Raw genomic sequence first — 55,300 nt, forward strand, 5'->3', positions numbered from 1 at the left:
CGCGTTAGGGAAGGCCAGGAGGCGGCCTTCGAAGAGGTCTGGCAAAGCCGCGACTCGCATCTGAAATCGGTCGACGGGTTCGAGAGCTTCCACCTCCTCAAGGGAGAGGCCGCGGACGGCATCCGCCTCTATGCCAGCCACACCGCCTGGCGCGACCGCGCCGCCTTCGAGGCCTGGACCCGTTCGGAAGCCTTCCGCGCGGCCCATCGCGGCGCGGGCAGCCATGCCGACATGTATGACGGCCCGCCGGTGCTGGAGGTCTTCGAGAGCGTGCAGTCCATCGCCTAAGGCCGCCGCGCCCGGGCGCCCGGCCTTGCACCGCGGGATGCGGGGCCTCATGTCGGACCCATGTTCGTGTTCTCCCGCATCGCGCTCTTCATCACGCTGGTGGCCGGCTGGTTCATGATAGCGTTCGGCGGCTGGATCGCGTGGCGCGGCTTGACGTTCTACGGGCTGGATCATGTGCTCGTGGGCACGGGCGGCGGCATACTTCTAGGTGGCCTGCTGGTGGTCGCGCTCTCGGTCGGGGCAAACGCGCAGCTCTCGACCGCCCGCGACACGGCCGCCCTGCGCCGTCTGGCCGAGCGGCGCCCGCCCCCGGCCGAGGAGGGCCGGAAGGGCCGACGAGGCGATGTCCCGTCCTTGCGCGCCGAGCCGGTTCTCCCGCCGCGCAAATCGTGAGCGGAACCACGCAATCCGCTTGCCCCCGCTCGCGCCCGGCGCAACTCTAGAGCAGCAAACCGGGGGTGCCTTTGGATCAAGAGACACGACGCGGCATGGTGCTGATCGCCCCGCCGCTCATCTATGCGCTCGCGCTGCTGGCGCTGCCGCTGGGCGCGGTCCTGCTGTTCAGCTTCTGGACGCAGGACTATCTGACCATCGACCGGACGCCGACCCTGGCCAATTATGTCGAGGTCGCCACCGATCCGCTCTATCGGACGATTCTGGGCCGGTCCCTCGTGATCTCCGGCTCGGTCACCCTGCTGACCGTCCTCCTGGCGTTTCCGGTCGCCTATTACGTCAGCTTCCATGTTCGGCCCGACCGCAAGTCGCTCTGGCTCTTTCTGATCACCATCCCGTTCTGGACCAGCTACCTGCTGCGCATCTTCCTGTGGAAGGTGATGCTGGGCTACAACGGCGTCATCAACTCGGCCCTGACCGGCATCGGAATCATCGACGAGCCGCTGACCTTCCTTCTCTACAATGCCAATGCTGTGGTTCTGACGCTCAGCCATGCCTTCGCGCCCTTCGCCATCCTTCCGATCTTCGTCGCGTTGGAAAAGATCGACCGCAGCCTGCTGGAGGCCTCTCGCGATCTGGGCGAGACCGCCTTCACCACCTTCTTCCGCGTGACCCTGCCCCTCGCCCTGCCCGGCGTGATCGCCGCCGTGCTGATCGTCTTCATCCCGACGGTCGGAGACTACGTCACGCCCGCGCAGGTCGGCGGCTCCCAGGGCACCATGATCGCCAATCTGATCCAGGCGCATTTCGGCGGGCTCAATGACGCGCCGATGGGAGCGACGCTCAGCATCGTAGCCATGGCGACGGTGACGGTGATCGCGCTGGCGCTGGTCTGGATCACGCGGCGGCTCGGGGGGGCGCGCTGATGCTCAGAGCCTATACCATAGCCTTCCTGATCTTCCTCTACGCGCCGATCCTGCTCTTGCCGGTCTTCGCCTTCAACGACGGCACGGTCATCGCCTTTCCGCTGGATGGCTTCACCACCAAGTGGTTCGCAGAGCTCTGGACCAATTCGGAGCTGCACGCGGCTCTGGTCAATTCGCTGCTGGTGGCTGGGGCCTCGTCGGTCCTGGCGGTCCTCCTCGGCATAGCGGCGGCTCGGGCGAATATCCGCTACAAATTCCCGGGCAAGGCGGCGGCGATGGGCCTGATCATGCTGCCGCTCGTGCTGCCTGAGATCATCGTCGCGGTCTCGCTTCTGGTGGTGGCGGTCCGCATCCTGGGGTTCGATCTGTCGCTCTGGACGGTGGTGGCGGCCCATGTCCTGATCTGCACGCCCTTCGCGGTGGCGATCCTCAACGCGTCCTTCCAATCCCTCGATCCCTCGCTGGAGGAGGCCGCCATCGACCTCGGCTTCTCCCGCCCCGAGACTTTCCGCCTGATCACGCTGCCGCTGATCATGCCCGGCATCGTGGCGGCCTTGCTGATCTGCTTCACCATCTCGCTGGACGAGTTCATCATTGCCTTCTTCCTCACCGGCTCCGACCCGACCCTGCCCGTCTATATCTGGTCGCTCCTGCGCTTTCCGCGGCTCATCCCCGTGGTGATGGCGCTGGGCACGATCCTGATGGTGGTGTCGGTCTCACTGCTGGTGCTGGCCGAATGGAACCGCCGCCGGGGCCTGGCCCGCGCGGGCGTCGCCGACAAGGGAGGTTTCCTGTGAAGGAACCGCTGATCCGCCTGAAAGGCATCGAGAAATACTACGGCGACTACCACGCGTTGCGCGGCATCGACCTAGATATCGGCCAGGGGGAGTTCTTCTCGCTGCTGGGCCCGTCGGGCTGCGGCAAGACCACGCTGCTACGCACCATCGCGGGGTTCGAGGGCGTGTCCAAGGGCACCGTGACCATCGCCGGGCAGGACATGACCGACGTGCCGCCGAACAAGCGGCCCACCAATATGGTGTTCCAATCCTACGCGATCTTCCCGCATCTGACGGTGGCGCAGAATGTGGGCTTCGGCCTGCGCAAGCTGCCCGGCAGCCAGTCTGAGAAGACCGCGCGCGTCGGCGAGGCGCTGGAGATGGTGGGCCTTGGCGGCTACGGCGCCCGCGCGGCCTATGCGCTCTCGGGCGGGCAGAGGCAGCGCGTGGCGCTGGCCCGCGCCTTGGTGCTCAAGCCGCGCGTTCTGCTGCTGGACGAGCCGCTCTCGGCGCTCGACAAGAAGATGCGCGAGCAGATGCAGGTCGAGTTGATGCGCCTTCAACGGCAGGTCGGCATCACCTTCATCCTCGTGACCCACGACCAGGAGGAGGCGCTGGTCATGTCCGACCGGATCGCCGTCATGTTCGAGGGCGACGTCGCGCAGGTTTCCGAGGCGGAGGCCCTCTATCGCCGCCCCGTCTCCCGCCGGGTGGCGGAGTTCATCGGGACGATGAACTTCCTTCCCGCCCAGGTGGCGGGGGACGAGGTGGCCGTGGCCGGGCTGGGCCGGATGCCATTGAATGCGCTGCAATCCAACGGAGACACCGATGGAGACTGCGTCGCCGGGTTCCGCCCCGAGACCGTGACGCTGCTCTTCCCCGGAGAAAAGGCCTCCGATCGCGAGGCTGAGGGCGTCGTGACCGAGGTCGTCTATTACGGCGACATGACCTATTACGACATCCGCCTCGTGGGCGCGGCCGATCCGGTGCGCGTCTCGATGCGCAACGTCTTCGGCCGCCCGGTGCTGGAGGTCGGCACCGAAGCGCGCCTCGCCTGGTCGCCCGGTGCGGTGTCGCTGTTCGGCTGAGGCACAGGGCCCGCTGCGACCGCTCACCCCGCGCCCGCTGCCGAGGCGCGGCCCCGTGCGCGCCCCGCCCGGTTGGGCGCCCACGAGACGGCTTGGGCTCCGACCGTTTGCGCCCTGCCCCACTGGGGCGATCACGAGACGGCGCTCACTCCTCGCGCAATCCCAATCGGGTCGCGTGTCGCGCCGCATCGGCCCGACTGGAGATCCCAGCTTCCGGTAGATCGCCTTGATATGCCCGGCCGCCGTGGTCTCGGCGAACCCAAGGTCGCGCGCCGCCTCCGCGGTCCGCAGGCCCCGTCCGATTAACGCGAGCACGTGCTTCTCCCGCTCGGTCAGTTGCACTTCCGCCTCCATCGGCCCGGTCCGGCGGAAATGCTCCATGATGCGCCGCGCGATGGGCGGCGACAGGGCGAGGAGGCCGTGCATCATCTGCCGCAGCTGGTGCACCAGCAGCGCCCCATCCGTCTCCTTCAGAAGGTCGCCATCCGCCCCCGCGGAGAGCGCCGCCACCAGCTTCACATCGTCCGACATCACCGTCGCCAAGACGCAGGTCGTGCACGGGGCCGCCTTTTTTACTTCGCGCAGCAGGGTCGCGCCGTTCCCGTCCGGCAGGTTCAGGTCGACGACCAACAGATCGCAAGGCGTGGCCAGCGCCTGACGCCCCGCGCCATCGTCGCGGCGCAATCCACCTCGCACCCGGGGAACGTCTCCCGGATGACATCCCGCAGCCAGGCCCGGGTCTCGGCCACGTCTTCCACCAAGACGACGCGGCGCATGGCGCAGGCCTCCGCCGCGCGGCGCAGGGGCCCCTCGAGCGGCAGCCGCGCATCCACGCGGGTCCCCGCCTCGCCCGTGGCCAGGGTCAGCGTCCCGCCCGCATCCTGCGCCCGCGCCCGGAGGTTCCCCAGGCCCTTTCCGCGCGGCGCGGTCGGATCGATCCCGTTGCCGTCATCTTAGACCAGCAGGCGGAGCATCCCGGCCTCGACCGACAGCGCGACCGAGACCCACGTCGTGCCGCTATGGCGCAGCGCGTTCCCCGTCACCTGACAAGGCTTCAAGCCGCCCTGGTCCCCGTGACCTGCGCGCGCCCAGTCGAGGCCGCGATGAACGGTCTGTGCCCGGCCGGCCGCCCACGGTCTTGGTCCAGCCGAAGGGTTCCTCGATCTTCTTCCGGCGCCGCAGGAACAAGGAGGAGCCGGGAGGCTGGGTGGCCCGCCCATCGATGGCGGAGTGTCGAGCCTTCTGCGCGACATGCGGCGTTACGACCATCCGTCTGAGCGCGGCGACGAAGTCAGCGCTGTCGTATCCCTTATCTGCTCCAAGCATCAGGCGCCGGGCCGACCCCGGGGCGTGCCGATTGCTCGTCTCGGCGCCGCCTTGCGCTCACCATGGCCGTCGGCGCGGGTCCGTTTCGCCTGCACGACAAGGCCGTTGCGATTTTCCATCAGCCTATGCCCCATGCATCACAGCATCGCCGCGGCGCCCGGCGCCTTCTCGTAAAGGCGAGCATCAGGATCCGTCACGGAGGCGCGGGGCGCGTTCATCCATGCCTCGAGCCTCGCGCTACTGCTTGCCTAGGCGCCCGTGGGGTAGGCCCGGGCGGACGAGGCGCGCGGTGTTTCGGCCGGGGAGTTCGTGTGTGCAGGTCAGTTTGCACAGGCCCTTCCGCTGCGGGAGATCCTCGTCTCCCACCAACTCGGCAACGCCCCTACCGGCTGGGAGTCGCCACGGTGCTGCTGCAACTCGGTGAGGGCGCGCGCGCTCCGTTTCACCTGGCACAGGCCCGGGGCTGCGAACTGCCCGTCGAGGTGCGTGAGACGGTGAACGGCCTGCTGGCGGGGCTGCCTCTGCGCACCCGGTGGGAGCGGTCGCTCTCCTTCGCGGTCCAGCCCGAAACGAACCCAGCCCGCAGCTCCACCGGCTTCATCCTCGGGAACGGGTTTCCCGTGGAGGTCGGGCCTGCGGCCGCGGGCAAGTCGAGCCGGTCGTTCACGGTCCTGGGCAGCTTTGGCCACCAATGGGCGCTGAGCGCGCACCGTGGCAGTTTCCTTGGCACCTGGATCGAGTACGCGGCCCGCTTCGGCAAGCTGGCGGACACGACCGTCCTGCGCACGACCGCAGGCCGCCACGCCGCCTCAGGCATGAGCGGCTGGAAGCGGCGCTGCGGGGCTCGCCCTGGGCTATTCCCACGCCCTGACCCCGGCCACCCGCCTCTCCGTCGCCTTGAGCTCTACGCGGCGGGACGCGCGGGCCGAGGGCTCCAGCCTGATCACGGGCAACCAGGCGGTGGGCATCGACCATCGCATTCGCGGCGGGCTCTCCTTGGGCGCGACGGTCACTCGGACGCGGACCTGGCGGGACGCGGCGGTTGGCTTCTTCACCGTCGTGCAGAAGGACGCGCGCGCCATCCTCACCCTCCGCGCCTTGCATTCGCGGCTGAAGCTGATGGGCTTCCCGCCCGTCCTGGAAATTGCGCAGGAACGGCAGGAGAGCACCATCCCGCTCCAACGCTACGAGACCGACCGCGCGGCGATCACGCTCACGCGGCGGTTCTGAGAGCGGTGGCGCGTCTCGGGTCGAGCCGCGCCTGCCGAGAGGACGGGACCGGGGGCCAGCCCCCGGACCCCCGAGGTATTTTCGGCAAGATGAAACCCGAGCCGCGTGGCAGAGCGCCTCGCGTCAGCTCCGCCCCTTCCACGGCACCAGCCAGTTCTCGGCCTTGCGCATCAGGATGTCGATGCCGAAGCCGATGATGCCGATCAGGATGATCCCCATCAGGACCACGTCGGTCATCTGGAACTTGGAGGCGGCGATGATCATCATGCCCGCCCCCTGCTGCGCGGCGACCAGTTCGGCGGCGACGACCGTGCCCCAGCAGACGCCCATGGCGACGCGCGCGCCGGTGAAGATCTCGGGCAGGGAGTTGGGGATGATGACGTAGCGCAGGATCTGCCATTTGGAGGCGCCCAGCGAATAGGCCGCGTGGACCTTGGTGATGTTCACCCCCGAGACCCCCGCCCGTGCCGCGATCGCCATGATCCAGAGCGCGGCCAGGAAGAGCAGCACGATCTTGCCCGTCTCGCCGATGCCGAACCAGATGATGACCAGCGGGATCAGCGCTAGCGGCGGGACCGGGCGCATGAACTCCACAATCGGGTCGAACCATCCGCGGAACCAGTCGTTCAGGCCCATGGCGTAGCCCAGCGGGATGCCGACCAGGGCGCCGCAGGCAAAGCCCACAAGGACGCGCATCAGCGAATAGAACAGATGCTCCCAAAGGGTCACGTTCTGGAACCCGTTCGCCGCGATATCGAAGAGCGAGCCGACCACGCTTTCGGGAGAGGGCAGCCAGATCTCCTCCATCTGGAAGCCCCGCGCGGGCGAGACGTTGAGCGAACCGCGCGGCGTCATCGTCACTTCGCCATCGGAGAAGGTGACGGTCATGCCCGGCTCGATGGGCTGGCCCTCGACGGCGATGACACGGACCTCCTCGCCCTCGTCGTTGCGCGCGGCGCGAACGAGTTCGGAGCGGTAGGCCGGAATCAGCGTCACGTCGTTCTTGGCGAAGCCATCCCCCGGCTCGATCTCAGGCGTCTCCGGATCTTCGCCCAGCGGGTGGACCAGCATGGTGACGATGGCGTCATCGGTCGCCCCGCTCGCATCCTGGGCGGTGTAGGAGAAGCTCGTCTCCCCCAGGAACGGGCCGGGGACGTGGATCGGGACCAGCTTGGAGCCGGTGAATGCGCCCCAGAGCAGAAAGATCACCACGACCGAGATGATCGAGGCCGCGCGATTGGGGCGCACCGCACTCTCATCGCCGAAGGTGACGGTCTTGAGCGAGGTGAAGTCCTTGCGCTGGCGACCCCGGGTGAGGACGCCGACGATCAGCATCGCGCCGACGAAGAGGGCGATATAGAGAGCAAGCAGGATGATACCGGTCATGTCAGGCGTTCTCCGTCCGGCCCATGATTTCCTCTTCCATCTCCCAGATCATCGAAAGGATCTCCTCCCGCTTCTGGCCGAAATCCGGGTGTTTCTTGACCTCGCGCAGGTCCTGATCGACGCCCATCTCGGCGAAGGGCAGTCGGTATTCCTTGTGGATGCGGCCCGGGCGCGGCGCCATCACCAGCAGCCGCTCCCCCAGGAGGAGCGCCTCCTCGACCGAATGGGTGATGAGGATGATGGTCTTGCCGGTCTCCTTCCAGAGCTTCAGCACCAGCCCCTGCATCTTCTCGCGGGTCAACGCGTCCAGCGCGCCCAGCGGCTCGTCCATCAGAATCACGTCCGGCTCATTGGCGAGGCAGCGGGCCAGGGCCACGCGCTGCTGCATCCCGCCGGAGAGTTCGTAGATCGCCTTCTCCTTGAAGGCGCCGAGGCCGGTGATCTCCAGCAGGCGGTCGGAGGTCTTTCGGCGCTCCTCCAGGGGTACGCCGGCCATGCGGGGGCCGAATTCCACATTCTCGCGCACGCTCATCCATTCGAACAGCGCGCCTTGCTGAAAGACCATGCCGCGCTCGGCATCGGGGCCCGTGACCTTGTGGCCGTTGAGCACAATCTGCCCCTCGGTCGGCGCGAGAAATCCGGCCACGATATTGAGAAGCGTCGTCTTTCCGCAGCCCGATGGGCCCAGTACGCTCATCAGCTCGCCCGCCTTGAGATCGAGCGTCACGTTCTTGAGTGCCTGTACGAAGCTGCCATTGGGCAGGTCAAAGCGCATCGACACGTCGTCGATTTTAAGTCCGGTCATCCTGTCCCCCTGCCCCGGTCTGGTCTGCTGGGCCGGGGCGCCCTCGCGCGCCCCGGCCCGTCGCATCGGTTGGGTTCACATGCCCTGCGTCGCCGCCAGAGGCCCGGTATCGACCGCGTCCTCATAGGTCTCCAGCGCGGCGGGAATGGAGCCCGCCTCGGCGAAGACACCGGCCACGCCCTTCATGAAGTTCTGCGCGGCCCCGCCCAGCCAGCGCTCGCTCAGCTGCGCCTCGACCGAGGGGAAGACGAAGGTGGCGATCGTGTCGCGCGTGGCCTCAAGCTCCATGCCCGCGTCTTCGGCGATCACGGCCAGCATCTCTTCGGTGTTCTCGCCCGAGTTCCACATCGCGTTGGCGTCGGCGGTCACCTTCAAGAACTTGGCGACCAGATCCGGGTTCTCGGCGACGAAGTCGGCGGGGGCCGAGGTCACGTCGAAGACCAGGATGCCCAGCTCTTCCTTCTCGGCGCCGGTCAGCAGGACGTTGCCATGCTCCTTCATGCGTCGCAGCGCGCCGCCCCAGCCGCAGGCCATGTCGAGCGAGCCCTGCGCGAGCGCGGCGGCGCCTTCCGCGGGGGCCATATCGACCACTTCCATCGTCGTGACGTCGACGCCGAAATGGTTCATCTGGCTGAGGAAGCCGTAATGGGCGGCGGTCCCGATCGGCACGGCGACGCGCTTGCCTTCGAGATCGGCGGTCGTGTCCTTGTCGATCTCCAGCGCCTCGGCGACGACGCAGTTGTCGTTGTCCGAGTAGCTGACCGCCACGTCCACGATCTTGAGGTCCTGGCCCGCCGAGGCCGCGACGACGAAGGGCGGCACGCCCTGGCTGACGGCGAGTTGCACATCGCCCGAGGCCATCGCCGCCGACATGGCGGTACCGGTGTCGAAGGCGACCCAGTTGATACCGACGCCCATCTCTTCTTCGTAGGTGCCGTTCACCTTCGCGTATTGGAAGGGCATCGGCCATTCCAGGAAGTAGGCGACGGTGATCTCGTCGATATGCGCATCGGCCAGCGCGACCTGAGCGCCAGACAGCATCGCACCGGCGGCGACCGCACCAAGCAACTTGGACTTGAGTTTCATTCGATCTCTCCCGTTGAGTAACGTACTCGGAGGCTCTGCGACCTCTCTGGCCCTTACGGGAACATGGGGACATGGGGCTGTGCAAGCCGCTAGCGGCCTGGATATACCGGGGAGCGCGTGCTGGACCTATCCGACGGACCGACCCGGTCCGCGTCGGCGCATCGGAGGGCGACACGCCCGAATCCTGCGCGCTCCGTTTGCGGGAACGGGATCGGCGCCCTCCCGCCCGGCGCCGGCTGGACCTAGGGGCCGCGCAGGCCTGGCCCTATCCCCGGCTGGACGCAGACGGCAAATCCGCAGATGATCGCGCCCGCAGAGCCACGCCTGCGCGGCTCCCCCCCCGGAGGACATGATATGGACGACTTGAAACCCAACGACCTGAGCGCCGTCGTCGAAGCCGATCGGGCGCATATCTGGCACCACCTGCTGCCGCACAAGGCGCTCGAGACGACCGATCCCCGCATCATCGTCGAAGGCCGCGGGATGAAGGTCTGGGACCAGCACGGCAAGGAGCATCTCGACGCGGTCTCTGGCGGCGTCTGGACCGTCAATGTGGGCTATGGCCGCGAGGAGATCGCGGACGCCGTGCGCGACCAGCTCGTCAAGATGAACTATTTCGCGCAGACCGCGGGCTCCATCCCCGGCTCGATGTTCGCCGAAAAGCTGATCTCGAAGATGCCGGGCCTGAGCCGGGTCTTCTACGCCAACTCGGGCTCTGAGGCGAACGAGAAGGCGTTCAAAATGATCCGCCAGATCAGCGCGCGCAAGCATGGCGGCAAGAAGCACAAGATCCTCTACCGCGAGCGCGACTATCACGGCACCACCATCGCCTGCCTCTCGGCCGGCGGCCAGCAGGAGCGGAACGCCCATTACGGGCCGTTCACGCCGGGCTTCGTCGAGGTCCCGCACTGCCTGGAATATCGCCGCCACGAACAGGGGCTGGAGCATCTCTCGGGCGCCGAATACGGCCGCGCCGCCGCCGATGCCATCGAAGAGGTCATCCTGCGCGAGGGCCCCGACACGGTCGGCGCGCTCTGCCTTGAGCCGATCACGGCGGGCGGCGGCGTCATCGTGCCGCCCGAAGGCTATTGGGAGCGCGTGCAGGAGATCGTCGAGAAATACGACCTTCTGCTGCATATCGACGAGGTCGTCTGCGGCGTCGGCCGCACCGGCACCTGGTTCGGCTATCAGCATTACGGCGTGAAGCCCGATTTCGTGACCATGGCCAAGGGCGTCGCCTCGGGCTACGCGGCGATCTCCTGCCTGGTGACCACCGAGGCGGTGTTCGAGCAGTTCAAGGACGATCCCACCGACAAGCTGCACTATTTCCGCGACGTGTCGACCTTCGGCGGCTGCACGGCCGGACCCGCCGCGGCGCTGGTCAACATGGAGATCATCGAGCGCGAAGGGCTCCTGGAGAACTGCCAGGAGATGGGCGCGCGGATGCTGCGCAATCTCGGCCAGTTGATGGAAAAGCACGAGGTCATTGGCGATGTGCGCGGCAAGGGCCTGTTCCTGGGCGCCGAGCTTGTGAGCGACCGCGACGCCAAGACCCCCGTCGAAGAAGCCCATGTGCAGGCGGTCCTGGCCGACTGCATGAAGCAGGGGGTCATCATCGGCGCGTCCAACCGCTCGATCCCGGGGCGAAACAACACGCTCTGCTTCAGCCCCGCGCTGATCGCCAAGCCCGACGACATCGACGCCATCACCGAGGCCGTGGACGGCGCCCTGGGCCGCGTGTTCGGCCACTGAGCGGCACCGCCCGGTTGCGGCGATTTGAACCGATCGGCCCCCTCGACCCCACGGTCGAGGGGGCTAAATCTTGCAGCATGGCCAGATCCATGCCCGACCTCTTTCTCGACAGCGCGGCCATCGGCGTCGTCGTCTCGACCGTGTCGCTCGAAGCGATTCTTCTGCTCGACCCCATCGGCATGGGCGCGGTCCTGGCCGGATTGGGCCCCATCGTGCTGACGCTGATCTGGCTGCACGTGATCGGGATGGCCGCACCGCTCGCGACTTTGGTGCTGCTGATGGGCGAAACCGACACATCCGACGACTTGTAAGGGCCGGGTCCGGGGCGCATAGCTCCGGTCATGGCCATCGCCGCGGAAAGTTTCGTCCTGGATCCGGGTCACACCGGCACGCTGCAACGGCAGTTGCAGGAGATCGTGACCGGCGGCATCCTCTCCGGGCGCTTCCGCCCCGGCGACCGAATGCCGTCATCGCGGGGGCTGGCCCGGCATCTCGGAATCAGCCGGATCACGGTGACGCTGGCCTATACCGAACTCGTCGCCAACGACTACCTCACCTCGCGCGGACGCTCGGGCTATTTCGTGTCCGACAGCGCGCCCACGCCGCCGGTGCTTCCGGTCGGCGCCCTCCCGGTCGAGGATCGGGTGGATTGGAACGCCGCCATGGTCCGCCGCTTCTCCGCCGGCCCCGACCTGGAGCGGCCGCGGGATTGGCGCAGCTATCGCTATCCGTTCATTTACGGCCAGACCGATGCGCGGCTCTTCGACCATCGCAACTGGCGGCGCTGCGCCTTGCAGGCGCTGGGCGCGCGCGATTTCGAGGCGACGACCTCCGACAGCTACGGGCGCGACGACGCGCTGCTGGTGGAGCAGATCGTGCGCCACATCCTGCCCCGCCGCGGCATCGCCGCCGAGCCGGATCAGGTGCTCATCACGCTCGGCGCGCAGAACGCGCTCTGGATGGTGTCGCGCATCCTGCTGACGCAAGATCGCCTGGCGGCCATCGAACATCCCGGCTATCCCGCGCTGCGCACCATTCTGGGGCGCTCGGGCGCGCGGAGCGTGGCGTTGCAGATCGACGCCGCAGGCCTGCCGCCGGAAAGCGTGCCGCCCGAGACGGATGTCGTCTTCGTCACGCCCTCCCACCATTGCCCGACCTCGGCCACCATGCCCGTCGCCCGCCGCCGAGAGCTGCTGGCCCGCGCCGACCGCGACGATTTCCTGATCGTCGAGGACGATTACGAGTTCGAGTTGGCCTTCGCCGCGCCCCCGGCCCCGGCGCTCAAGTCGCTCGATCGCTCCGGTCGGGTGATCTATATCGGCTCTTTCGCCAAGAGCCTCTTTCCCGGTCTGCGGCTCGGCTATCTCGTGGCCTCCGCGCCTTTCATCGCCGAGGCACGGGCGCTGCGCTCGCTCTTGGTGCGGCACGTGCCCGGCCATCTCCAACGCGCCGCCGCCTACTTCCTGGAGCAAGGCCATTACGACGCGCAGATCCACCGGATGGCCCGCGTCTACCGCGAGCGGCGCGCGACCGCCGAAGCCGCCATCGCGGCCCACGGCCTGACCGCGCTGGGCGCCAACACTTTCGGCGGCTCCTCCTTCTGGATGCAGAGCCGCGACGTGCCCGCCGAGATTCTCGCGGCGCGTCTGCGCAACCGAGGTGTGCTGATCGAACCCGGCGGTCCATTCTTCGGCGCGGACGATCCGGGCGACCGCTACCGCCTCGCCTATTCCTCGATCGCGCGCGAGGACATCCCCGAAGGTCTGCGCCGCATCGCCGAGGCGGGCGGCTAGGTCCAGGCCCTCTGGGGAGCGAACTGGCCCTAGGCCAGCTTGGAAGCTGGCCCTAACGCTGCATTGACCCCGACCCTATTATTGCGGCACACTCCGACCAATGAGACTCATGGTCTCAATTTTCGATATGCTCCGGGGAGGAAGCACCGCCATGAAGATGACCACCGAGGAAGCCTTCGTCAAAACCCTACAGGCGCATGGCATCCGCCATGCTTTCGGGATCATCGGCTCGGCCATGATGCCGATTTCCGACATCTTCCCTGCCGCGGGCATCACCTTCTGGGACTGCGCGCATGAGGGCAGTGCGGGCATGATGGCCGACGGGTACACCCGCGCCACCGGCGAGATGTCGATGATGATCGCGCAGAACGGCCCGGGCATCACCAACTTCGTCACCGCGGTGAAGACGGCCTACTGGAACCACACCCCGCTTTTGCTGGTCACGCCGCAGGCGGCCAACAAGACCATCGGCCAGGGCGGCTTCCAGGAAGTCGAGCAGATGAAGCTGTTCGAGGACATGGTCGCCTATCAGGAAGAGGTCCGCGACCCGACCCGCGTGGCCGAGGTCCTGACCCGCGTCATCGCCAAGGCCAAGCGCCTGTCCGGCCCGGCCCAGATCAACATCCCGCGCGACTTCTGGACCCAGGTCGTCGACATCACCATCCCTGAGCCGATCGAATTCGAGGTCTCTCCGGGCGGCGAGAACTCCGTTCGCAAGGCGGCGGAACTCCTGTCTTCGGCCAAGAACCCGGTCATCCTGAACGGCGCGGGCGTCGTTCTGTCCGAGGGCGGGATCGCCGCCTCCATGGCGCTGGCCGAGCGGCTCGATGCGCCGGTCTGCGTCGGCTACCAGCACAACGACGCCTTCCCGGGCTCGCACCCGCTGTTTGCCGGTCCGCTGGGCTATAACGGGTCGAAGGCCGGCATGCAGCTGATCAAGGACGCGGATGTCGTGCTCTGCCTCGGCACGCGCCTCAACCCGTTCTCCACCCTGCCCGGCTACGGCATGGAATACTGGCCCGCCGACGCCAAGATCATCCAGGTCGACATCAACCCCGACCGGATCGGCCTGACCAAGAAGGTCACCGTGGGCATCGTCGGCGACGCGGCCAAGGTCGCGACCGGCATCCTGAACGGCCTCTCCGACTCTGCGGGCGACGCCGGACGCGACGAGCGCAAGGCGAAGATCGCTCAGACGAAATCCGCCTGGAAACAGGAGCTGTCGAGCCTCGACCACGAGCAGGACGATCCCGGCACCAGCTGGAACGAGCGCGCCCGCCAAGCCCGCCCCGACTGGATGTCGCCGCGTCAGGCGTGGCGTGCGATCCAGCAGGCCCTCCCGCGCGAGGCGATCATCTCCTCCGACATCGGCAACAACTGCGCCATCGGCAACGCCTATCCGGATTTCGACGAGGGCCGGAAATATCTGGCGCCGGGCCTCTTCGGCCCCTGCGGCTACGGCCTGCCCGCGATCGTCGGCGCCAAGATCGGCAAGCCCGATGTCCCGGTCGTGGGCTTCGCCGGTGACGGCGCCTTCGGCATCGCCGTGAACGAGCTGACCGCCATCGGGCGCGAGGAATGGCCCGCCATCACGCAGATCGTGTTCCGCAACTATCAGTGGGGCGCGGAGAAGCGGAACTCGACCCTCTGGTTCGACGACAACTTCGTCGGCACCGAGCTCGACATGAAGGTGAGCTACGCCAAGATCGCCGAGGCCTGCGGCCTCAAGGGCGTTCAGGCCAAGACCATGGACGAGCTGACCGACGCGCTGAACACCGCGATCAAGGATCAGATGGAGAACAACACCACCACCCTGATCGAGGTCATCCTCAACCAGGAACTGGGCGAGCCCTTCCGTCGCGACGCGATGAAGAAGCCGGTGCGCGTGGCGGGCATCTCCAAGGACGACATGGCCCACGCGGCCGAATGACGGCCATCACAGCGCGGGCGGGGGGGCAGCCCCCCGCCCTCGTCGCGCCACATCTGAATGAATGGCCGGTGACGGGCCCGCTGCCGGTCTCCGCCAGCCTGGATTTCCGTGTCCCGGGGCGGCCGGTTTCGGCTGCTCGGCGCCAGCTAGGTCCGCTCTTGCGCCCCCGTACCGGCTCGGCGGGCGGGTCCTTTCCCCGCGCCGCAGATCAGCCCTTCGGCCAAAGCCTCATCCGACTGGGCGCGGGTGCCCGCCATCGACACCCCGCTGAACTCGGTCGGACCATCGGCGTGAGCCCAAAACGAGACGGTCACAGCGAATGAGTTTCTTCGACACCCTCCGCGCCCGGGCCCAAGCCGCCTGCCATCACATCGTCTTGCCCGAGGGCACCGACCCCCGCGTGCAGGAGGCCGCCGGCCGTGCCGTGGCCGAGGGCCTGGCGCGTATCACCCTGCTCGCACCCGAGGGCACCGCTCTGCCGGACGGCGTGACGCTCGAAGACCCGACGAAGAGCGCCCGCAGGGACGCGATGAGCGCCGCCTATCTCGCCGCCCGCGCTAAGAAATCCCCCACGGACGAGCAGGCCGCCGCGGCCATCTCGGACCCGCTGGTCTGGGCTGCGCTGATGGTCCGCGCGGGCTTCGCGGAGGGCACCATCGGCGGCGCCGTCGCCACGACCTCCGACACGGTGCGCGCCGCGCTCCAGATGATCGGCACCGCGCCGGGCGCCCCGCTCGTCTCCAGCTTCTTCCTGATGGTGCTGCCCGAGACGCACCCGACCCGCCCCGGGGCGGGCCTGATCTTCTCCGATTGCGGCCTCGTCATCGACCCGTCGCCCGAGGAGCTCGCCGCCATCGCCACCCAGGCCGCCGCCTCCGCCGAAGCGCTGCTCGGCGAGGCCGCCAAGGTCGCCATGCTCAGCTTCTCGACCAAGGGCTCCGCCAGGCATGCCCGCGTGACCAAGGTCACCGACGCGCTTGCGCTGCTGGCCGACGCCCCCTTCGCCGTCGATGGAGAGCTTCAGTTCGACGCGGCCTTCGACGCGGGGGTGGGCGCCGCCAAGGCGCCGGGCAGCGCGGTCGCCGGCCACGCCAACGTGATGGTCTTCCCCAATCTCGATGCCGGCAATCTGGGCTACAAGATCGCCCAGCGCATCGGCGGCGCGACCGCCATCGGCCCCGTCCTCCAGGGCCTCGCCAAGCCTGCCAACGACCTCAGCCGGGGCTGTACCGCCGAGGACATCCTCGACATGATCGCCGTCACCTCGGCGCAGATCGACGCCACCAAGGGAGCAACGCCATGAACCAGCCCGTGCTCAATCTCTCCCCCAAGGTGGGCGACGAGATCCGCAAAACCACCTGCTACATGTGCGCGTGCCGCTGCGGCATCGACGTCCACATCAAACACACCGACAAGGGCGACAAGGTCGCCTATATCGAGGGAAATCGTGATCACCCGGTGAACCAGGGCGTGCTCTGCGCCAAGGGCTCCGCCGGGATCATGCAGCACAACGCGCCCTCCCGCCTGCGCCAGCCGATGAAGCGCGTGGGCCCCCGCGGCTCGGGCGAGTTCGAGCCGATCTCCTGGGACGAGGCCTACGACATCGCGGCAAGCTGGCTGGAGCCGATCCGGCGCGAGGACCCGTCCAAGCTCGCCTTCTTTACCGGCCGCGACCAGTCGCAAAGCTTCACCTCTTGGTGGGCGCAGGCCTTCGGCACGCCCAATTACGCGGCCCATGGCGGCTTCTGCTCGGTCAACATGGCGGCGGGCGGCATCTATACGATGGGCGGCGCCTTCTGGGAGTTCGGGCAGCCGGATTGGGAGCGCACCAAGCTCTTCATCCTCTTCGGCGTGGCCGAGGACCACGACAGCAACCCCATCAAGATGGGCATCGGCAAGATGAAGGCGCTGGGCGGCAAGGTCGTCGGCGTGAACCCCATCCGCTCCGGCTATAATGCCGTGGCTGATGACTGGTTCGGCGTGACGCCCGGCACCGACGGCCTCTTGATCCTGTCTCTGGTCCATTGCCTGCTCAAGGCCGGCAAGATTGACCTCGACTACCTCGCGCAGTTCACCGACGCGCCCGTCCTCATCGATGCGCGCCCCGGGCCGACCGAAGGTCTGCCGCTCAAGGACGATGACGGCCACGCCCTGGTCTGGTGCCGCGCCGAGAACCGCGTGCGGTGCTACGACGCCGAAGGGGTCGAGCCCTCGCTCACCGCCACATGGGAGCAGGACGGCGTGACGCACCGGACGGTGTTCGCGCATATGGCCGAGAAATATCTCAGCGCCGACTACTCCCCCGAGGCCGTGGCCGAGCGCGTCGGCATCCCCGCCCCCCGCATCCGCGCGCTCGCCAACGAAATCGCCCGCGTCGCCTTCGAGGAGGAGATCGAACTCGACCACGAATGGACCGATTTCCGCGGCCGCACCCACAAGACGATGAAGGGCCGCCCCGTCAGCTTCCACGCCATGCGCGGCATCTCGGCCCATGCCAACGGCTTCCAGACCTGCCGCGCGCTGCACATGCTGCAAATCCTGATCGGCTCGGTCGAGACCCCCGGCGGCTTCCGCTTCAAACCGCCCTACCCCAAGGCCGCGACGATCCACCCAAAGCCCCATTGCAAGGTCACGCCCGGCGCGCCCCTCGACGGCCCTCATCTGGGCTTCACCCACGGTCCCGAAGACCTGTGCCTGAAGGAAGACGGCTCCCCCGCGCGGATCGATAAAGCCTATACCTGGGAAAACCCCATGAGCTCCCATGGCATGATGCATATGGTGATCTCGAACGCCCATGCGGGCGATCCCTACAAGATCGACACCCTGTTCCTCTACATGGCGAACATGGCGTGGAACTCGTCGATGAACACGTCCGGCACGATGAAGATGCTGTCGGATACCGACGAGAACGGCGATTACGTGATCCCGCATATCATCTATTCCGACGCCTATAGCTCGGAGATGGTCGCCTATGCGGACCTCATTCTGCCCGATACCACCTATCTGGAGCGCCACGACTGCATCTCGCTGCTCGACCGCCCGATCTGCGAGGCCGAGGCCGCCGCTGACGCCATCCGCTGGCCCGTGGTGGAGCCCGATCGCGACGTGCGCGGCTTCCAGACGGCGTTGATCCAACTCGGCGCCAAGATGGGTCTCCCCGGCTTCGTGAAGGAAGACGGTACGCCGAAATTCGCCGATTACGCCGATTATATCGTCAACCACGAACGCCGCCCCGGCGTGGGGCCGCTGATGGGCTGGCGCGGCAATGGCGACGAGACCGGGCGCGGCGCGGTCAACCCCAACCAGCTCGACCGCTATATCGAAAACGGCGGCTTCTGCCTCGCCCATATCCCCGAGCACGCGCAGTTCTACAAACCGTGGAACGCCGCCTATCAGGACTGGGCCGTGGAGATCGGCCTCTACGACAAAGCGTCCCCCTACATCTTCACGCTCTGGTGCGAGCCACTGCGCAAGTTCCAGCTGGCCGCCGAGGGCCATGGAGAGCGCCAGCCCCCCGATCACCTGCGGGAGCGCATGAAGGCCACGATGGACCCGCTCCCGATCTGGTGGGATCCGACCGCCGCCCATGATGGCGAGGGCAAGTTCACCGTGACGGCGCTGACCCAGCGACCGATGGCGATGTACCATTCCTGGGGCACGCAGAACGCCTGGCTGCGCCAGATCCACGGCATGAACCCGCTCTACGTCCCGACCAAGCTCTGGCAGCAGCATAGCTTCGCCGAGGGCGACTGGGCCCGCGTGACCTCCCCGCACGGAGAGATCACCGTCCCCGTCGCCCATATGCCCGCGCTCAACGAGAACACGGTCTGGACCTGGAACGCCATCGGCAAGCGCCGCGGCGCCTGGGCGCTCCACGACAATGCGCCCGAGTCGAACAAGGGCTTCCTGCTGAACCACCTCATCCACGAGCTTCTGCCGCCCAAGAAGGACGGGATGCGCTGGTCCAACTCCGACCCGATCACCGGCCAGGCGGCGTGGTTCGACCTGAAGGTGGCGATCGAAAAAACCGCGCCCCCCGCCGATCTGCGCTCCAAGCCGGACACCGGATCCCAGAAGAGCCCGGTCGGCGCAGGCCCCCAAAAGCTCGCCTGGGAGGTGAAATGACCCTCCTTCTTCTGGCCAGAAATACTCCCGGGGGTCCGGGGGGCTGGCCCCCCGGCGCTCTCCGCAAGCGAGGACCGACGACATGACCTCCCTTCCGACCACCGTCCAGAAGAAGCTGGGCCTCGTCATCGATCTGGATACCTGCGTGGGCTGCCATGCCTGCGTCACGGCCTGCAAAGGCTGGAACACGCAGAATTACGGCGCGCCGCTCTCGGATCAGGACCCCTATGGCAAGGCGTCCGGGACGTTCCTCAACCGGATCCACGCCTTCCAGGTTCAGCCGGACCCGACCCTGGCCGAGCATGTGCCGCCGCGTCTTGCCCAGACGGTCCATTTCCCCAAGTCCTGCCTGCATTGCGACGACGCACCCTGCGTCACGGTCTGCCCCACCGGCGCCAGCTACAAGCGGGCCGAGGACGGGATCGTGCTGGTCAACGAGGATGCCTGCATGGGCTGCGGCCTCTGCGCCTGGGCCTGCCCCTATGGCGCGCGGGAGATCGACGAGGAGGCGGGGGTGATGAAGAAATGCACACTCTGCGTCGACCGGATCTATAACGAAAATCTGCCCGAAGAGGATCGGAAGCCCGCCTGCGTCCGCACCTGCCCCGCCGGCGCGCGCCATTTCGGCGACCTGTCCGACCCGGAGAGCGACGTCTCCAAGCTGGTGGCCAAGCGCGGCGGGATGGACCTGATGCCCGAGCAGGGCACCGCGCCGGTCAACAAGTACCTCCCGCCGCGGCCCAAGGACACGATCCAGGCGCCGGAACTGACCGGCGACGAGGACATCCTCGCCCCCTTCCTCGCCCCCGTCGCCGAAGAGCCGCAGGGCCTCCTGGCTTGGGTCGACCGCACGTTGGAGAAGATCTGATGCATCCCGCTCCCTCCGTTATCATCTTCTCCACGCTCTCCGGCGCGGGCTTCGGCCTGCTGGCCTTCCTCGGTCTTGGCCTGCCGGTCGTGACCGGCTGGGTCGCCTTCGGCTTCTACCTGATCGGCTTCGCGCTGGCCGTGGGCGGCCTGCTCTCGGCCGTCTTCCACCTGCAGAACCCCAAGAACGCCTGGCGCAGCTACAGCCAATGGCGCTCCTCCTGGCTCTCGCGCGAGATGTGGGCGGCGATCGGCGCGCTGCTGGCGATGGGACTCTACGCCTTTCTCCAGGTCTTCTTCGCCACCACGATCGCCCCGCTCGGCTGGCTAGGTGCCGCCCTGTCGCTCGCGACGGTGTTCACCACGTCGATGATCTACGCCCAGCTCAAGACCGTGCCGCGCTGGAACCAGCTGCCCGTGACGCCGCTGATGTTTCTCAGCTGCGCCCTGGCCGGCGGCGCGCTGCTCTCGGCCAATCTGGCGGCGGCGGGCGTGCTGCTGCTGACCGCGGGCGGCGTGACCGTCTGGTATTGGGTGGCGGGCGACGGGCGCTTCGCGGAGGCCGGGTCCACGGCGCGCACCGCGACCGGCCTGGGCGGCGCCGTCTCGCTTTGGGAAAAGCCCCATACCGGCGAGAACTACCTCACCCGCGAGATGGTCTTCCAGATCGGGCGCAAGCACGCGGTCAAGCTGCGGGCCATCGCCCTGGTGCTGATGGTCGGGCTGCCGCTGATCCTCATCCTGCTGCCCATGAGCCACGTGACGGCCGTCATCGCCGTGCTGTCGCATCTGGCGGGCGTGCTGACCCAGCGCTGGCTGTTCTTCGCCGAGGCCGAGCATGTCGTCGGCCTCTACTATGGCGCCCATGGCGCCAAGGCCGCCGCCTGAACGGCCCGTGGGGGGGCGCGGGGAAACCCGCGCCCTACCCTACTTCGCCAGATCGGTGAATTTCGCGTCCAGATAGTCGAGCAGCGGCGCCGCCGAAGGCGCCGCGCCGGTGGCATGCCGGATCGTCTCGGCGGGCGTACGCAGCGCGCCATGCACCTGCAAGCGGTCACGCATCCAGCCGGTGGCCTGCGACGGGTCGCCCTGGGCCAGCGCATCGTCGAGCCCCGGCAACTCGGCCCGCGCCGCAGCCATCAGGCAGCCCGCATAGAGGTTGCCCAGCGAATAGGTCGGGAAATAGCCGAACAGACCGATGGACCAGTGCACGTCCTGCATGAACCCGTTGGAGGGCTTGTCCACCGCCACCCCGAAATCCGCCTCGAACCGCGCGTTCCAGGCCTCCTCCAGGTCGTCCACCTCCAACTCGCCGCGCATCAACGCCCGCTCCAGATCGAAGCGCAGCATGACGTGGAGGTTGTAATGAAGCTCGTCGGCCTCAGTGCGGATGTAGCCCGAGCGCACCGCGTTGACGGCCCGGTAGAAGTCCCGCTCCGACGCGACGCCGATCTCGCCGAACAGATCCCGCATCCGGCCGTAGAGCCATCCGCAGAACGGCTCCGACCGCCCGATCTGGTTCTCGTAGCTGCGCGACTGGCTCTCATGCACGCCCATGGAGACGCCCTTGCCGATGGGCGTCAGCAGGTGATCGGCGGCGACGTTCTGCTCATAGCAGGCATGGCCGACCTCGTGGATCGTCGAATAGAGGCAGCCGAAAGGCTCCGCCTCGTCCACCCGCGTGGTGATCCGCACGTCCAGCCCCGAGCCGGAGGAGAAGGGATGCACGGCCAGGTCCAGCCGCCCGCGCGCGAAGTCATAGCCGAACCGCTCCGCGATCTCGCGGGCGAGTTGCAACTGCGCCTCCTTCGGGAAATGGCCCGTGAGCCTCGGGGCCGGCGGCGCGGCTAGCGCCGCCTCCCGCAGGGCCACCAGCCGGGGGCGCATCGTTCCGAACATCTCGGCCATGGCGTCCGCCGACCCGCCTGGCTCATAATCCTGCATCAGCGCGTCATAGGGATCGCCGCCTTCGGCCAGATGCGCGGCCTCTTCGCGCCGGAGCCGCACGACCTCGGCCAGAACGGGCCGAAAGGCCCCCGCATCCTCGGCCTCCCGCGCCTCGGCCCATATGCCCTGGGCCAGAGAGGTCACCCGAGCCAACTCGGCCGCCAGCCGGGCGGGGACTTTCTGGTTGCGAGCATAGCTGCGCCGCATCTCGCGCAGATTGGCGTCGGCGACATCGTCCTTCGCATGCGCCTCTTCCAGCCAGTCCCCCAGGCGCGGATCGGTCCGACGGGCATGGAGCACCTCTTCCAGCGCCGCCATCTCTTCGGAGCGCTGCCGCGCCGCGCCCCGGGGCATCATCGCCTCCTGGTCCCAGCCAGTGCGGCCGGCGACCTGGGCCAGGGCCTCGGTCACGCGCTGGAAGGACAGCAGGTCGTCGTAAGCGGGCATTTCAGGCTCTCACGGATTGGGACAGGGGATATTTGGCGCGGTGCCGGGCGCGCACGGCGAGGCAGATCAGCACCACGGCGCCGAACTGGTGCAGGATGGCCCACTGGATCGGAACGCCCTCCAGCACGGTGACGATGCCCAGCACCATCTGCACGAAGACCGCGGGGATCAGCCAGAGGAACGCGGCACGCGTGGCCCGATAGGCCGAACGCCGCGCCCGCCACCAGGCGGCGACGATCACGACGGCCAGCAGATAACCCCAGATCCGGTGGAACCATTGCACCGTCCCGGGATTGTCGATCACATTGCGCAGGAGCGGCTCCATCTCCCACATCCCGACCGGGAAGACGCCACCATGCATCGTCGGCCAGTCCCGCACCCAGAGGCCGGCGTCGATCCCGGCCACCAGCGCGCCCCAGACGATCTGGAACAGGCTGAAGCCAATGAGCACCGACCCCCAGCGCATCAGCGCCGCGTCCCGGTCCCGCCGCGCCTGCAACAGCGCCGCCTCGGGGCGCGACATCGACAGGACATACCACGCGATCAGCGACAGGATGACGAAGGCCAGGCCCAGATGGGTGGCCAGCCGGTAGGACGCCACGTCCAACATCGTCCCCGTCAGCCCCGACGAGACCATCCACCAGCCGATCGCCCCCTGTAGCCCGCCCAGAGCCCCCAGCAGGGCGAATCGTCCGGTCCAGCCCACGGGCATCTTTTTCGACAGCAGCAGCCACGCGAAGCCCAGGGCCCAGACGAGGCCGATGACGCGGCCCAGTTGCCGGTGCCCCCATTCCCACCAGTAGATCACCTTGAACTCAGAGAGGGACATGCCCTTGTTCTGCAACTCGTATTCCGGGATCGCGCGGTAGAGCTCGAACTCCGCCTCCCAGGCCTCGTCCGACATCGGCGGCAGCGCCCCCGAGACCGGCCGCCATTCGGTGATCGACAGTCCGGAGTCGGTCAGCCGCGTCAACCCGCCTACCGCGATCATCACGACGACCAAGGCGAAGAGCACGATCAGCCAGGCCCGCGCCGCCCACCGCGACCCGCGCCGCGCCGCATCGATCACGCCGCCCTTGGCCGCCGGCCGCTCGGCCTGATCGACTTCCTCGAAGATCGCCCGTTTCGCCATATCGCGTTCCTTCGTCGTCCGTCCCCCCTCATCTTGCCGGAAATACCTCGGGGGGTCTGGGGGGCTGGCCCCCCAGCCTCGCCGCTCGCGCAGCGGTCTCGATCTATGCGCCTAGCCGCGTTCCTTCCAGCGCACCATCTGACGCAGCACCCCATGAAAGACCTGCGCATCCGCGCGGGTCAGCGGCAGGCGCGACCACATGTTGCGCAGGGTGCGCTTCATCGCGGGGGCCTTGCCCTCCGGAAAGAAGAACCCCGCCTCTTCCAGCCGCGTCTCGTAATGGCTGGCCAGCGCCTCCAACTCGGCCTGGTTAACCCAGTCGGTCCCGGCCATCTCCATCTCCATGCCGCCCGCGCGCGTCGAGACGCGGCGCCACTCATAGCCCATCAGAAGCACGCATTGCGCGAGGTTGAGCGACGGGAAGTCGGGGTTGGTCGGGACCTGCACGATGGCCGAAGCCCGCGCGATGTCGTCATTCTCCAGCCCCGCCCGCTCCGGCCCGAAGAGCACGGCGACCCGCTCCCCGGCCCGCCCGCGGCGCACGGCTTCCTCCATGGCGGCCTCGGGGGTGTAGACAGGTTTGGTCAGATCGCGGTCGCGGGCCGTGGTGGCGAAGACATAGGTGCAATCGGCCACCGCGGCGGGCACGTCCTCGGTCAGCATCGCCCCATCCAGCAGCCGCCCGGCGCCCGAGGCCAGGGCCACGGCGCGCTCATTGGGCCAGCCGTCGCGCGGGGCGACGACGCGCATATGCTCCAGGCCGAAATTCAGCATGGCGCGGGCGGAGGCCCCGATATTCTCGCCCATCTGCGGGCGGACCAGGACGAAGGCGGGGCGTGGATCGCTCATGGCGGCTCGGATACGCGCGACGCAGGGCGGGCGCAACGGCTTCCCACACCGTCGGAGCAGCACCCGCGCAACCGGGAACACGATGGGGAGACTCGCGCCGGAGGCATGAGGCGGCGATCACCGGCAAACCCCACCGCATCTCGGCAGCCTTCCCTGCGTGCGCCCGGTGGGTATGCTGCGACACGACCGAGCCGGTTCCGGCCTCCACGGCGGCCTGGGGTGAAGCCGGGACGGATCTTGGCCTGGGGCTCTTCGCGGCGCACCCTAAAGCGGGACGACTGTCCCGTTCGTCCAGCGCCCCCGATGCGCATCCGGATGGATGGCGCCGATCCCGGAACGGGCATGGCCCGATGGGGCTCGGGCGGACGACCGTCCGACGCCGCTTGCAGGCCCCCTGCCCGCGCTCTACGACACGGGGGCCAAGGGGGACCCCATGACCGACGCGCCGCAACTCTACCTCGTGACTCCGCCCGAGATCGGCGCGGAGTTTCCCGACCGGCTCTCGGCCGTCCTCGATGCCCATGAGATCGCCTGCCTGCGGCTCGACCTCGCCACTCGCGACGAAGACCGCGTGCTGCGCGCAGCGGATCTCTGCCGCGAGGTGGCGCATCGCTTCGACGTGCCGCTCGTGGTGACGGACCACGCCGCGCTGGTCCAGCGCCTCGGCCTCGACGGCGTGCATCTGAGCGACCCGCGTCTCGTCGGCAAGCTGCGGCGGGACTGGGGCCCGGACCCGATCATCGGCGCTTTTTGCGGGACGTCGCGCCATGACGGGATGAACGCGGGCGAGGCGGGCGCCGACTATGTCAGCTTCGGCCCGGCCGAGGATACGGGGCTGGGCGATGGCAGCCACGCGCCGCTGGAGCTTTTCGCCTGGTGGTCCGAGATGATCGAACTGCCCGTCGTCGCCGAAGGGCCGCTGACGGTCGAGGGCCTGGCGCGCCTCGCCCCGGTCGTCGATTTCGTCGCCTTAGGCGAGGAGGTCTGGGGCGCCGACGATCCGGTCGCACGCCTGAAGGAGCTGTCGGCCGCGCTGACCTGACGGCCAAGCGCCGGACGCCCTCCCCGCCTCGGCGCCGCAACCGGCGGCGCATCCCCCATCAGGCTTCGGACGCCTCCAGCATGGGCACGCCCGATCCTTCCAGCCCGGCCCTCACAATCGCCTCCGCCCTCCGCGCGAGCGCCTTGCGATCCGCGAATGCGGCCACCTCCAACGGCGGATGAAAGATCACCTCGACCGTGCCGTGGCGGGCAGCGGCCAACATCGCGACCATATGCGTCCCGGCCGACTGGTCGCCCCACCAGCCATAGAACGCAGCAGGGGCGCCCTCGGGCGCGTGATAGGACAGCGTGACCGGCTGGACCCGCAAATCGGAAGGCGTCCCCTCGGCGAGAAAGGACGCGAAGAGGCTCGACTTGAACGGGAGCACGCGCCGCCCATCCGTGCTGGTGCCTTCGGGGAAGAACAGCAGTTCATGCCCCACCGCCAGCCGCTGCTGCAAGAGATCGGTCTGCGTCCGCGCCTCGCGCCGGTCCCGTCGGATGAACACCGTGCCCGTCGCCCGCGCCAGCCAGCCGATTCCCGGCCAGCCCGCCACCTCCGACTTCGACACGAAATAGACCCGGCGGCAGGCATTGAGGGCGAAGATGTCCAACCAGGAGACGTGGTTGGCGACAACCGCCCCCGCCCCGTCCATCGGCGTTCCCCGCACCAGGCGGCGCAGGCCCAGGAGGCGCAGCGCGTTGCGGCAAACGAAGACGGTGATATGCGGCGTCACGGGACGGCGCCCCCCGCAAAGCGGTTGCTCCACCAGGCGCACCAGCAGCAGCACGACGAGACCGCCGAAGATCAGCGAGAGCATCGCCCCGCCCTTCACAAAGACCCGCAGCAAGGACAGGGGGCCGAGGGGCGGGAAGACGGGATGAGGGGCATCGTCCCAGGTCACGCGGCTGTCATGCGACGCTGCCCAAGGGCGCGCGCCGTCCCGCCCCCGGCAGGCGCAGACGCGCCATGTCGAGAAGGATGCAGATATCGGTGCAGCCGAAATCGGCGTCGATCCAGGCGCCCTCGCCGACCCAGGCCCCCGCGCGCAGATAGGCCTTGATGAGGGGCGGGGCCGCGCGCAGGTCGCCCGCACCGGCGGTCACGGCGACCGCCTGCGGCCCCCGGGCGCGCGGGCGCAGCTCCTCGGGCGCGAGCGCCGCGTCCCGAAGCCCGCGCAGAACCGGCATCAGCGCCGCCGCATCCGTTCCCGGAAGCGAGGCCGTGCCCACCAGATAGGCGACGCCCCGCTGGAGCAGCTGTTCGGCGATCCCGCGGAACAGGGTCAGGGCCGCCGTGCCGCCACGATAGTCGGGATGCAGGCAGGTGCGGCCCAGTTCGACGACCCGCCCCTCCGCTGCGCACAGCCGATGCAGGTCGAACTCCCTTGCGGTATAGGCCGTGCCCCGCGCCAGGCGGGCCGTCCCGATCGCGCCCAACTCCGGGCGGCCCGGGTCGCGCAGGATCGCGTGCTCGCTGGTGGCGTCAAAGGAATCGGCCTCGATCTCGGGCGCGATTCCCATTTCCTCCACGAAGACCGACCGCCGCAGAGCGCAGGCCGCGCGCGCGTCTCCCGTGATCTCGAAGGTCAGCGGCCTGTCCATGCCCTGCAGGTAAGGACTTTTGGGACCGGGTGGAAGCGGCCAATCCCCGCTTTCGACGCCCTGTTCCGATTTCGTCAACGCTTCGTTAACCAATTAACCCCAACCCTGTGCGAAAGCCTCGGGCGCAATGATCGAGCCAGCGTGATACTGACCGCTTCCGGAACGGGGGCGCGACCGGATCGCCCGGCTCGACTTTGCCGTCCGGCGCTCTAGTCGAACACCGGCATCAGAAGGACGCGAGCCCCATCGATCACCTGCTTTCCCGATTCTTCGAAATTCACCGTGATCCGTGCACCGATGACGGATTGCACCTGTCCCGTGCCCCAATCCGGCACATCCGGATGACGGACCAGCATCCCGGGCTCCAATGTCGGGTTGAGGTTCTGTGACATGAGTGGTCTCCGATGAGCGACGATCTGAAGCGTGACGGTAATGCCTTTCGCGCCGAGGACGAGGCCGATCTCGTCGCCCTACTTGGCTCCCGGCTGTGCCACGACCTGGTCAGCCCTCTGGGCGCGATCCATAACGGCTTGGAACTGATCGAGCTTTCGGGCTCCACCTCCGGCGACGAGATGGCGCTGATCCGGCAGTCGCTCGACGCCGCTCTGGCCCGGATCGCCTTTTTCCGGCTGGCCTTCGGCTCGGCGGCCCGGGACGCGGTGATCCCCCAGCGCGACCTGCGCGCCGCGATCTCGGCCATGTATCGGGAGAGCCGGACCGAGGTCATCTGGCGCGACGAGGAGGATCGGCCGCGCTCCGAGATCCGCCTCGCCTGCCTCGCCCTGCTCTGCGTCGAAACCGCGATCCCTTGGGGCGCGAAGATCGAAGTCACGCGCAATCCGAACGCCTGGGTGTTCCATGTCGACGCCAAGCGGCTGAAGATCGAGCCGGCCCTGTGGCAGGCGCTGGGCCGCGGAGCGGTGTTGGCCGATCTGACCGGCGCGCAGGTGCAGTTCGGCATCCTCGCCCGCGCCTGCCGCGCGCTGCGCCGGCCGGTCTCGGTCAGCGCCGACGAGACGCATCTGAGCCTCCTGGTCTGAGCGCGCGCGCCCCATCGGGCGCCACCGCCGCCCCCACCGGCTGGCGGCCCCGTCAGACCGCGCGCATCCCGGCCCGGAACCGCGCCGCCTTCGCGACATAGTGGCGTGCCGAGTCCAGCAGTCCCGCGCGCGCCGCCGCGTCCAACTCCCGCACGACCTTGCCCGGCGCGCCCATGACCAGCGAGCCGGGCGGGATGACCTTGCCCTCGGTCACCAGCGCTCCGGCGCCGATCAGGGAGCCCGCCCCGATCACCGCGCCGTTCAGCACCGTCGCGCCCATGCCGACCAGCGCGCCGTCCTCGACCGTGCAGCCGTGGAGAATCGCCTTGTGACCGATGGTGCAATCGGCCCCGATCGTCAGCGGGAAGCCCATATCGGTATGCAGCACGCAGGCTTCCTGCACGTTGGAGCCGCGGCCGACCGTGATGCGCTCATTGTCGCCGCGCAGGGTGGCGCCGAACCAGATATTCGCATCGGCCTCCAGGGTGCAGGCGCCGATCACATTGGCATCGGGGGCGATCCAGGCCCCCTCCGCGATTTCAGGGGCGATGTCGTCCAAGGCGTAGATCATGTCGTCTCCCTTTCCCGGAATTCCTCCGACAGGCCGGCCACGAAACCCGACAGCCAGGGCTGGCGTCCCCGCTTGAGGCGCTCCGCCTCCAACAGTGTGCGCAGCCGCATCTCGGTCGCGTCCATGTCGTCATTGACGAGGACATAGTCATACTCGGCCCAATGGCTGATCTCCGCCTCGGACTTGGCCATCCGCTTGGCGATTACGTCGGGGCCGTCCTGGCCACGGGACCGCAGCCGCCGTTCGAGCTCCGCGATGGAGGGCGGCAGGATGAAGATCGAGACCATGTCGCCGCGAATGGCCGATTGCGCCAGCTGCTGGGTGCCCTGCCAATCGATGTCGAAGATCACGTCCCGCCCGGCCGCCAAGGCCGCCTCGACCGGAGCCTTGGGAGAGCCGTAATGATTCCCGAACACCTCCGCGTGTTCGAGCATCTCGCCCTGCATGATCCATTCGCCGAAGGTCTCGCGGTCGACGAAATAGTAGTCGCGCCCCTCCACCTCGCCCGGACGCGGGGGCCGGGTGGTCGCCGAGACGGAAAAGCTGAGCGTCGGGTCCCAGGTCATCAGGCGCCGGGCCATGGTCGATTTGCCCGCGCCCGAGGGGCTGGAGAGGATGATGGCGAGGCCGCGGCGGGTGGGCGTCAACTCGGTCACTCCACGTTCTGCACCTGCTCGCGCAGGCGGTCGATGACGGTCTTGAGCTCCAACCCGATGGCGGTCAGCTCGGAGAGGCCGGATTTGGAGCAGATCGTGTTGGTCTCGCGCACGAATTCCTGGGTCAGGAAGTCAAGACGGCGCCCCACCGGCCCGTCGGCGTCCAAGAGCGCGCGCGCGGCGTCGATATGCACGGCGAGGCGGTCGAGCTCCTCGGCGATGTCCGCCTTGACGGCGAGGGCAGCGATCTCCTGCCGGACCCGATCGTCCGCGATCTGCGCCGCCTCCAGCCGGGCGGCGGCGGCGCGGAAGGTCTCGGCGATGTGGTCGGCCCGGGCGGGCGCGAGGTCTATGGCGGCCTGGCGCAGCCGGGCGATCTCGTCGATCTGGGCAGAGAGCACCTCGCGCAGGGCGGCGCCCTCGCGGGCACGGTCGGCATCCCAGGCGGCGACGAGATCGGCGAGATCGGCGCGCAGGGTCTCCAGCGGGGGCGGCGCCTCCGCCTCGCCCGCCTCCCAGACGCCGCGCACCGAGAGCACGCCCGCCGCGGTCGAGGGCGCAAGCGGCAGCCCCCGCGCCTGCGCGACCGCCTCGGCCTGAGCCATGGCGTCGACCGCGCGGGCCAGCGCCTCGGCGTTGAGGACGGGTCCAGACGGGCCGGTCGCAGTGAGACGCAGCGAGACCGAGACATTGCCCCGCGCCGCCGTGCCGGTGACCGAGGCCCGGACGGCAGGCTCCAGCCCGGCGGGCATGTCCGGCAAGCGCAGACGCAGATCCAGACCGCGCGCATTGACCGAGCGCATCTCCCATCGGCGGCCCTCGGCGTCGCGCGCCGCGTATCCCGTCATCGACTTCATCGCGCATGGCCTAGCCCCCCGGCGGAGCGCGGGCAAGCGTCCTGGCCCGGAGAGAGCGTTAACCAGAGGTTAAGGAAAAGGGGGCATTTGATCAAAACCGACGCTAAGTTCGCTGACAGACCCGAGCGTCCGGTCCGTGACCGGCGCCGCACGAGCGATGGAACAGACCCGATGACGATGACGACCGACCATGACCAGACCCGACCTGCGGAAATACTCGATCTGACGGGTCGCCGGATGGAAAAACACTCCCCGCTGTTGGAGGAGGCGTGGCGCTATTGGAACTCGCTCCGCTCCGGCGGAGGCGTGCCGCGGCGGGAGGCTCTGGACCCGCGCAAGATGTCTCTGACGCTCGGCCACTCGATGATCCTGGACCGCACGCGCCCCGGCACGGTGCGGGTGCGCCTGGGCGGGCGCGTGATGAACGGGCTGATGGGGATGGAGGTGCGGGGGCTGCCGATCCGCGCCTTCTTCGACCTGACCCAACGGGGCCATGCGGCCGCCCTGGTGGAGAAGGTGTTCGAACTGCCGGCCACGCTGGAGCTGGACCTCATCAGCCATACGATGGACGGGGCGACCCATGCGCGGATGCTCGTCCTTCCGCTGCGCGACCGGGCCGGCGTCGTGACCAAGGCCCTGACCTGCATCGCCCTGGACCGGCTCGATTTCGAGCCCCCGCACCGCTTCTCCATCCTGCGGGAGCAGCTCGGGCCGTTAAAGCCACACCCTGCGCTTCATGGCAACAGAGCCAGGCCGGCCCGCCGGGCGCAGGACTTGCCGATGGAGATGGCCGAGGCACAGGACGGCTTTGCGCCCCGCCCCAAGCCCTATCTCCGCGTGGTGAAATAGGCGGATCGGGCGCCCCGCCGCCGGGGCGCCCGTTTCCGTCTCAGGAGGCCGCGCGGGCGCGGTCCTGGCGCAGGCTCGACAACTCCTCGGCCACCAGGAAGGCCAGCTCCAGCGATTGCGAGGCGTTGAGACGCGGGTCGCAGGCGGTGTGGTAGCGATCAGACAGGTCCTCATCGGTCACGTCGCGCACGCCGCCGGTGCATTCGGTCACGTCCTGGCCGGTCATCTCGAAATGCACGCCGCCCGGAATCGTCCCGTGGTCGCGATGCACGGCGAAGAACTCTCTCACCTCGCCCAGCACCCGCTCGAACGGGCGGGTCTTGTAGCCCGACTCCGACTTGATCGTGTTGCCGTGCATCGGATCGCAGGTCCAGACGACATTCGCGCCGATCTCCTGCACGGTCTTGATGAGCCGCGGCAGGTTCTCCTGGACCTTCCCCGCACCGAAGCGCGCGATCAGGGTCAGGCGGCCCATCTCATTGTCGGGGTTGAGCGCGGCGATCAGCGCCTTGAGGTCGTCGGAGGTCATCGTCGGGCCGCATTTCAGGCCGATCGGGTTCAGCACGCCCTTGCAGAACTCCACGTGGGCGCCGTCCGGCTGCCGCGTGCGGTCGCCGATCCAGATCATGTGGCCCGACCCCGCCAGCCACTGGCCCGTCAGCGAATCCTGGCGGCAGAGCGCCTCTTCGTATTCAAGCAGCAGCGCCTCATGCGAGGTGTAGAAATCGACCGTCGCCATCTCATGATTGGTGTCGCCGGTCATACCCGCGGCGGCCATGAAATCCAGGGTGTCCTGAATGCGCGTGGCCATATCGCGATACTGCGCCGCCCGCTCGCCCTCGGCAAAGCCCAGCGTCCAGGCATGCACGCGGTGCATGTCGGCGAAGCCGCCCTTGGAGAAGGCGCGCAGCAAGTTCAGCGTTGCGGCGGCCTGGGTATAGGCCTCCAGCATCTTGGACGGCGCGGGGATACGCGCCTCGGGCGTGAAGGGCAGATCGTTGATGATGTCGCCGCGATAGCTGGGAAGCTCGACGCCATCCTTGATCTCGGTCGGGGCGGAGCGGGGCTTGGCGAACTGGCCCGCCATGCGGCCGACCTTCACCACCGGGACTTTCGCCCCGTAGGTCAGCACCATGGCCATCTGCAACAGGACCTTGAACGTGTCTCGGATGGTGTCGGCGGAGAATTCGGCAAAGCTCTCGGCGCAATCGCCACCCTGCAACAGGAAGGCCTGGCCCCGGCCCGCGGCGGCCAGTTCATCCCGCAGGGTGCGGGCCTCGCCCGCGAAAACCAGCGGGGGATACTTGGCCAGCCGGGCTTCCACGGCCGCCAGGGCCTCCGCATCGGTATACTCGGGCATCTGAACCCGAGGTTTCGATCTCCAGTCGCTCTTCGTCCAGGCCATCCTCTATCCCTCCGGTCCGGCTCTCGGGCGTCTGCCTTAGCCCATCGCCGGACCCGGGGCCAGCGCCCTGTGTCATCATTCCCTTGATTCCGGCTCCTGAATGGGCGACCTCCCCTCCTGGAAGATCGTCGGAGAGGGAGATGACGCAAGCCAAGCAGCCCGCGCCGCTCGCACGCCCCGTCGGATCGGACCGGGCCAGTGGCGGCCCCGAGCACGTCATCTTCGTGCTGCTCGATCAATTCTCCCTGATCAACCTGGCCAGCGCGATCGACACGATGCGCATCGCCAACCGGATGTCCGGGCAACAGCTCTACACCTGGACCCTTGCGGGCGAGGGCGGCGAGAGCGCGACTTGTTCGGCGGGCACCACCTTCGTGCTCAATTCGGACCTGCCCGAGACGGACCGCGACGACATGTTGCTGCTGATCGGGGGCGTCGATGTGTCGAAAGCGACGAGCAAGCGTCTGATCTCCTGGCTGCGCCGCGAGTCGCGACGCGGCGCGACCATCGGCGGGCTTTGCACCGGCAGTTGGGCGCTGGCCGCGGCCGGGCTGCTCGACGGCAAGCGCGCCACCATCCACTGGGAGAACCACGACAGCTTTGCCGAGGAGTTTCCCGACGTCAATCTGACCAAGTCCGTCTTCACCGTGGACGGAAAGCGCATCACCACGGCGGGCGGGACGGCCTCGGTCGATCTGATGCTGCATCTCATCGCCCGCGACCATGGCGAGGACCTGGCCGCGCTGGTCGCCGATCAGCTGATCTATTCCTCGATCCGCACCGACCAGGACACACAGCGGCTGTCGATTCCGACCCGGATCGGCGTCCGCCATCCGCGCCTGAGCCAGGTCATCCGCGAGATGGAGCAGAACATCGAGGAGCCGATCAGCCCCTCGGTCCTGGCCGCCGATGTGGGCATGTCGACCCGCCAACTGGAGCGTCTCTTCCGCCGCTATCTGAACCGCTCGCCCAAGCGCTACTACATGGAATTGCGGCTGGGAAAGGCGCGCAACCTGCTGATGCAGACCGACATGACGATCATCAACGTCGCGCTGGCCTGCGGCTTCACCTCACCGTCCCACTTCTCCAAGTGCTACCGCGCGCAATACGGCACCACCCCCTATCGGGAGCGGGGCGCCAAGGCCGGTCAGCCCGTCTGACCCAACCTGGCCGCGCGGCCGCCCCGGCGACTGGGCTGCGGCGCATCGGCGAGACCGGCCCGGAGCACATCGGTCATGGGGTGGTCGGGCGCATCCTGGGCCGCGATCAGGCGGGGGATCGCCTCGGACGTGTCGCCCGGATAGCTCAGCGCCCAATCCAGAAAGATCGACCGGCACTCCGCTTCGGTGATGCCGTCGATGCGAAATGCTTCGTGGATCAGCCCTTTCGGGTCGTCGGGCCCCTGCCCCGGTTTCACAGCCATGGCGTCCCTCCGTGATCCGCTCCTGCTATCCTAACCCGCGCCCCGGTCAAGGGCAGCCTCGATCGCGGCGCGCGCCTTGTCGGCGGCGACATCGCAGGCCTCTGCCACCGCGGCGACATCGGGCAGGCCCATCCGCTCGGCCAGCAGCGCCTCCCCTCCGGACCCGAGCGGCCCCGGCGGCGCGTCGGAGCTGAGCAGGCGCAACACCTGCTGCGCGTCCGAGAGCGTGCCGTATGTCGCCGTCAGCACGGCCCGTTCCTCCTCGGTCAGCCAGCCGGGCACCGCCAGCTGATCAACGACGGGGCGCGCGTCCGCCTTGGCGATCAGCGCATGCGCCTGCGCGACCAACTCGATCTCCTGCATCCGGCCCGGCCCGTTCTTGAGCGCCAGATAGCCGCCCCGCCGCCCGGCCTCCAGCAGGCGCCGCCGCATATTCGCCACCTCGTCCACGATCTGCGCGGCATCGAATCGGGAGGCGGTCAGGACCGCGCAACGCGCGTCCTCCGCCGCTGCCTGCAATTCCGCATCCCCAGCCACCGCCCGGGCGCGGGTCAGCGCCATATGCTCCCAGACCCAGGCTTCCTCGCTCTGATAGGTGCGGAAGCCCGAGAGCGCCGTCGCCACCGGCCCCTGCCGGCCCGAGGGCCGCAATCGCATGTCCACCTCATAAAGCCGCCCCTCGCCCATCGGCGCGGAGAGCGCCGTGATCAGCGTCTGGGTGAACTTCGCCGCCCATTGCGACGCCGCGAGGCTCCGCCGCCCCTCCGACACGGCGCCGGGCGCGGCGCCGTCATGCAGCACCACGAGGTCCAGATCGGACCGGGCCGTCAGCCGCCCGGACCCGAGCGAGCCCATGCCCAACCCCGCCAATCGCAGCCCCGGAACGCGGCCATAGCGGCGCTCCGTTTCCGCCTCCGCGAGGGTCCAACAGGCCGCCAGCGCCGCCTCGGCCAGGCGCGTATATGCGAAACCTGCCTCGCGGGGCGTGGCAAGCCCACGGAGCAGATGCACGCCGATCCGGAAATGCGCCTCCCGATGCCAGCGGCGGAGCGAGGCCAGCCCGCTCTCGAAATCCCCTCCGACGTGAGCGGAGGCATCGTAGGCCTCCGGCAGCGGCGCCAGGAAGTCGCCGCCGATCACCGCGTCAAACACGCCCGAATTGCGCGCGAGATACCGCGCCAGATCCGGCGCGACCGTGCAGATGTCGGCGATCAGATCGACCAGGATCGGGTTCGCCTCGAACAGGGAGAAGACCTGAACGCCGGCCGGCAGCCCCCGGAGGAAATCGTCGAAGGCGGCCAGCGCCTCCTCCGGGCGGGCGGCGCGGGACAGAGACGTCAGAAGCGGCGCGCGCAGACGGGCGAAGATGCGCTGCGCCCGGTCCGAACGAAGCGCGGGATAGGTCACCCACCGCTCGGTCACCGTATCCGCACCAGGGATCGGATCGGGCGCCGCAACCGGTTCTGCGGGGCGGAAGCGCGGCTCCACGATGGCCTCGACCGCCTCCAACTTGCCGCGCAGATCTCGGATGAACGCATCGGTCTCGGCCTGCCCCATGAACCGCGCGATCCGATCCAGCCCGTCGTCGGAGGTGGGCATCCGGTGAGTTTGCGCGTCCTGGACCATCTGCAACCGATGCTCGACCCGCCGCAAATAGCGATAGCTGTCGCCCAGCGTCACGGCCAAATCGGCCTCCACCCAGCCGGCGGCGACGAGCCGGTCCAGCGCCTCCAGCGTCCCCCGCACCCGCAGCGAGGGATCGCGGCCGCCGGAGACGATCTGATGGGTCTGCGCAAAGAACTCGATCTCGCGGATACCGCCCTGGCCCAGCTTGACGTCATGGCCCGGAATGTCCCAGGGCCCGCCCAGGCGTTTGTGATCACGAATTCGCAGGCGCATCTCATGGGCATCCTGCACGACCGCGAAGTCGAGATGCCTGCGCCAAACGAAAGGCCGCATACGCTCCAGGAAGGCCTCCCCCGCCACGATATCCCCAGCCGCCGGCCGCGCCTTGATCCAGGCGGCCCGCTCCCAGGTCCGCCCCAAGGCTTCGAAATAGCGTTCCGCCGCCTCCATCGACAGAACGATCGGCGTGGAGCCAGGATCGGGCCGCAGCCGCAGATCCGTGCGAAAGACATAGCCCTCCGCCGTCACATCCGAGAGCGCCGCCATCGCCATCCGTGCGGCCTTGATCAGACGCGCCCGGATTTCAGCGTAGTCCGACGGCGCATAGCGGCTCTCGTCGAACAGAAGGACGAGGTCGATATCGCTGGAATAATTGAGCTCTCCGGCGCCCATCTTGCCCATCGCCATGGCCACCAGCCCGCCCGACGGCCCGATCAGGTCCCGCCCGTGTCGTGCCAGCGCCCAGGCCAAGGCCGTCTCCAACACGGCATCGGCCACGCGGGTCCAGGCCGCGGTCGCCTCCATCACCGGCCAGACGCCGCCCAATTCCGCCAAACCGACCAGCACCGCCATCCGCCGCTTCACCTCGCGGAGCGCGACCCGGGGATCGCCCCGGAGGTCCGCAAGTCCGCGCAGCGTTTCATCGAGCGTTTCTTCAGGCGCGCGGTCCCAGACCCCGTCGAGCCACACCGCCTCCTTGAGCATCGCGGCGGAGAGATAGGGGCTGCACCCCGCCACGCCGCTGACGAGCGCCTCGGCCTGCGATGGCGGGCTCAGCCGCGCCACCGCCTCCGCTCCGGCGCTGGTATCGTAGGGCAAGGGATGGCGGGCGATCTGATCACGGAACATGCTCGACCTGAACCTCTTGCGACGCGCGCCGTCAACGGGCAGTCGGTGGCGATGAGCAAGAGCCCGAAACGCGTCACCGCCGCGCTCGAAGCCGCCGGCCTCTCCGCGCGCCCGATCGAAATGCCGGACGAAACCCGAACCGCACAACAGGCGGCGGACGCGGTGGGCTGCCGTTTGGATCAGATCGCGAAGTCGATCCTCTTCGGACGGGGCGAAGGCTGCGCGCTTTTCCTGACGGCGGGCGGCAACCAGGTCGATCCGTCCAAGGCGGCCGCCCTGGCGGGCGCTCCGCTGACACGGGCCGACGCCGCCACGGTGCGACGGGTGACCGGCTTCGCGATCGGGGGCGTTTCACCGATCGGTCACCTGACCGAAAGCCCGGTCTGGATCGACCCCCGCCTCAGCGAATTCCCGGAGATCTGGGCCGCGGGGGGCACGCCCCGCCATGTCTTTCCGATCGCCCCGGCCGATCTCATTCGGATCGCCGGAGCGGTCGAAGCCGATTTCACGATGCGCGGCGCCTAGGCGAAAAGCTTGTGGCAGAGCTCCAGGGCGTCGACCAGCACGTCGACCTCCTCGCGCGTGTTATAGACCCCAAAGCTCGCCCGGCAGGTGGCGCTGACGCCCAGATACTCCATCAGAGGCTGGGCACAGTGATGCCCCGCACGAACCGCGACCCCCTTCTTGTCGAGCACCGTGGAAATATCGTGCGGATGGGCCGCACCTTCGAGCGTGAAGGAGAAAATCGCTGCCTTACCCGCGCTTTGCCCCTGCACGTTCAGCCAATTCAGCCCGTCGAGCCGCGCCCGCGCATAATCCCTGAGATCGGCCTCGTATTCGGCGATGGACGTCATTCCAACATCCATCATCCACTCCAGCGCGGCCCCGAGCCCGATCGTCTGAACGATCCCCGGCGTCCCCGCCTCGAACTTCATCGGCGGATCGTTCCAGGTAACGCTGTCACGATGAACCTCTCGGATCATGTCGCCGCCCCCGAGAAAGGGACGCATCTCGGCCATGCGCTCGGGCCGGATAAACACCGCACCGGAACCGCTTGGCCCATATAGCTTATGCCCGGTGATCGCATAGAAATCACAGCCGATATCGGCCACGTTGACGGGCATATGTACCGCCGCCTGGGAGCCATCGACCACCGTCGCGATCCCCTTCTCGCGGGCGGCGGCACAGATCGTCTTGACGTCAACAACGGTGCCCAAGACGTTGGAAAGATGCGTGATCGCGATCAGCTTCGTCCGATCCGTCACCGCGTCCAGCACGGCTTGCGGATCCAGATCGCCGTTCACGTCCGGCTCGACCCAGACGAGCTCCACGCCCTGCCGCTCCCGGAGGAAGTGCCAGGGCACGATATTGGCGTGATGCTCCATCACCGACAGCACGATCTGGTCGCCCGCCTTCAGACGCGGCGCGGCCCAGCTATAGCTGATGAGGTTCAGCGCCTCCGTGGTACCGGATGTGAAGACGATATGCTCTTCCGACGGCGCCCCCAGAAACCGGGCGACGGTCCCGCGGACGGCCTCGTAATTCTCGGTGGAGATCGTCGAAAGGGTGTGCAAACCCCTGTGTACGTTGGAATATTCATTCGCATAGGCGCGCTGGATCGTGTCAAGAACGACCTGCGGCTTCTGCGCAGAAGCACCGTTGTCGAGATAGGTCAGCGGTTTGCCGTTCACCTCCCGCGAGAGGATCGGAAATTGCGCCCGGATGGCGTGCACATCAAGCATTTGGGGTCTCCGCTACGTAGAGAGCGTTGAGCGATATCCATATGAAACCGCAGACCAAAACCAGGCCGATCGCAGTTTCGGCCGGACCGGGGCCGACGAAACCGGAGGTCAGGCCAAGCAGCAGCAGCGCCGGGGACACGGCCAGGAACGAGAAGAACAAGGCGACCCGAACGCGCAGCCCCGTGCCGCGGCCGCCGATGAGATGGGCGATGCCCCGGATGAGCCAGGCGGCCACATACATCAGCAGCGGCACGATGAAGATCCAGCCCATGAGCGCGCCCGACATGAGCGCCTCGAACTTCGTGCTGGCCACATCGGTCACTGCCATGCCCGCCGCCTGAGCCTCAGCCACGATCGCGGCGTCGAGCTCCGGGTCGATCTCCCGCGACCGTCGCACGAGCGCCGGGAGTTGCGCGACGAACCCCAGGACCGATGCCACCGCGAGATACACGAAGGCGACCCGGTCGCTCGGCCCACCCTGCAACAGTTCGGACACGACCTGTCGCGGGCGAATCCACGCCCGGGGAATGTCGCGCGTAACCGCCATCTAGTGCTCCGCGAGCCAGCCCGCGAGGCGCGCCGTCACATGCTCCCGCAAGGCCTCATCCTCAATCTCGTCAAGGGCTTCCGCGAGGAAGCTCAGAACCAGCATGTCTGTCGCATCCCGCTTGGACACCCCGCGTGAGCGAAGGTAGAATAGCGCCGTCTCGTCGATGGCTCCGGTCGTAGAGCCGTGGGAACAGGCCACATCGTCAGCGTAGATCTCCAGCTCGGGCTTCGCCAGGAAGACGGAATCGTCGTCGAGCAGGAGCGACTGGGAAATCTGATACCCGTCCGTCTTTTGCGCGCCCTCCTTCACCAGGATCTTGCCCTGGAAGACGCCCGTCGCACCGTCGCGGAGAACCTTCTTGAACACCTGACGGCTTTCGCAATTGAGCGCGTCATGGGTCACGAACACCGTGTCGTCGTGATGGAACGCGCCACGCCCGAAGGCCGCGCCGGCCACTGTGGCCGAACCGTCATCGCCCGTCATCTCGATGACCGCTTCATTCCGGGTGAGCGCGCCATTGGCCGACAAAGTGAACGACTTCAGGACGCTACGGGCCGAAAGCCCCGCGAAGACATGGGTGTTCACGTGGCGGAGATCGTCGGGGCCCTGGATCCGCAGATGATGGAACGAGGCGTCGTCGGCCAGATCGGCCTCCAACACATGGTTCGACCGATCCCCGGAGGTCCCGGATTCCAGCAGCACCAGCGACGCACCCGGTTCGAGCTTGACCACATGATGCAGGATCGGATCGGTACCGGGCGTGTAGCGGATCGCCACGGGCCGCGCGACCGCGCCCTTGACCCGCAGCAGCAGCCCGTCGGTGGCATAGGCCGTGTTCAGCATCGCCAAGGGGCGCAGGACCGGGCGCGACCCCGCCGCCTCATGCGTCCCGTAAACATCGCGGACCCAATGGATATCGACAGCGGAGGCCGCGCGCAGGGTGTCGATCTCCAGGCCCTCGGGCGCGCCGTCAGGCACCGTGATCGCGTCGCCGTCGACCGTGATCACAAACGGGTCGAGTTCGGCAAAGGGATCGGCGGCGGCCTGCGCGCCCTCGACCGCCGGAGCGGTCGCGACAAGCGCGGAGGGGTCCGTAAAGCGCCAGTATTCGTCGCGCTTCGCCGGCAGCCCAACCGCCCGGAGACGGCCCAAGGCATCCTTGCGCGCGGCGTCGAGCCAGCCATTCCCCTGGGGAAGCGTCAGCGCCGAGAGCCGATCTTCAGTGGCTTTCTTCTTTGCTTCGCTGACCATCAGGCCACCTCGCCGATAATGTCGCCATACCCGTTCGTCTCGACTTCCAGCGCCAGTTCCGGCCCGCCAGATTTGACGATGCGCCCGTTGGCCATGATGTGCACCACGTCCGGTTTGATGTGGTCCAGGAGGCGCTGATAATGCGTGATGACAAGGAAGCCACGATCCGGACCGCGCAGGGCGTTGACCCCTTCCGAGACCAGCTTCATCGCGTCCACGTCGAGGCCGGAATCGGTCTCGTCGAGGATGCACATCTTGGGCTCCAGCATGGCCATCTGTAGGATCTCGTTGCGCTTTTTCTCGCCGCCCGAGAAGCCGACATTGACCGGACGCTTCAGCATTTCCGAGTCGATCTTGAGCGTCTTGGCCTTGGCGCGGACCGCCTTGAGGAAGTCGCCCGCCGACAGCTCCTCTTCGCCACGGGCCTTGCGCTGGGCGTTCACGGCGGTGCGAAGGAAGGTCATGTTGCCGACGCCGGGGATCTCTACCGGGTATTGGAACGCGAGGAACAGCCCGGCGGCGGCCCGCTCCTCCGGTTCCAGGTCCAGAAGGTCTTCGCCCTCCAACTGCGCCGACCCCTCGGTCACCTCATAGCCGTCGCGGCCCGACAGGACATAGGACAGGGTCGACTTGCCCGACCCGTTCGGCCCCATGATGGCATGCACCTCGCCATAGGGCACGTGCAGGTCGATCCCCTTGAGGATCTGCTTGTCCTCTTCTTCCAGCTTCACATGGAGGTTTTCGATCTTGAGCATATCCGTTCCTCGTCAGCGCTTTGGCGCGCGGTGTTCATCCAGTTTCACGAGTTCGCCGCGGCGTTCCGCGGCTGCTCGCCGTTTCTCGGTCTCGGCCAGGCGATAGGCTTCCATCGCCGCGGCCTCGTCATCGCGGAACGCGGCCTCGGCCCGTTCCAACACATTGATCGCGAAGCCGAACAGGACCGGCCCTACGATTACGCCCGCCATGGCGAGCGGGTATCCGTCATGCCCGAAGAGCAGATCCAGCAGAGACCCCGCCACCGCGCCGCAGCCCATCGCAGGGATCAGCAACTGCATCCCGCAGCGCGGCAGCACACGCAGCACGTCGAGCGGGGTCGGGATCATCGCGCCCTCCGCGAGCTTACTCCAATGTCACGGCCGTTCCGGAGGCACTGACCATCAGCATGTTGTTGATGACCTCGTAATCCAGATCGACCCCGACCACCGCGTTCCCGCCCGCTTCCCGCGCCCGGTCCTCCAGCTCCTGTAGCGCTGTCGTTCGAGCCTCGTTCAACGACTTCTCATAGGCGCCGGAGCGGCCGCCGATGATGTCGGTGATCCCAGCGAAGATGTCCCGGAAGACATTCGCGCCAAGGATCGCCTCCCCCACCACGACACCGTGATAGGCCGTGATCCGACGCCCCTCGACGGCGGGCGTCGTGGTCACGATCATGGCGGTCTTGTCCCTCGCGCCCCAGACCATCAGCCGACGCTGCCCTCGAGCGAGATCGCGACCAGCTGCTGCGCCTCCATGGCGAACTCCATCGGAAGTGCCTGAAGCACCTCCTTGCAGAAGCCGTTGACCACCAGCGCAACCGCTTCCTCTTCGTCCATGCCGCGGGAGCGGCAGTAGAAGAGCTGGTCGTCGTCCACCTTCGACGTCGTCGCCTCGTGCTCCACCCGCGAGGAGTTGTTCTTCACCTCGATATAGGGAACCGTGTGCGCCCCGCATTCCGACCCGATCAGCAGCGAGTCGCATTGCGTATAGTTGCGCGAGTTCTTGGCCCGCGGATGCATCGACACCAGGCCGCGATAGGTGTTCTGCGCCTTGCCCGCGCTGATCCCCTTCGAGACGATCCGCGACTTCGTGTTCTTGCCGAGATGGACCATCTTGGTCCCAGTATCGGCCTGCTGGAAGTTGTTGGTGATGGCGATCGAGTAGAACTCGCCCTGGCTGTCGTCGCCGCGAAGGATGCAGGACGGGTATTTCCAGGTCACAGCGGAGCCGGTCTCGACCTGCGTCCACATCACCTTGGAGCGTTTGCCCCGGCAATCGGCGCGCTTGGTGACGAAGTTGTAGATGCCGCCCTTGCCGTTCTCGTCGCCGGGGAACCAGTTCTGAACGGTGGAGTATTTGATCTCGGCATCGTCCAGCGCGACCAGCTCGACGCAGGCCGCATGCAGCTGGGCGGTGTCCCGCTGCGGCGCCGTGCAACCTTCGAGATAGCTGACATAGCTGCCCTCGTCGGCGATGATCAGAGTGCGCTCGAACTGGCCGGTGTTCTCGGCGTTGATGCGAAAATAGGTCGACAGCTCCATCGGGCAGCGCACTCCCTTCGGGACATAAACGAAGGAGCCGTCCGAAAAGACCGCCGCGTTCAACGTCGCATAGTAGTTGTCCGACTGCGGGATGACCGAGCCGAGATACTTGCGCACAAGCTCCGGATGCTCCTGGACCGCCTCGGAGATGGAGCAGAAAATGACGCCCGCCTTGGCGAGCTCCTCCTTGAAGGTCGTGCCGACCGACACGCTGTCGAACACAGCGTCGACGGCGACCTTGCGATCCTCGGGCGCGGGCTCCACGCCCGCGAGAATCGCCTGCTCCTTCAACGGGATACCCAGTTTTTTATAGGTCTCCAGCAGCTTCGGATCGACCTCGTCCAGCGACTTCGGCTTCTCCGTCATGCTCTTGGGCCGGGCGTAGTAATACTGATCCTGAAAATCGATCTCGGGATAATTGACCATCGCCCATTTCGGCTCGGACATCTGGGTCCAGCGGCGATAGGCCTCCAGACGCCATTCCAGCATCCACTCGGGCTCGTTGTTCTTCTCCGAGATCAGGCGCACGATGTCCTCGGACAGGCCCTTCGGCGCGTATTCCGTATCGATCTCGGTGTTCCAGCCGTGCTTGTAGCTGCCGGCCAGCGATTTGACCGCCTCGACGGTATCGGCTTCGACGCCGTCCTTGACCTTGATCTCATCCAACGCGGTCATGCCCGTCTCCTGTTTCTGAGGCGCTGGAACGTTTCAACGAACTGCGCCACCTGGTCTTCCGTTGTCTCCGGGCCAAGGCTCACGCGGATCGCGCAATCCGCCTCGCCCGGCCCATATCCCATCGCGCGGAGCACCGCGCTCTCCCGCACCTTGCCCGAAGAACAGGCCGACCCCGCACTCACCGCGAACCCGGCCAGATCCAGCGCCATCACCTGCGTCTCCCCCTTCCAGCCAGGGGTGATGAGGCAGGATGTGTTGGGCAGGCGCTTCGATTCCTTGCCTACCAAAATAGTCGGGTTTCCCGGGCCCTCAAGACTTGTTTCTAGAAAAGTTCTAAATTGGGAAACCCGCTCCCATGCGCCCTCGGACAAATCGCGCGCCGCCGCCTCCGCAGCCGCGCCGAAGCCCGCGATCCCGAGGATGTTCTCGGTGCCCGAGCGGCGGCCCATCTCCTGCCCGCCGCCCTTGATCATAGCTACGACATCCAGGCCCCGCCGGATCACCAAAGCCCCGATCCCTTTCGGGCCGCCCAGCTTGTGCGCAGAGACCAGCGCCATGTCGACACCGGTCCAATCGAAGGCCAAAGGCAGCTTGCCGAAGCCCTGGGTCATGTCCGACAGCGCCAAGCCCTGCGGCAGGTCCTGCACCACCCCGGTTTCGGAATTGGCCAGTTGCAGCGCGGCGCGCGCCGGGTCCGGGACTTCCACCGTGCCGTCCGGATGGACGCGCAGCGCCCCGTCGCCCCAGGCCGCCACTGCCTCGTGCTCCACGGCGGCGGTCGAAAGGCCCCTGCCCCGCATCGCCAGCGCCGCGGCCTCGGTCGCGCCCGAGACAAAGACGATATCCGCCCCCTGCGCCCCCAGAGCCGCGGCCACCTGCGCCCGCGCGCGCTCCACCAGCCCTTTGGCGGCGCGCCCTTCGGCATGAACCGAGGACGGATTGCCGACCACATCCATCGCCGCGATCATCGCCGCGCGGGCCTCGGGGCGCAGCGGCGCCGTCGCGTTCCAATCGAGATAGACCCGCTCGCGCATCCACACCCCCTTCTTCTGGCCGGAAATACTCCGGGGAGCGCGAGGGGCTGGCCCCTCGCTCCCTCGCTGTCAAGCTATTCCGCGGCGCGGGACAAGGGCGCACCGCCCGCGCGGATCACCGACAGCAGCTCCTCGCGCCGCTTCGCCGCCTTCGCCTCGTTCGCCGCCTTCACCGGACCGAAGCCGCGGATCATGAGCGGAAGTTCGGCGAGCGCGACAACCGCGTCCATCGTCGCCGGGCTCGCCTGCGGCAAGACCTCGGCCATATCGGCCTCGTATTGCGCGATCAGCGCCCGCTCCATTTTGCGCTCCTCGGTACGGCCGAACAGGTCGAACGGGGTGCCGCGCAGGATCTTGCCCGCCGAAAGCAGCGGATAGACCCGCTCGATCCATTCCCCGAAGGCGCGCTTTTTCGGCCGCCCGTCCGGGCCTGTCTTCGTCAGCATCGGCGGCGCGAGGTGGTAGGTCAGCTTGAGGTCGCCGTCGAAAGCCGCGCGCGCCTTTTCGCGCGTGTCCCGCAGCAGCCGAGCGACCTCGTATTCATCCTTGTAGGTCAGCAGCTTGTGATACCCCTTCGCCACCGCTTCCTTCAGGCGAGGGTCAGAAATGCCCTCCAGCATCTTCTGGTAGCGCTTCGCGTAGCGCTTGGACTGGTAGGCGGTCAGATGCGCGACGCGGGTGGCGATCTTGGCCTCCAGCGTCTCGGGCAGCTTGATCACCTTGTCGGCGGTCACCTTCACCGCGTCCTCGGGGTGCAGGACCGCCCAGCGGCCGATCTCGAAGGCGCGCTGGTTCTTCTCGACGGCGGCCCCGTTCAGTTCGACGGCCTTCAGGATCGCCTCGTGCGACAGCGGCACCAGACCATTCTGCCAGGCCGCGCCCAGGATCATCATGTTGGAGAAGATCGTGTCGCCCAGCAGCGCCTCGGCCAGCGCGGAGGCGTCGAACATCGTCAGCCGGTCGCGCAGCCGCGCCTGGAGCGAGAGTTGCAGCCGGTCGGCGGGCAGCTTGAAATCGGCGTTGCGGGTGAACTCGCCGGTGACGATCTCATGCGCGTTGACCACGGCGCCGGTGCGGCCCGTCGAGGTCAGGCCCAGCGTCTTGGCCTGGGCACTGACCACCAGATCGCCGCCGATCAGGGCGTCCGCCTCGCCCAGCGCCACGCGGATCGCGCTGATATCCGAAGGTTTCTCAGCCAGGCGGCAATGCAGCGCCACCGCGCCGCCCTTCTGCGCCAGCCCGGCCATCTCCATCAGCCCGGCGCCCTTGCCATCGAGATGCGCGGCCATTGCCATGACGGCGCCGATGGTCATGACGCCGGTGCCGCCCACGCCGGTGATGACGGTGTTCCAGGTGCCATCGATGGTGGGCAGATCGGGCTGCTCCATCTCGGGCAGATCGACCGATCGCGTCGCGGCCTTCTTGAGCTCCGCGCCCTCGACCGACACGAAGCTCGGGCAGAAGCCTTTGACGCAGCTGTAATCTTTGTTGCAGGTCGACTGGTCGATCGCCCGCTTGGTGCCGAAATCGGTCTCGACCGGCACGATCGAGACGCAGTTCGACTGCACCCCGCAATCGCCACAGCCCTCGCAGACATCGGTGTTGATGAAGATCCGTCGGTCCGGGTCGGGGAACAGGCCCCGCTTGCGGCGGCGGCGCTTTTCGGCGGCGCAGGTCTGGATGTAGAGGATGGCCGAGACGCCCTCGACCTCCTGCATCTTCTCCTGGACCTGGGGCATGTCCTCGCGCTCATGCCAGTCGAGCCCGGGCGGGAATTTGGACTTATCGACATCCTCCTTCTCGTCGTAGACGACCACGATTTCCTTGACCCCCATCGCCTGCAATTCCTTGGCGATCTGCTCGGGCTGGAGGTCGCCCTCATTGTGCTGCCCCCCGGTCATGGCGACCGCATCATTATAGAGGATCTTGTAGGTGATATTGGTGCCGGCCGCCAAAGCGGCGCGGATCGCCAGAATGCCGGAGTGGTTGTAGGTGCCCTCGCCCAGGTTCTGGAACACATGCTTGCGCTTGGAGAACAGGCTCTCGCCCACCCAGTTGACCCCCTCGGCGCCCATATGGGTGTAGCCCTCCGTCGAGCGGTCCATCCAGAGCGCCATCACATGGCAGCCGATCCCGGCCCCGGCCCGCGCGCCGTCGGGCACCTTGGTCGAGGTGTTGTGCGGACAGCCGGAGCAGAACCACGGCGTGCGCACCGCGATCTCGGAGGCGTTGTCGGAGCGCTTGACCTCGGAGATGCGCGCCAGCCCGACCTCCATCCGGTCGGTCATGCGCCCCTCTTCCTTGAGCACGCGCCCCAGCTTTTCGGCGATCTCGGTCGGGTCCAGGGCGAAGCTCTGCTTGAACAGCAGGTTGCCCTGACCGTCCTTGTGGCCATAGACGCGCCGGCCGCGGCGGTCGTCGAAGATCGCCTCCTTGACCTGCACCTCGATGAGCTTGCGCTTCTCCTCGACGCAGACGATCAGCTCCAGCCCTTCGGCCCAGTCATGCAGGCCCTTCATGTCCATGGGCCAGGTCTGGCCGACCTTGTAGGTGGTGATGCCCAGCCGCTCGCATTCGGCGTCGTCGAGTCCCAGCAGGCCCATGGCGTGCACGAGGTCGAGCCAGTTCTTGCCGTGAGAGACGAAACCGATCTTGGCGCCGGGCTTTCCGTGCATCCGCTTGTCGATACCGTTGGCATGGCTGAACGCCTCCGCGGCCCAACGCTTATGGCCGAGCAGGCGCTCCTCCTGCGGAATCCAATGGTCGTTCAAACGGATGTTCAGCCCGCCCTCGGGGATCGGATAATCGGGAGTGACGAAGGACAGCCGGTCGGGGCGGCCGTCGACGACGCTCGTCACCTCGACCGTGTCCTTCATCGTCTTGAGGCCGACCCAAAGGCCGGAATAGCGGCTCAGCGCATAGCCGTAGATTCCGAAATCCAGGATCTCCTGCACGCCGGCGGGGCTGAGCACGGGCATGTGCACATCGACCAGCGCCCAGTCGGATTGGTGACAGGTCGTGGAGCTTTCGCCGGTGTGGTCGTCGCCCATCGCCAGCAGGACGCCACCGTTCCTGGACGTGCCGGCCATGTTCGCATGCCGCATCGCATCGCCCGAACGATCCACGCCGGGCCCCTTGCCATACCAAAGGCCGAAGACGCCGTCATACTTGCCTTCGCCGCGCAGCTCCGCCTGCTGCGCGCCCCAATGGGCGGTGAGGGCGAGATCCTCGTTGAGGCCGGGCTTGAAGACGATGTCATTGGCCTCGAGCACTTTCTTGGCCTTGGCCATATTGACGTCCACCGCACCCAGCGGCGAGCCGCGATAACCGGTGACGTAGCCCGCGGTGTTCAACCCCGCCCGGCGGTCCCGCTCCTTCTGCATCAACATGAGGCGGACCAGCGCCTGGGTGCCGTTGAGCAGCACCTGCTCCTTCTCGAGATCGTATCGATCGTGCAGGGAAACGTCTTGGCGCATGGCTCAGATCCTCCTGACCAATATATAGGTCACGATAACTGACCTATAAAGCGGTTTCTTTTATCTTGAGCTTATCGTCCGAGTGACATCATGCGAAGCAAAGCGTGGTGAGCGGAGGAATCGTCATGGACTGGGATAAACTGCGGATCTTCCATGCCGTTGCCGATGCCGGGTCGCTGACCCATGCGGGCGACGTGCTGCATCTGTCGCAATCGGCGGTCTCCCGGCAGATTCGCTCGCTGGAGGAATCGCTCGACACCACGCTGTTCCACCGTCACGCGCGCGGGCTGATCCTGACCGAGCAGGGCGAGTTGCTGTTCGATGCGACACAGCACATGACCAAGCGGCTCGAAACCGCCGCCGCCCGCATTCGCGACAGCGAGGAGGAGGTGTTCGGCAATCTGCGCGTCACCACGACGATCGGCTTCGGCTCGATCTGGCTCGCGCCGCGGCTGCACAAGCTTTACGCTAAATATCCAGACCTGACCCTCGACCTGATGCTGGAGGAACGGGTCCTGGACCTGCCCATGCGCGAGGCCGACGTGGCGATCCGCCTCAAGGAGCCGTCACAGGCCGATCTGGTGCGCAAGCGGCTGATGGACGTCCGGATGCAGCTCTTCGCGACGCCCGAATACATCGCGGAGAATGGCAAGCCCCTGACGCCGAACGAGTTGCCCGAGCATCGCCTGATCTGTCAGAACGTCAGCGCAACGCAGGTCTCGGCCGGGGCGATGCTGGTGCGGGAGCTGATGAGCTATCCGATCGGGCGCCTGCTGACGGTGAACAACTATTTCGGCGTGCTTCAGGCAGTGCTGTCGAATCTGGGCGTGGGCGTCTTGCCCGACTATTTGCAGCAAGATTTCCCGAACCTCGTCAGGGTGATGCCGGAGGTCGAGTCGAACGAGGTGCCGGTCTTCCTGGCCTTCCCCGAAGAGCTGCGCGGATCGCGCCGGGTCGAGGCGTTCCGCGATTTCGTCCTGGAGGAGGTCATCGCCTACCGCCGGTCCCGGCAGGAACGCGGGACCTGACTCTCGTCAGCCGTCCCGCGAGCTTTGCGCTAGACGCATAGCGGAGTTGCACCGCTCGGTTCAAATTCTGCCTTGTCCGTAGTCACACTGCTTCCTATTTGTCCTCTTGAAGCGGCGCAGCGCGCCCCTTCACCTCCCTGTTGGACTTGGCCGGACTTCGCGTCCGGCCATTTTTTTTGCGGTCAGCCCGCAGCTTGTGCGGCGACCTCACGGATGCGCCGCACCATCGCGCGCAATCCGTTGGAGCGTTGGGAGGACAGATGCTCGTCCAAGCCCAGCCGGGCGAGTTCCGCAAGTGCATCGACGGCACCGACCTCAGCCACCGGCAGCCCGCCATAGAGATCGTGCAAGACGGCGATCAGGCCACGGACGATCATGGCATCCGACTCGCCCTCGAAATCGAAGCGCGCATCCGGCCCCTCCCCCTCGATCCGCGGGTGAATCCAGACCTGGCTGGCACAGCCATCGACCTTGGTCGCCGGCACCTTCAGCGCGTCATCGAGCGGCGGGAACGCCTTTCCCATATCGATGACGTGCCGATACCGGTCCTCCCAATCGTCCAGGAACTCGAACGTCTCGACCAGCTCTTCGAACTTTTCCTGTGCCATGGGGCCCCCTTTCCCGCCTGGAGTTAGGGGCCTCGGCCGATGGCGTCCAGCGGCTTCCCATGCCGCACCGGATGGGCTAGCCCAATCGCGGAGACGAGGAGAGACGAGATGCGCAAGGCGACACTGGCAGCGGGCCTGGCCCTCCTGGCGCTGGCGGGCTGCGGCGGCGGCGGCGAAAGCGGCGGCGGAGGCATGGGTATTCGCGCCTTCGACTTCTCGAACAATCGCGACGTGCTCGACGAACTGCGCGCGCGACTCGGCGAGCCGCTGGTCGATCAGGTCGTCTCGATGGAGCTGTCGCCGACGCCGGGCGGCGTCATCGTCTCGGCGGTCGGCCTGCCGCCGACGCAGGGCTTCTGGGACGCGACCCTGGTGCGTGTGCCGACCGACGAGGCCGCGACCCTGCTGCTGGAGTTCCGGCTGCTGCCCCCGGTAGAGCCGCGCCCGGTCGGCACCCAACCCTCCCGCGAGGTTCTGGCGGGCACCTTCCTGTCTCGGCAGGATCTGGCGGGCATTCGCACCGTCGCGATCCAGGCGCAGCGCAACCGGGCGACCTCCCGCCGGTGAGCGCCCAAGCGGCCGGCGGCCGCTCAGGTCACGCCCGGGCGTTGGCCAGCTTGGTGCCTTCCGCCAGAGTGGCGAGCTTGGCATAGGCGATATCCGGATCCACCGCCCCGAACCCGGCGAAGGTGCCAAAGCCGCAATCGCTGCTGGCAATGACCCGGTCGGCCCCGACGATCTGCACGAAGCGGCCCAGGCGCTCGGCGACGACCTCGGGGTGTTCGACGAAGTTCGAGGTCGAATCGATCACGCCCGGCACCAGCACCTTGTCCTCGGGGATCTCCGACGCGCGGTCACGGAATACCTGCCATTCGTGGGCGTGGCGCGGGTTCGAGGTCTCGAACAGCAATTGCGACGCATTCACCGACAGGAAGGTCGAGAAGACCGTGTCCATCGGGATGTCGCAGACATGCGGACCCTCGTAATTGCCCCAGCAGATATGAACGCGCACGCGGGACGGGTCGATGCCGGTCAGCGCGGCATTCAGCGCCTCGACATGGCCGGCAGCGATCTTGAGGAACTCCGCGTCCGTGAGGTCGGCGAACAGCATGTGCCGGGACAAGGCCAGATCCGGGCAGTCGACTTGCAGGTAGAGGCCGCTGTCGACGATGGTGCGGTATTCGTCGCGCATCGCATCCGAGAGCGCCGCCAGATAGGCATCGCGGGTCGGGTAGAAATCGTTCTGCAGGAACAGCGAGATGACACCCGGCGATGCGGCGTTCATGAAGCCTTCGGCCGCGCCATGCTCGGCCATCGCGGCCTTGAGGTTGGCAATGTCGGTCTTCAACTCGTCCTGGCCCTTCGAGCGGACCTCGCCGGTGCACATCGGCCGCGCGTATTTCGGGGTCCCCCCATCGGCCGCGAGGCGCTTCAGGAAGTTGGGGAAGAGCTTGAGATCGGCGGGCGCGTTGCGGGGGCTGTCGCCGGAGAACCCGGTATAGCGATCCTTCACATAGGTCGCGTAGCTGATCTTCGAGGTCTCCCCATCCGAGACGATATCGATGCCCGCCTCGACCTGCCGACGCACCGTCTCGGAGGAGGCGGCGGTCATCTGCGCATCGAAGGCGGCCTGATCATAGGCCTCGCCCCGCTCCCGGGCGAAGATCATGTCGACCGTCTCTTGGGTGCGCGGCAGCGACCCGACATGGGTGGTGCGGATGGGCATGGCGGACTCCTCCTGAATACCTATGCAGGAGTTACATGCACCGGCCGGGAGGGCAACAGATCCATGCCGGGGCAGGTTCGCGGGGCGTCTCGGCGCAGTGTCGCTGTTCGACGTGGCAGCGACGCGGGCGGCCCGGCCCGGCCGCCCGTCGCCTTTGACGCTCCCTTCAAGAGGCCCGCGGCTCCATCCAGCGGCGGTCGAGCTGCCACAGCCCCCAGGCCAGCGGGATCGCGGCCAGCCCTCCGACGACATAGACTAGGGGCTCGTCATGGTAGGTCTCGAAAGCTTGGGTATAGGCGTGGATGCCGGCAAAGGTCACCGCGGCGTTGAAGAGCCCGCGCCGGGCCTTGTGCGCGGCCCAGAATACGGCGGCGGCCAGCGCGAGAGCCCAGAGGATCGAATAGACACCCTCGGGGATGAACAGCGCGGTCTCGTTGAAGGCATCCAGCGCGGCGGCCCAGGCCTCCTGCGACTCGTAGGCCTCGCGATTGCTCCACCAGGAGCGGCCGGGACCCCAGAGCGTCTCCCCCACCCGGTCGCCGAACAGCGAGCCGACCAGCGCGCAGAGATTGGCCACGATCGCCGCCATGATCGCGAGGATACCGCCATGGCGTCCCCAGCGGGGGTCGAGGGAATGGGCCGCCCACAGACCGCCCGCCACGAGCGCGCCCATCTGGAGGATCGAAAGCGTCGGTTCCGGGGAATAGAACACATAGGCCGCGTGCCAGTAGATCGTGCCGGTCGACAGCGCTTGGGCGAAGGGGACGATAGCCAGCGCCGTGACCACGCGCAGATCGGTGACGATCCCCGCGCCGACCAGGGCGGCGGCGGCATAGAGCGAGGCCAGCGCCACGGGCCATCCGGTGATGTCGTTCAGCTCGATCAGGGCGGCCAGGCCCGTCAGGTGCAAGGCCAAGCCCATCAATCCGATCGCCCCGCAGGCAAAGCGGGAGGTCAGACGCGGGCGACCGAGGGCCATGCCGAAGCCTCCAGCCACGGCGGCCCCAAGAAGCAACATGGCCGGACCCGCGATATCTTCGTATTTGTCCATCAGCTCGAAGGCGGCCCCGCCCAGCAGCAGCCCGGCCCCGATCAGCGCCGCCGCATTGCCGAAGAAGCGCAGTGTCTCGCCCCCCTTGGCCAGCGCCAGAAGCCCCCCTGCCAGCGCGACGGCCCCGGCCCCCGCGACCGGCAAAGGCTCGGCCAGCCAGAAGATCAGACCGAGGGTCGCCGCCAAGATGCCACCGGTCAGCAGCAGGTTGATGGCGAGTTTCATCATCGTCTCGCGCGCCTGGGCGCGGAGAATATCGACCTGTGCGGGCGTCAGCGCGCCCTCGGCCAGAAGGCGGTGGGTATCTGCGACGACATACATCAGAGCCTCCAGTTCTTGAACTATGTTCAAATTTTGTAGCGGAGCGGCACCCACGAAAGCAAACACTTTCGTGAACGTCGTTCAATAACGTAGCGTCACTTCCCTTGGGCCGCCAGAGCCGGCTGCACCGTCACGCGGGCCAAAGCGAGGAAGGTCCGGCCGGATCGTCCGTCGCCACGATATGGTAGAGTGCGGCGTCGCCGCTCATCGACGGGACGGCCGCGTGGCTGAGACCCGCGGGCACCGACATGGTGTCGCCGGGCGCGAGCGTGTCCGAGCCGCCGTCCCAGGTCACCCGCCAATGACCGGTGACAGGCATCAGCACGGAGGGCCGGTCGTGGGAATGGGGCGTCTCGGTCGCGCTGCCGCGGGTAATGAGATCGACCTCGAAGCCGGGCCGGTCACGGATGATGCCTTCGGCCCCGATCACCTTGAGCGGCTTTTTCCCGGCCAGCGCGACCATGTCCCAGTAGCGGCGCACGCCCCAGCCGACGACCTGCTGCGGCGTCAGCTCCGGGTAGTCCTTCAACTGCTCGTCCGTGAGCGTCTTCATCGGTCCGACGCCCTCGGGCAGGCTCTGCCCCTTCTTGGTGTCATAGAGCTTGCCGGTCTCGGCCAGGACGAGCCCGTGATCCTTGGCGTCCTCGATCACCTGCGGCGCCCAGATCACGCCGCCGCCCGCGTCGTCACCGCCAAGCACGGCCATGATCATTCCGTAATCGTCGCCGATATTCTCGAAGCCCCGGAAGATGCCCGTCGGGATGTTGATGATGTCGCCCTGCTCCAGCACGACCTCGCCCGCATCGCCCCAGCGCCCCCAGAAAAAGCGCCAGCGGCCGGTCAGGATCCAGAACACTTCGGCGGTGCGGTGCGAATGCAGCGAGTTGCGGCATTTCGGCGGCTGGCCCGCCGCGCCTATGTTGAAGCCATGCGACTCGGTGATGTGGACGAACTGGTCCGCGCTCTCGGAGACGCCGCCCCCGATGATGGTGAAATTCTCCTTGAGGTTGGAGCCGGGCGTATGGGCGTCGATGAAGGCGGTCTTGCAGGGCTGAAGCTCGCCGTAGCGAACGATCGTGGGCTGGGTCATGTCTCTCTCCCGTGATGCATGGGCCGTAAGGGGGCGCGGGCCGCCCCGCGCTCCGCCGACGGCCGGTGGCGGGTCAGGTCGCGCCGAGGTGAATTTGTTTCCAGATGGCGGTCTCGTCGTAGAGCGTCCATTCCCGTCGGATGGACCAGCCATCCGGGCCAAACGGGCCGAACTCCGCATGGGTGATCCCCATCACGTAGACCATCGCCCCGGTGGGCGCACCGAAACCGCCCCAGCCGGAATGGCGGCCCCAGAGCGACCAGCGGACCGCCGCGCGGGGCGGCATCATCGGGTCGTCGCGGCCGATCGCGTGATGGATGGTGAACGCCGCCTTCGGGAAGGCGGCGCGCAGCGGCATCCAGAACCGGTCGGCGCCATCCGGCGAATGCGCGGTCCGGCCGGACGGGTATTCGAGGTGGCACGCCCGATCATACCGCTCGGGGATGACGCGCATGTCGGCGGCCATGATCCGGGATAGGATCTCGGCCAGTCGCGCGCCCCAGGGATTGCCATTGCCGCTGCCGGTATAGGGGCCGGCGCGCTCGGTCTCGGGGGTGTAGGGCGGGACGCAGCGCGACGGCCCGCCCTCCTTCTCGATCAGGTCGACGGCGAAGGCCTCGGGGGTCATCCCCATCTGCCGGACGATCGCGCCCTGGTCGCGCACCAGCCATTCATCGTCGATGACGGTGCCCGAGACATGGCAGTCGGCCAGGATGCGGTAGGCCAGCTTGGCCCCGCTCGCCGGCCCATAGACGCCATCGCCCAGATGCGTCGCCGTGCAATAGAGCCGATGGGAGGACAACTGCCCCCCTGCCCCGTCCTCGCACCAGATCACATCCTCGCCCAGCAAAGCGCGGTCGGGAAACTCCGCCAGCGTGGCCATGGTGGCCCCGATCACGTCCCCGTTGCCGACCACGACCGAGGCGGGCGAGCGCACGACGATGTCCGGGGCGTAAAAGTCACGGAGGGTCGAGATGCCGCGATCCTCCCAGATCTCCTTGGTGATCCCGATGATGTAGTCGGGCAGGTCGTTCCACCGGCCATCCAAGGTCACTCCGACTCCCCCCCGGATCCGCTCCGAGGCAGCCGGGCGGAGCCGCGCACCACCAGCGGGCCTTCGATCTCGATGCGGCTGGGGCGGCGAGAGGGCGTGTCGATGCGCGCCAACACCTCCTCCACGGTGGCGGCGATCATCCGGCGCACGGGCTGGCGCAGGGTGGTAAGGTCATAGGCGGGCCAGGCCGACATCGCGATGTCGTCGAAACCCACCACCGAGACATCGCCCGGCACCGAAAGCCCCAGATCGAAGCGCAGCACGTCCATCACGGCGAGCGCCATATAGTCGTTGCCGACGAAGATCGCGTCCGGCGGGTCGGGCCGGTCCATCATTGCCCGCGCCGCCTCGGCGGCCTCGGCGCGGCTGTAGCGCCCGTCGATCACCTCCAGCGGCGCAGCGCCCGCCGCGCGCAGCCCCGCCTCGAACCCCTCGCGCCGGTCCCGCCCCGTCGAGGAGCCCTGCCAGCCGGAGATATGCGCGATCCGCTCATGCCCGCCCGCCAACAGGAACTCCGCCACGCGGCGCCCGCCCGCCCGGTTGTCGGAAGTCACCGCCGACATGCCGGACTTGTCGATTCCGCGGTTGAACAGCACCACCGGCAGACCGGCCGACGCGCAGCGCGCGACCAGCGCGCCCGAGAGATCCACCGACGCGGCAATCAGCGCGTCCACCTGGTAATCCATCAGCTCCGACACGACCCCGTCCAGATCGGCCCCGGAATTCCCGACGGTAAAGATCAGCAGGTGATAGCCCTCGGCCTGGAGCGCATGGGACAGCTTTTCGACCGCATCGGCGAAGAACGGATTGTCGAGATAAGCCACCACCAGCCCGACGATCCGCGACCGCCCGGTGATGAGCGACCGGGCCAGCACGTTGGGACGGTAGCCCAGTCGCTCGGCCGCTTCGCGGACGCGCTTCTCCATCGCCTCGCTGACCGAGGCCCCTTTGGTGAAGACGCGAGAGACGGCCGACTGGCTGACGCCAGCCGCCCGGGCCACGTCGAGCGAGGTGACCTTCTTGCCGCTCATCCTGCGGTCCATCCGCCAT

The 55,300-nt window shown here is 67.6% G+C and carries 53 protein-coding genes and 2 pseudogenes (2 of these 55 only partly in view); 21 read left to right on the forward strand and 34 right to left on the reverse strand.

From position 1 onward, the window contains the following. The 5 genes from hmuQ to DTQ71_RS05000 all read left to right on the forward strand — a co-directional run. Positions 1–288, forward strand: the 3' portion of a protein-coding gene (gene hmuQ / locus DTQ71_RS04980) for a heme-degrading protein HmuQ (protein WP_109563198.1). Its footprint begins 24 nt before the window's first position; only the last 288 of its 312 coding nucleotides appear in the window; the start codon falls outside the window, past its left edge; its stop codon occupies positions 286–288. A 60-nt stretch (positions 289–348) separates the two neighbouring features. Further along, positions 349–681: a hypothetical protein gene (locus tag DTQ71_RS04985; RefSeq protein ID WP_109563199.1), complete on the forward strand. Its 333-nt coding sequence runs from the start codon at positions 349–351 to the stop codon at positions 679–681. 95 nt (positions 682–776) lie between these two features. After that, positions 777–1,607 carry an ABC transporter permease gene (locus DTQ71_RS04990; RefSeq protein ID WP_109563200.1) on the forward strand — a complete coding sequence of 277 codons (831 nt, stop codon included), beginning with the start codon at positions 777–779 and terminating at the stop codon, positions 1,605–1,607. Continuing rightward, positions 1,607–2,404, forward strand: coding sequence for an ABC transporter permease (locus DTQ71_RS04995; RefSeq protein WP_109563201.1), 798 nt, complete (start codon positions 1,607–1,609; stop codon positions 2,402–2,404). Before DTQ71_RS04990 ends, DTQ71_RS04995 begins: the two co-directional genes overlap by 1 nt. Next, complete coding sequence (locus tag DTQ71_RS05000) at positions 2,344–3,471, forward strand: ABC transporter ATP-binding protein (RefSeq protein ID WP_109563202.1); 1,128 nt, start codon at positions 2,344–2,346, stop codon at positions 3,469–3,471. Before DTQ71_RS04995 ends, DTQ71_RS05000 begins: the two co-directional genes overlap by 61 nt. Positions 3,472–3,735: 264 nt before the next feature. Here DTQ71_RS05000 and DTQ71_RS05005 read toward each other — a convergent pair. From DTQ71_RS05005 to DTQ71_RS05010, 3 genes and pseudogenes are all read right to left on the reverse strand, one after another. Next, positions 3,736–4,155 (reverse strand): annotated as a pseudogene (locus tag DTQ71_RS05005) (response regulator); the annotation flags it as partial. Then, the gene (locus tag DTQ71_RS24060; protein WP_245947251.1) at positions 4,086–4,247 is read right to left on the reverse strand and encodes a hypothetical protein; all 162 of its coding nucleotides are present in this window, start codon (positions 4,245–4,247) and stop codon (positions 4,086–4,088) included. The gene DTQ71_RS24060 and the pseudogene DTQ71_RS05005, both read right to left, overlap by 70 nt. 315 nt (positions 4,248–4,562) lie before the next feature. Beyond that, a pseudogene (locus DTQ71_RS05010) lies at positions 4,563–5,012 on the reverse strand (transposase); the annotation flags it as partial. A 652-nt stretch (positions 5,013–5,664) separates the two neighbouring features. Here DTQ71_RS05010 and DTQ71_RS05015 point away from each other — a divergent pair. Then, positions 5,665–6,027, forward strand: coding sequence for a surface lipoprotein assembly modifier (locus tag DTQ71_RS05015; protein ID WP_407066394.1), 363 nt, complete (start codon positions 5,665–5,667; stop codon positions 6,025–6,027). A 123-nt stretch (positions 6,028–6,150) separates the two neighbouring features. Here DTQ71_RS05015 and DTQ71_RS05020 read toward each other — a convergent pair whose 3' ends face one another. From DTQ71_RS05020 to DTQ71_RS05030, 3 genes are all read right to left on the reverse strand, one after another. Continuing rightward, the gene (locus tag DTQ71_RS05020; protein WP_109563743.1) at positions 6,151–7,404 is read right to left on the reverse strand and encodes an ABC transporter permease; all 1,254 of its coding nucleotides are present in this window, start codon (positions 7,402–7,404) and stop codon (positions 6,151–6,153) included. A gap of 10 nt (positions 7,405–7,414) precedes the next feature. After that, complete coding sequence (locus DTQ71_RS05025; RefSeq protein WP_109563204.1) at positions 7,415–8,218, reverse strand: taurine ABC transporter ATP-binding protein; 804 nt, start codon at positions 8,216–8,218, stop codon at positions 7,415–7,417. 75 nt (positions 8,219–8,293) lie between these two features. After that, on the reverse strand, positions 8,294–9,304 hold the full coding sequence (locus tag DTQ71_RS05030; RefSeq protein ID WP_109563205.1) for a taurine ABC transporter substrate-binding protein: 1,011 nt from the start codon (positions 9,302–9,304) through the stop codon (positions 8,294–8,296). Positions 9,305–9,658: 354 nt separating this feature from the next. Here DTQ71_RS05030 and DTQ71_RS05035 point away from each other — a divergent pair, with 354 nt between their 5' ends. The 8 genes from DTQ71_RS05035 (at position 9,659) to DTQ71_RS05070 (ending at position 20,659) form a co-directional block, all read left to right on the forward strand. Beyond that, entirely contained in the window at positions 9,659–11,056 is a 1,398-nt protein-coding gene (locus DTQ71_RS05035; RefSeq protein ID WP_109563206.1) for an aminotransferase family protein, read from the forward strand. Positions 11,057–11,133: 77 nt separating this feature from the next. Beyond that, a complete protein-coding gene (locus tag DTQ71_RS05040; RefSeq protein WP_146204800.1) occupies positions 11,134–11,367 on the forward strand; it encodes a hypothetical protein in 234 nt (77 codons plus the stop codon). A gap of 30 nt (positions 11,368–11,397) precedes the next feature. Beyond that, on the forward strand, positions 11,398–12,849 hold the full coding sequence (gene pdxR, locus DTQ71_RS05045; protein WP_109563208.1) for a MocR-like pyridoxine biosynthesis transcription factor PdxR: 1,452 nt from the start codon (positions 11,398–11,400) through the stop codon (positions 12,847–12,849). Positions 12,850–13,000: 151 nt separating this feature from the next. Further along, positions 13,001–14,779, forward strand: a complete 1,779-nt coding sequence (gene xsc / locus DTQ71_RS05050) for a sulfoacetaldehyde acetyltransferase (protein ID WP_109563209.1) — start codon at positions 13,001–13,003, stop codon at positions 14,777–14,779. 319 nt (positions 14,780–15,098) lie between these two features. Beyond that, positions 15,099–16,082 carry a phosphotransacetylase gene (locus DTQ71_RS05055; protein WP_109563210.1) on the forward strand — a complete coding sequence of 328 codons (984 nt, stop codon included), beginning with the start codon at positions 15,099–15,101 and terminating at the stop codon, positions 16,080–16,082. Next, positions 16,079–18,904 carry a molybdopterin oxidoreductase family protein gene (locus tag DTQ71_RS05060; protein WP_109563211.1) on the forward strand — a complete coding sequence of 942 codons (2,826 nt, stop codon included), beginning with the start codon at positions 16,079–16,081 and terminating at the stop codon, positions 18,902–18,904. The genes DTQ71_RS05055 and DTQ71_RS05060 overlap by 4 nt, the downstream gene beginning before the upstream one ends. Positions 18,905–18,986: 82 nt before the next feature. Beyond that, positions 18,987–19,772: a 4Fe-4S dicluster domain-containing protein gene (locus DTQ71_RS05065; RefSeq protein ID WP_109563212.1), complete on the forward strand. Its 786-nt coding sequence runs from the start codon at positions 18,987–18,989 to the stop codon at positions 19,770–19,772. Beyond that, positions 19,772–20,659 carry a dimethyl sulfoxide reductase anchor subunit family protein gene (locus DTQ71_RS05070; RefSeq protein ID WP_109563213.1) on the forward strand — a complete coding sequence of 296 codons (888 nt, stop codon included), beginning with the start codon at positions 19,772–19,774 and terminating at the stop codon, positions 20,657–20,659. Before DTQ71_RS05065 ends, DTQ71_RS05070 begins: the two co-directional genes overlap by 1 nt. 39 nt (positions 20,660–20,698) lie before the next feature. Here the strand turns inward: DTQ71_RS05070 and DTQ71_RS05075 are convergent, their stop codons facing one another. The 3 genes from DTQ71_RS05075 to DTQ71_RS05085 all read right to left on the reverse strand — a co-directional run bounded on the left by DTQ71_RS05075 (position 20,699) and on the right by DTQ71_RS05085 (position 24,146). Further along, positions 20,699–22,165 carry a carboxypeptidase M32 gene (locus DTQ71_RS05075; protein ID WP_109563214.1) on the reverse strand — a complete coding sequence of 489 codons (1,467 nt, stop codon included), beginning with the start codon at positions 22,163–22,165 and terminating at the stop codon, positions 20,699–20,701. Between the two features lies 1 nt (position 22,166). Continuing rightward, positions 22,167–23,297 carry a heme A synthase gene (ctaA, locus tag DTQ71_RS05080; protein WP_109563215.1) on the reverse strand — a complete coding sequence of 377 codons (1,131 nt, stop codon included), beginning with the start codon at positions 23,295–23,297 and terminating at the stop codon, positions 22,167–22,169. A gap of 111 nt (positions 23,298–23,408) precedes the next feature. Further along, on the reverse strand, positions 23,409–24,146 hold the full coding sequence (locus tag DTQ71_RS05085; protein WP_109563216.1) for an RNA methyltransferase: 738 nt from the start codon (positions 24,144–24,146) through the stop codon (positions 23,409–23,411). A gap of 433 nt (positions 24,147–24,579) precedes the next feature. Between DTQ71_RS05085 and DTQ71_RS05090 the strand changes: the two genes are divergently transcribed. Next, on the forward strand, positions 24,580–25,188 hold the full coding sequence (locus tag DTQ71_RS05090; protein WP_109563744.1) for a thiamine phosphate synthase: 609 nt from the start codon (positions 24,580–24,582) through the stop codon (positions 25,186–25,188). A 58-nt stretch (positions 25,189–25,246) separates the two neighbouring features. On the opposite strand, the gene olsA is transcribed toward DTQ71_RS05090, so the two are convergent. The 3 genes from olsA to DTQ71_RS05105 all read right to left on the reverse strand — a co-directional run bounded on the left by olsA (position 25,247) and on the right by DTQ71_RS05105 (position 27,184). Then, the gene (gene olsA / locus DTQ71_RS05095; protein ID WP_245947253.1) at positions 25,247–26,092 is read right to left on the reverse strand and encodes a lyso-ornithine lipid O-acyltransferase; all 846 of its coding nucleotides are present in this window, start codon (positions 26,090–26,092) and stop codon (positions 25,247–25,249) included. Positions 26,093–26,099: 7 nt separating this feature from the next. After that, positions 26,100–26,792 (reverse strand): GNAT family N-acetyltransferase, encoded by a 693-nt coding sequence (locus DTQ71_RS05100; RefSeq protein WP_109563217.1) that lies wholly within the window; start codon positions 26,790–26,792, stop codon positions 26,100–26,102. Positions 26,793–27,001: 209 nt separating this feature from the next. After that, a complete protein-coding gene (locus DTQ71_RS05105) occupies positions 27,002–27,184 on the reverse strand; it encodes a DUF3553 domain-containing protein (RefSeq protein WP_109563218.1) in 183 nt (60 codons plus the stop codon). A gap of 12 nt (positions 27,185–27,196) precedes the next feature. On the opposite strand from DTQ71_RS05105, the gene DTQ71_RS05110 reads away from it, so the two are divergent. After that, positions 27,197–27,832 carry a histidine phosphotransferase family protein gene (locus tag DTQ71_RS05110; protein ID WP_109563219.1) on the forward strand — a complete coding sequence of 212 codons (636 nt, stop codon included), beginning with the start codon at positions 27,197–27,199 and terminating at the stop codon, positions 27,830–27,832. Positions 27,833–27,884: 52 nt separating this feature from the next. On the opposite strand, the gene DTQ71_RS05115 is transcribed toward DTQ71_RS05110, so the two are convergent. The 3 genes from DTQ71_RS05115 to DTQ71_RS05125 are packed head-to-tail and all read right to left on the reverse strand — an operon-like array spanning position 27,885 to position 29,916. Continuing rightward, positions 27,885–28,403 (reverse strand): gamma carbonic anhydrase family protein, encoded by a 519-nt coding sequence (locus DTQ71_RS05115; RefSeq protein WP_109563220.1) that lies wholly within the window; start codon positions 28,401–28,403, stop codon positions 27,885–27,887. Beyond that, the gene (gene gmk, locus DTQ71_RS05120) at positions 28,400–29,050 is read right to left on the reverse strand and encodes a guanylate kinase (protein WP_109563746.1); all 651 of its coding nucleotides are present in this window, start codon (positions 29,048–29,050) and stop codon (positions 28,400–28,402) included. The genes DTQ71_RS05115 and gmk overlap by 4 nt, the downstream gene beginning before the upstream one ends. A 5-nt stretch (positions 29,051–29,055) precedes the next feature. Then, complete coding sequence (locus DTQ71_RS05125; RefSeq protein WP_245947254.1) at positions 29,056–29,916, reverse strand: YicC family protein; 861 nt, start codon at positions 29,914–29,916, stop codon at positions 29,056–29,058. Between the two features lie 171 nt (positions 29,917–30,087). Here DTQ71_RS05125 and DTQ71_RS05130 point away from each other — a divergent pair, with 171 nt between their 5' ends. Beyond that, the gene (locus tag DTQ71_RS05130; RefSeq protein ID WP_109563222.1) at positions 30,088–30,765 is read left to right on the forward strand and encodes a PAS domain-containing protein; all 678 of its coding nucleotides are present in this window, start codon (positions 30,088–30,090) and stop codon (positions 30,763–30,765) included. 40 nt (positions 30,766–30,805) lie between these two features. Here the strand turns inward: DTQ71_RS05130 and DTQ71_RS05135 are convergent, their stop codons facing one another. After that, positions 30,806–32,170, reverse strand: a complete 1,365-nt coding sequence (locus DTQ71_RS05135) for a class II 3-deoxy-7-phosphoheptulonate synthase (RefSeq protein ID WP_109563223.1) — start codon at positions 32,168–32,170, stop codon at positions 30,806–30,808. A gap of 140 nt (positions 32,171–32,310) precedes the next feature. On the opposite strand from DTQ71_RS05135, the gene DTQ71_RS05140 reads away from it, so the two are divergent. Further along, positions 32,311–33,330 carry a GlxA family transcriptional regulator gene (locus tag DTQ71_RS05140; protein WP_109563224.1) on the forward strand — a complete coding sequence of 340 codons (1,020 nt, stop codon included), beginning with the start codon at positions 32,311–32,313 and terminating at the stop codon, positions 33,328–33,330. Here DTQ71_RS05140 and DTQ71_RS05145 read toward each other — a convergent pair. After that, on the reverse strand, positions 33,318–33,593 hold the full coding sequence (locus tag DTQ71_RS05145) for a hypothetical protein (RefSeq protein WP_109563225.1): 276 nt from the start codon (positions 33,591–33,593) through the stop codon (positions 33,318–33,320). The genes DTQ71_RS05140 and DTQ71_RS05145 overlap by 13 nt on opposite strands. 30 nt (positions 33,594–33,623) lie before the next feature. Further along, positions 33,624–36,347 carry a [protein-PII] uridylyltransferase family protein gene (locus tag DTQ71_RS05150; protein ID WP_109563226.1) on the reverse strand — a complete coding sequence of 908 codons (2,724 nt, stop codon included), beginning with the start codon at positions 36,345–36,347 and terminating at the stop codon, positions 33,624–33,626. A 51-nt stretch (positions 36,348–36,398) separates the two neighbouring features. On the opposite strand from DTQ71_RS05150, the gene DTQ71_RS05155 reads away from it, so the two are divergent. Continuing rightward, entirely contained in the window at positions 36,399–36,872 is a 474-nt protein-coding gene (locus tag DTQ71_RS05155) for a YbaK/EbsC family protein (protein WP_109563227.1), read from the forward strand. Here the strand turns inward: DTQ71_RS05155 and DTQ71_RS05160 are convergent. From DTQ71_RS05160 to DTQ71_RS05200, 9 genes are all read right to left on the reverse strand, one after another. Continuing rightward, a complete protein-coding gene (locus DTQ71_RS05160; protein ID WP_109563228.1) occupies positions 36,869–38,089 on the reverse strand; it encodes a cysteine desulfurase in 1,221 nt (406 codons plus the stop codon). The two genes, DTQ71_RS05155 and DTQ71_RS05160, sit on opposite strands and share 4 nt — an antisense overlap. Beyond that, a complete protein-coding gene (locus tag DTQ71_RS05165) occupies positions 38,082–38,636 on the reverse strand; it encodes a YIP1 family protein (RefSeq protein WP_109563229.1) in 555 nt (184 codons plus the stop codon). The genes DTQ71_RS05160 and DTQ71_RS05165 overlap by 8 nt, the downstream gene beginning before the upstream one ends. After that, positions 38,637–39,893 carry a SufB/SufD family protein gene (locus DTQ71_RS05170; protein ID WP_407066395.1) on the reverse strand — a complete coding sequence of 419 codons (1,257 nt, stop codon included), beginning with the start codon at positions 39,891–39,893 and terminating at the stop codon, positions 38,637–38,639. Further along, complete coding sequence (gene sufC, locus DTQ71_RS05175) at positions 39,890–40,645, reverse strand: Fe-S cluster assembly ATPase SufC (protein ID WP_109563231.1); 756 nt, start codon at positions 40,643–40,645, stop codon at positions 39,890–39,892. The genes DTQ71_RS05170 and sufC overlap by 4 nt, the downstream gene beginning before the upstream one ends. 12 nt (positions 40,646–40,657) lie before the next feature. Continuing rightward, positions 40,658–40,993 (reverse strand): hypothetical protein, encoded by a 336-nt coding sequence (locus tag DTQ71_RS05180; RefSeq protein WP_109563232.1) that lies wholly within the window; start codon positions 40,991–40,993, stop codon positions 40,658–40,660. A 16-nt stretch (positions 40,994–41,009) separates the two neighbouring features. Continuing rightward, positions 41,010–41,321, reverse strand: coding sequence for a heavy metal-binding domain-containing protein (locus DTQ71_RS05185; protein ID WP_109563747.1), 312 nt, complete (start codon positions 41,319–41,321; stop codon positions 41,010–41,012). Between the two features lie 29 nt (positions 41,322–41,350). After that, positions 41,351–42,862: a Fe-S cluster assembly protein SufB gene (gene sufB, locus DTQ71_RS05190; protein WP_109563233.1), complete on the reverse strand. Its 1,512-nt coding sequence runs from the start codon at positions 42,860–42,862 to the stop codon at positions 41,351–41,353. Further along, positions 42,859–43,896: a cysteine desulfurase family protein gene (locus DTQ71_RS05195; RefSeq protein ID WP_109563234.1), complete on the reverse strand. Its 1,038-nt coding sequence runs from the start codon at positions 43,894–43,896 to the stop codon at positions 42,859–42,861. Before DTQ71_RS05195 ends, sufB begins: the two co-directional genes overlap by 4 nt. 74 nt (positions 43,897–43,970) lie before the next feature. Further along, positions 43,971–47,372: an indolepyruvate ferredoxin oxidoreductase family protein gene (locus DTQ71_RS05200; protein ID WP_109563235.1), complete on the reverse strand. Its 3,402-nt coding sequence runs from the start codon at positions 47,370–47,372 to the stop codon at positions 43,971–43,973. A 125-nt stretch (positions 47,373–47,497) separates the two neighbouring features. Here DTQ71_RS05200 and DTQ71_RS05205 point away from each other — a divergent pair, with 125 nt between their 5' ends. Continuing rightward, positions 47,498–48,400, forward strand: a complete 903-nt coding sequence (locus DTQ71_RS05205) for a LysR family transcriptional regulator (protein ID WP_109563236.1) — start codon at positions 47,498–47,500, stop codon at positions 48,398–48,400. Between the two features lie 182 nt (positions 48,401–48,582). Here the strand turns inward: DTQ71_RS05205 and DTQ71_RS05210 are convergent, their stop codons facing one another. Further along, on the reverse strand, positions 48,583–49,008 hold the full coding sequence (locus DTQ71_RS05210) for a SufE family protein (protein WP_109563237.1): 426 nt from the start codon (positions 49,006–49,008) through the stop codon (positions 48,583–48,585). 108 nt (positions 49,009–49,116) lie between these two features. On the opposite strand from DTQ71_RS05210, the gene DTQ71_RS05215 reads away from it, so the two are divergent. Further along, on the forward strand, positions 49,117–49,575 hold the full coding sequence (locus DTQ71_RS05215) for a hypothetical protein (RefSeq protein ID WP_109563238.1): 459 nt from the start codon (positions 49,117–49,119) through the stop codon (positions 49,573–49,575). A gap of 28 nt (positions 49,576–49,603) precedes the next feature. On the opposite strand, the gene DTQ71_RS05220 is transcribed toward DTQ71_RS05215, so the two are convergent. The 6 genes from DTQ71_RS05220 to DTQ71_RS05245 form a co-directional block, all read right to left on the reverse strand. Continuing rightward, complete coding sequence (locus DTQ71_RS05220; RefSeq protein ID WP_109563239.1) at positions 49,604–50,734, reverse strand: cobalamin-independent methionine synthase II family protein; 1,131 nt, start codon at positions 50,732–50,734, stop codon at positions 49,604–49,606. A 166-nt stretch (positions 50,735–50,900) separates the two neighbouring features. Continuing rightward, complete coding sequence (locus tag DTQ71_RS05225; protein WP_172500043.1) at positions 50,901–52,106, reverse strand: hypothetical protein; 1,206 nt, start codon at positions 52,104–52,106, stop codon at positions 50,901–50,903. A gap of 130 nt (positions 52,107–52,236) precedes the next feature. Next, positions 52,237–53,196 carry a cupin domain-containing protein gene (locus DTQ71_RS05230; protein ID WP_109563240.1) on the reverse strand — a complete coding sequence of 320 codons (960 nt, stop codon included), beginning with the start codon at positions 53,194–53,196 and terminating at the stop codon, positions 52,237–52,239. Positions 53,197–53,269: 73 nt separating this feature from the next. Next, positions 53,270–54,250: a nuclear transport factor 2 family protein gene (locus tag DTQ71_RS05235; RefSeq protein ID WP_109563241.1), complete on the reverse strand. Its 981-nt coding sequence runs from the start codon at positions 54,248–54,250 to the stop codon at positions 53,270–53,272. After that, positions 54,247–55,281, reverse strand: coding sequence for a LacI family DNA-binding transcriptional regulator (locus tag DTQ71_RS05240; RefSeq protein WP_109563242.1), 1,035 nt, complete (start codon positions 55,279–55,281; stop codon positions 54,247–54,249). The genes DTQ71_RS05235 and DTQ71_RS05240 overlap by 4 nt, the downstream gene beginning before the upstream one ends. Then, positions 55,278–55,300, reverse strand: the 3' portion of a protein-coding gene (locus tag DTQ71_RS05245) for an SDR family NAD(P)-dependent oxidoreductase (protein WP_109563243.1). Its footprint extends 733 nt past the window's final position; only the last 23 of its 756 coding nucleotides appear in the window; its start codon lies beyond the right edge, outside the window; the stop codon is at positions 55,278–55,280. The genes DTQ71_RS05240 and DTQ71_RS05245 overlap by 4 nt, the downstream gene beginning before the upstream one ends.

Source organism: Jannaschia seohaensis, assembly GCF_900116765.1.
Lineage (GTDB): Bacteria > Pseudomonadota > Alphaproteobacteria > Rhodobacterales > Rhodobacteraceae > Jannaschia > Jannaschia seohaensis.

What these genes read in the sequence shown, in the direction of transcription:
- DTQ71_RS04985 (WP_109563199.1), top strand. Translation starts at nt 349, where the DNA reads ATGTTCGTGTTCTCCCGCATCGCGCTCTTCATCACGCTGGTGGCCGGC.
- DTQ71_RS04990 (WP_109563200.1), top strand. Translation starts at nt 777, where the DNA reads ATGGTGCTGATCGCCCCGCCGCTCATCTATGCGCTCGCGCTGCTGGCG.
- DTQ71_RS04995 (WP_109563201.1), top strand. Translation starts at nt 1,607, where the DNA reads ATGCTCAGAGCCTATACCATAGCCTTCCTGATCTTCCTCTACGCGCCG.
- DTQ71_RS05000 (WP_109563202.1), top strand. Translation starts at nt 2,344, where the DNA reads ATGGAACCGCCGCCGGGGCCTGGCCCGCGCGGGCGTCGCCGACAAGGG.
- DTQ71_RS24060 (WP_245947251.1), bottom strand. Translation starts at nt 4,247, where the DNA reads ATGCGCCGCGTCGTCTTGGTGGAAGACGTGGCCGAGACCCGGGCCTGG.
- DTQ71_RS05025 (WP_109563204.1), bottom strand. Translation starts at nt 8,218, where the DNA reads ATGACCGGACTTAAAATCGACGACGTGTCGATGCGCTTTGACCTGCCC.
- DTQ71_RS05030 (WP_109563205.1), bottom strand. Translation starts at nt 9,304, where the DNA reads ATGAAACTCAAGTCCAAGTTGCTTGGTGCGGTCGCCGCCGGTGCGATG.
- DTQ71_RS05035 (WP_109563206.1), top strand. Translation starts at nt 9,659, where the DNA reads ATGGACGACTTGAAACCCAACGACCTGAGCGCCGTCGTCGAAGCCGAT.
- DTQ71_RS05040 (WP_146204800.1), top strand. Translation starts at nt 11,134, where the DNA reads ATGGCCAGATCCATGCCCGACCTCTTTCTCGACAGCGCGGCCATCGGC.
- pdxR (WP_109563208.1), top strand. Translation starts at nt 11,398, where the DNA reads ATGGCCATCGCCGCGGAAAGTTTCGTCCTGGATCCGGGTCACACCGGC.
- xsc (WP_109563209.1), top strand. Translation starts at nt 13,001, where the DNA reads ATGAAGATGACCACCGAGGAAGCCTTCGTCAAAACCCTACAGGCGCAT.
- DTQ71_RS05055 (WP_109563210.1), top strand. Translation starts at nt 15,099, where the DNA reads ATGAGTTTCTTCGACACCCTCCGCGCCCGGGCCCAAGCCGCCTGCCAT.
- DTQ71_RS05060 (WP_109563211.1), top strand. Translation starts at nt 16,079, where the DNA reads ATGAACCAGCCCGTGCTCAATCTCTCCCCCAAGGTGGGCGACGAGATC.
- DTQ71_RS05065 (WP_109563212.1), top strand. Translation starts at nt 18,987, where the DNA reads ATGACCTCCCTTCCGACCACCGTCCAGAAGAAGCTGGGCCTCGTCATC.
- DTQ71_RS05070 (WP_109563213.1), top strand. Translation starts at nt 19,772, where the DNA reads ATGCATCCCGCTCCCTCCGTTATCATCTTCTCCACGCTCTCCGGCGCG.
- DTQ71_RS05075 (WP_109563214.1), bottom strand. Translation starts at nt 22,165, where the DNA reads ATGCCCGCTTACGACGACCTGCTGTCCTTCCAGCGCGTGACCGAGGCC.
- ctaA (WP_109563215.1), bottom strand. Translation starts at nt 23,297, where the DNA reads ATGGCGAAACGGGCGATCTTCGAGGAAGTCGATCAGGCCGAGCGGCCG.
- DTQ71_RS05085 (WP_109563216.1), bottom strand. Translation starts at nt 24,146, where the DNA reads ATGAGCGATCCACGCCCCGCCTTCGTCCTGGTCCGCCCGCAGATGGGC.
- DTQ71_RS05090 (WP_109563744.1), top strand. Translation starts at nt 24,580, where the DNA reads ATGACCGACGCGCCGCAACTCTACCTCGTGACTCCGCCCGAGATCGGC.
- DTQ71_RS05100 (WP_109563217.1), bottom strand. Translation starts at nt 26,792, where the DNA reads ATGGACAGGCCGCTGACCTTCGAGATCACGGGAGACGCGCGCGCGGCC.
- DTQ71_RS05105 (WP_109563218.1), bottom strand. Translation starts at nt 27,184, where the DNA reads ATGTCACAGAACCTCAACCCGACATTGGAGCCCGGGATGCTGGTCCGT.
- DTQ71_RS05110 (WP_109563219.1), top strand. Translation starts at nt 27,197, where the DNA reads ATGAGCGACGATCTGAAGCGTGACGGTAATGCCTTTCGCGCCGAGGAC.
- DTQ71_RS05115 (WP_109563220.1), bottom strand. Translation starts at nt 28,403, where the DNA reads ATGATCTACGCCTTGGACGACATCGCCCCTGAAATCGCGGAGGGGGCC.
- DTQ71_RS05125 (WP_245947254.1), bottom strand. Translation starts at nt 29,916, where the DNA reads ATGAAGTCGATGACGGGATACGCGGCGCGCGACGCCGAGGGCCGCCGA.
- DTQ71_RS05130 (WP_109563222.1), top strand. Translation starts at nt 30,088, where the DNA reads ATGACGATGACGACCGACCATGACCAGACCCGACCTGCGGAAATACTC.
- DTQ71_RS05135 (WP_109563223.1), bottom strand. Translation starts at nt 32,170, where the DNA reads ATGGCCTGGACGAAGAGCGACTGGAGATCGAAACCTCGGGTTCAGATG.
- DTQ71_RS05140 (WP_109563224.1), top strand. Translation starts at nt 32,311, where the DNA reads ATGACGCAAGCCAAGCAGCCCGCGCCGCTCGCACGCCCCGTCGGATCG.
- DTQ71_RS05145 (WP_109563225.1), bottom strand. Translation starts at nt 33,593, where the DNA reads ATGGCTGTGAAACCGGGGCAGGGGCCCGACGACCCGAAAGGGCTGATC.
- DTQ71_RS05150 (WP_109563226.1), bottom strand. Translation starts at nt 36,347, where the DNA reads ATGTTCCGTGATCAGATCGCCCGCCATCCCTTGCCCTACGATACCAGC.
- DTQ71_RS05155 (WP_109563227.1), top strand. Translation starts at nt 36,399, where the DNA reads ATGAGCAAGAGCCCGAAACGCGTCACCGCCGCGCTCGAAGCCGCCGGC.
- DTQ71_RS05160 (WP_109563228.1), bottom strand. Translation starts at nt 38,089, where the DNA reads ATGCTTGATGTGCACGCCATCCGGGCGCAATTTCCGATCCTCTCGCGG.
- DTQ71_RS05165 (WP_109563229.1), bottom strand. Translation starts at nt 38,636, where the DNA reads ATGGCGGTTACGCGCGACATTCCCCGGGCGTGGATTCGCCCGCGACAG.
- sufC (WP_109563231.1), bottom strand. Translation starts at nt 40,645, where the DNA reads ATGCTCAAGATCGAAAACCTCCATGTGAAGCTGGAAGAAGAGGACAAG.
- DTQ71_RS05180 (WP_109563232.1), bottom strand. Translation starts at nt 40,993, where the DNA reads ATGATCCCGACCCCGCTCGACGTGCTGCGTGTGCTGCCGCGCTGCGGG.
- DTQ71_RS05185 (WP_109563747.1), bottom strand. Translation starts at nt 41,321, where the DNA reads ATGATCGTGACCACGACGCCCGCCGTCGAGGGGCGTCGGATCACGGCC.
- sufB (WP_109563233.1), bottom strand. Translation starts at nt 42,862, where the DNA reads ATGACCGCGTTGGATGAGATCAAGGTCAAGGACGGCGTCGAAGCCGAT.
- DTQ71_RS05195 (WP_109563234.1), bottom strand. Translation starts at nt 43,896, where the DNA reads ATGCGCGAGCGGGTCTATCTCGATTGGAACGCGACGGCGCCGCTGCGC.
- DTQ71_RS05200 (WP_109563235.1), bottom strand. Translation starts at nt 47,372, where the DNA reads ATGCGCCAAGACGTTTCCCTGCACGATCGATACGATCTCGAGAAGGAG.
- DTQ71_RS05205 (WP_109563236.1), top strand. Translation starts at nt 47,498, where the DNA reads ATGGACTGGGATAAACTGCGGATCTTCCATGCCGTTGCCGATGCCGGG.
- DTQ71_RS05210 (WP_109563237.1), bottom strand. Translation starts at nt 49,008, where the DNA reads ATGGCACAGGAAAAGTTCGAAGAGCTGGTCGAGACGTTCGAGTTCCTG.
- DTQ71_RS05215 (WP_109563238.1), top strand. Translation starts at nt 49,117, where the DNA reads ATGCGCAAGGCGACACTGGCAGCGGGCCTGGCCCTCCTGGCGCTGGCG.
- DTQ71_RS05220 (WP_109563239.1), bottom strand. Translation starts at nt 50,734, where the DNA reads ATGCCCATCCGCACCACCCATGTCGGGTCGCTGCCGCGCACCCAAGAG.
- DTQ71_RS05225 (WP_172500043.1), bottom strand. Translation starts at nt 52,106, where the DNA reads ATGTATGTCGTCGCAGATACCCACCGCCTTCTGGCCGAGGGCGCGCTG.
- DTQ71_RS05230 (WP_109563240.1), bottom strand. Translation starts at nt 53,196, where the DNA reads ATGACCCAGCCCACGATCGTTCGCTACGGCGAGCTTCAGCCCTGCAAG.
- DTQ71_RS05240 (WP_109563242.1), bottom strand. Translation starts at nt 55,281, where the DNA reads ATGAGCGGCAAGAAGGTCACCTCGCTCGACGTGGCCCGGGCGGCTGGC.